Source organism: Devosia sp. Z6_126, assembly GCF_058133495.1.
The window spans coordinates 900595-953346 of record NZ_JBYUNO010000001.1; the positions used below are offsets into that span (position 1 = coordinate 900595).

Genomic DNA, 52752 nt, shown 5'->3' on the forward strand with positions numbered 1-52752 from the left:
ATGTTGCCCGCAATGTCGCGCAGGGTGGGGAGCGCCGCTTCCATTTCGGCGCATTCGGCGGCCGAGCGCCCGTCATTCCACAAAATGCAGGGGCGCAGAACCACATCGTCTTCCCCCAGCAGCGTGGCGCCATGCATGTGACCGGAGAGGCCAATGCCGCGCACGGCGGCGAGCTCGCTCCCGTGGCTTTGGCTCAGCCCATCAAGGGCGGCCTGGGTTGCTGCCCACCAATCGGCGGGGTTCTGTTCGGACCAGCCAGGATGGGGGCGGGTCGGCTCGGGGGAAGGCGCGGTGGCGTCGCCGATGGGACGGCCTGCCGCATCGATCAGCATCACCTTGACACCGGAGGTGCCGATATCAATGCCAAGGAAGTTGGTCATGAGGAACGTACCTCACAATTTGGCAAGCGTGAAAACACGAAAGTCCCTCCCCTGCCCGTTTGGGCGATGCCGAATTTTGGATCGGCTGCTGTGTTAGCGCAGATTGTCGCGCAGGAATATCCCAATTTCAATGGGGTCAGTGGTGACGGGTGCGGCACTGCCAAGGGCACATTGCTGGGCAGCGCGCAGCGCTTCGCGGATTTCGTGATCGGGATTTTGATCCAGCACCACATCGATCGCCCCCGAATCAAGCCCGGCGCGGGTAGCGGGCGTCAGCTCATGGGCAATGACGCGCACGGCGCGGGCGCGCTCGGAGGCAGCGAGCGCCGCCACGAGCCCGGCATTGCCGGCGCCAAGATTATAGATGCCGGCCAGATCGGGATGCTCGGCCAAAAGCCGGGCGGCAACCGCCTCTGCCTGGGCGGGCTCGTCATGGCTTTCAAGGGGGCCAAGCAGTTGCAAGCCCGGAAACTCGCGGGCGAGGACGGCACCAAAACCATCGAGGCGGTCGCGATGATCGCGCAGCGCGAGCGAGCCGGCAATGACGCCGATGGCTCCCTTCGGGCAGAACCGGCCCATGAGGGAGGCGGCGGTGCGGCCGGCCGCGAGATTGTCGATGCCGATGAAATGGCGGCGGGCGGAATTGGGCAGATCCGACACGAGGGTGACAACGGCGACGCCGCGGCGGCTGGCCCGCTCGACGGCAGCGAGCACTGACGGGGTTTCGCTGCCCACGATCACGGCGCAATCGCAGGTGGCGGGCTCGAGGCCATCGAGGGCACGGGCCAGTCCTTCGGGATCAAGGGGACGCAGGCGCCGCAGTTCGAGCGCCAGCCGCTCGCCCGCGCTGGATTGGGCCCGCCGCTCCACCGCGCCCGCCAGGCTGCCCATGAATTCATTGGAGCCGGCGGGCAGCAGGAAAACGACGCGCAGATCGCGGCCGCGCGCCAGCAGGGAAGCCGAGAGATCGCGCTGAAAACCGATGGCGGCCATGGCCGCTTCCACCTTTTGCGCGGTGATGGGGCGCACGCCGGGGCGATTGTTGAGCACGCGATCAACCGTGGCCAGCGACACGCCCGCGGCGCGCGCCACATCATGAACCGTTGCCCGGCGCCTCGATCCGATCTCGTTCACTGCCCTTGTCTCCAAACCGGGCGAGACACTGCGGAGGGCAGCCGGTTAGGTCAAGTGTTTGGTCAAGTGCGCCGTTGCAGGGGTGAACGCAAACCGGCTAAAGCAGGGCGCAAAGGGAGAGGCGCATGAGCATAGCAGTTAGCGAATTCGGCCAGTTCAACGGCAAGCGCGTGGATCAATATCATCTGCGCAGCGATACGGGGGTCGAGATCGACATTATCGGCTATGGCGCGGCGGTGCGCGACTGGCGGGTGCCGGTGGCGGGGGGCCTGCGCTCGGTGGCGCTGGGGTTCGACAGCTTCGAGCCCTATCCCGAGCATAGTCCGCATTTCGGCGCGATCACGGGGCGGGTGGCCAACCGGATCGTGGGCGCATCCTTTGATCTTGATGGGCAGCATTACCAATTGCCGGTCAATGAGGGCAATATTCACCTGCATGGCGGGCCCGAAGGGCTGGGGCGCCAGGTCTGGGCCGGCGAGGTCGACAGTGCCGGCAACAGCGTGCGGTTCACCCTCCACAGCCCCGACGGGGCGATGGGGTATCCGGGCAATGTGGATTTTGCCGTGACCTATCGGCTGGTGGGCAATCGCCTGCGCACCGAGTTCGAGGCAACCCCGGACCGGCGCACGCCGATCAGCCTCGTGCAGCATCAGTACTGGAATTTGGGCACCGACCCGCTGGTGCTGGACCATTGGGTGCAGATCCCCTCGAGCGCCTATACGCAGCTGGGGCCCGATCTGTGCCCCACCGGCGCCATCCTGCCCTCGCGCGGCACGCAATATGACCTGCGCGCGGGGCGCATCCTGCGCGACGCAGCGGGCGCGCCGATCGACTATGACATCAATCTCGTGCTCGACACCGGCCGCGATCTCGCCGACCCGATCGCGACCGTGCGCGGGCCAGACGGGGCGCTTACACTCCAATTATGGAGCGACCGGCCGGGCCTGCAGTTCTATAACGGGGTGATGACCAATGTGGCGGTGCCCGGGTTGAACGGTCGCCGCTATCCCAAGCATTCCGGGTTTTGCCTCGAGGACCAGATGTTCCCCGATGCCTTGCACAACCCGCATTTCCCCTCGATCATCCATGGGCCCGACAAGCCATACCGGCATTGGTGCGAGATCGAGATCGGCTGACGCACACCACCCGTCCTGACACTGGCTGTCAGGACCAAAGCGCAACATCCCTTCCGCACCAAGCGGGAGGGCCGGGGATGGAGAACACAAGCTGGACAAGACCGAGCGGTTGTTTTCGATCATGGATGCGCTGCGCCGGCACCGCCGGCCGGTTACCGCCGCGGCGCTCGCCGAGGAGCAGGGCGTTTCAGTGCGCACGCTTTATCGCGATGTGCAGACCCTTATCGGGCTGGGCGCGCCGATCGCGGGAGAAGCGGGGATCGGCTATATGCTAAAACCCGGATTTTTCCTGCCCCCGCTGATGTTCACGCCCGAAGAGCTGGAAGCGCTGGTGCTGGGCGCGCGCTGGGTGCAGGCGCAGCCCGATGACGGGCTGGGGCTCGCGGCCAAGAACGCGCTGGCGAAAATCGCGACGGCCTCACCCGAGGATCTGCGCGACCGCATCAATGATACGGGCCTCTGGCCCGTGGCGCTGTGGCGCGAGCGCGAGCCGCTGCCCATTCTTGGGGACGTGCGCATGGCGATGCGCTGCGAAAAGGCGCTGCGGATCAACTATGCCGATGAAGCGGGCCAGCGTACCGAGCGGGTGATCTGGCCGGTGCAGGTGGCGTTTTTCGAGGGCAAGCAGACGGTGGCGGCCTGGTGCTGCCTGCGCGAAGCGTTCCGTAATTTCCGCACCGACCGGATTTTGGCGCTCGAGCTCACCGAGGAGCGCTATGGCCGCCGGCGCGCGGCGCTGGTGCGCGAATGGCAGGCGCTCTGGGAAGAGCATTACCCCGACTGGGAAGCCAAGTGGGAACACTAGGGCAACAGACTCGCCCCTCCACGCGGTGCTACAAGCCCAAGCGCCAAAGCGGCCAGAGCCAGCAGATGCAGCAGGGCAATGCCAGCTGTCGCCAGAACGAAGCTCGGCTTGCGGGTTTTATGGCGGAACCGCTGCTGCGCCACGAGGCCACCGATTATGCCGCCGCACAGATCAATAGCATGGAGGGCGCCTTCGCTGACCCGCCACTCACCGGCTTGAGCGGCCAGCTTGTCCTTGTGGTAGAGGTGAAAAGACAGGGCGCTCGCGGCGAAATAAACCGCCGCTGACCAGACGGGGAGTGCGGCCCGGGCGAGCGCCAAGGCAACCAAGGCGGTCAGCAGGATGGCGGCAACGGTTCTGAGCCCAGGCGCTGGCTTTGGCGGAGGGGCGGGAGGCAGCCGCTTCGATTGACGGCTCGCCGTTTTTGTCTGCGGTTTTCGGGCGGGCGGGCGTTTGATGGGCGACCTTCCCGGTTGATCGCTGGGCATTGAGGCTCCCCTTTGCCCTAGCCATAGCCGCGATGCAGTTAAGCAAATATCAGCGCGACTTACGCTGCGGCCAAGTTGACGCGGTAGCTCAGGGCTTCGGCGATATGAGGGCGGGCGACGCGGTCGACGCCGGCGAGGTCGGCCAGGGTGCGCGCGACCTTGAGCACGCGGTGATAGGCGCGGGCGGAAAGGTTGAAGCGTTCGGCCGCCTGGAACAGGAGCTTGCGGCTGTCGCTATCGGGGTTGACCACGGTTTCGATCAGGGTGGGGCCGGCAGCCGCATTGGTGTAGATGCCAGGCGCGCCGTGTTCGAGGAAGCGCTGGCGTTGCCGCTCGCGGGCGCGCTCGACGCGTTGGGCGACGACGCTGGAGGCTTCGGCGGGTTCGGCGGGGGCAATAAGATCGGCGGCGCTGACGGCGGGCACGTCGATGCGGATATCGATGCGGTCGAGAAAGGGCCCGGACACGCGAGCCTGGTAATCATTGGCGCAGGCGGCGCCGCGCTTGCAGGTGTGGCCGGGCGTACCGGCGAGACCGCATTTGCAGGGGTTCATCGCCGCAATCAGCTGGACGCGCGAGGGATAGGACACGCGGGCATTGGCGCGGGCGATGACGGTTTCGCCCGCTTCAAGCGGCTGCCGCAGGGAATCGAGGACCTGGGGCGCGAATTCGGCGAGTTCGTCGAGAAACAGCACGCCATTATGAGCAAGGCTGACTTCACCCGGGCGGACGCGCAGGCCACCGCCGACCAGCGCCGCCATGGACGCAGAATGGTGCGGGGCACGGAAGGGACGACGATCGGAAATGGCACCCCCGGCCAGTTCGCCCGCGATGGACTGGATCATCGAGATATCGAGCAGTTCGCGCGGATTGAGCGGGGGCAGGATGGAGGGCAGACGGGCCGCCAGCATCGATTTGCCGGCGCCGGGCGGGCCGATCATCAGGAGGTTGTGCCCGCCGGCAGCGGCGACTTCGAGGGCGCGGCGGGCGACGAGTTGCCCGCGCACTTCGCTCAAATCTGGCAGGCCGCCATTGGTGAGGTGCTTGCGCGGCAGTGGCCGCGGGGCGCGCTGATGGCCGGTCAGGTGATTGACCAAGGCCAAGAGGCTTTCTGCCGCGACGATGTCGATGTCTTCCCCGGCCCAAGCGGCTTCGGGGCCGCAGGCTTCGGGGCAGATGATGCCAAGGTCGCGGGCACCGGCGGCAATAGCAGCAGGGAGGATGCCATTTACGGGAGCGAGGCGGCCATCGAGCCCCAGTTCGCCCAGGGCAAGGAAACCTTCCAGCGCATCCTGCGGAATGGCGCCGATCGCGGCCATCAGCCCCAGGGCGATAGGCAAATCATAATGGCTGCCTTCCTTGGGCAGGTCGGCGGGAGCGAGATTAACGGTGATGCGCTTGGGCGGCAGGCTGAGGCCCGAGGCGAGCAGCGCGGCATAAACGCGTTCGCTCGACTCCTTGACCGCCTTGTCGGGCAAACCGACCATGAGAAACTTGGGCAGGCCTGGCGCAATCTGCACCTGGACATCGACCGGCACCGCCTCGATGCCCTGAAAAGCCACGGTCGCAACCCGGGTTACCATGTACGCCATTCCCCCAGAACAGGAGGAGGCTAGCAGAGCACTGCCGCTCCAACAAGAACGTTCAGCGAACATTAAATAGGGGTTAACCACGAGGCGCCGGATTGGAGTTAACGCAAGCTTCCCTTAACCGCGCCATGTTGAATGAAAGGCTCGCCTGGTCGTACACGAGTATATTCATGCCCCCAGTCTGCGCGCGCCGTTTTTCTTCCATGCTCAAGGGCGCCGCAATGGCGGCAATGGTGGTGCTGCTTGCCGCGTGCGCGAGCGGCGGTGGACTTTATGGCCCGATCGACGGGGACAACCGGCCTCATGCCGGAGTGGACCGGGCGCGCAAAATGCCGATCCAGGGGATCGATGTGGCGCGTTACCAATCCCATATCGACTTTTCGACGGCGCTGCGCTCGGGCATCGCCTTTGTGTTCATGAAGGCTACGGAAGGAAAGGATTACATCGATCCGAACTTCCGCCGGAACTGGGCGGCCGCACGCGATGCGGGCATGCCGCGCGGCGCCTACCACTTCATGACCTGGTGCTCGCTTGCCTCCGAGCAGGCGCAGTGGTTCATCGCCAATGTGCCCAATGATCCCGATGCGCTGCCGCCCGTTCTGGATCTGGAGTGGAACAATCATTCCTCGTGCAAGGTGAAGCCATCGCGGGCCGATGCGCTGGAAAAGATCCGGGTGATGCTGGCGGCAATGGAAGCCCATACCGGCAAGCTGCCCATCATCTATACCGACATGAACTTCCACCGCGACGTGCTGGATGGGGAGTACTTCCCCAACGCGTTCTGGTTGCGCTCCACGGCTGCCGAGCCGCATGAGCGCTATCGTAATCGCGGCTGGACGTTCTGGCAGTGGACGCAGACTGGCGTCGTGCCCGGCATCCGAGGTGAAGTGGACCGCAACGCCTTTTACGGTGATCGGAATGACTGGATCAATTTCCTGATGACGGGCTGCGATCCACGCTCATTTGCCGCCCTCGCCCCGACTGGCCGGTGCCGCGTCTACAAATAGGGCGCCGTCACTTGTCAGCCGCGGTGGCGAGGACTAGATTCCAGCCCGTCTTCCGGGCTCAGCCCGGCGCAGAGGAGAACAGCCATGGCTAAAGGTCAGATGCGCAGCAACAAGGAAGCCAAGAAGCCCAAAAAGGACAAGCTGGAAACAGCAAAGCCGATCACGGGCCTTGGTAGCGGCAGCACCGGCAATACCGGCAAGAAGTAAGCATGCCGAGCAAATGCGAATGAGCGACTGGCACAAGGCCGGTCGCTTTTTTGTTGTTGGGGGCTGCAACGGGGGCCAGCAGCGCGAGCGCCTGAATCGGCGCCACGGGCGCGAGCGCCGGGAATGGGCGCCGCGGGCGCGAGCGCCCAAAGAAGGGGCGCCGCGGGATTAGCTGGCCAAGGGGCGGAAGATGCCGCTCGAGGCAATGCCATCAAAGATGAACTGCACCGCCAGGGCCGACAGCAGCACGCCGACCACGCGTGACACCACATGGGCGCCGGTGACACCCAGCAAGCGCTGGATGGGGATGGCGAGACGCAGCATCACATAGGTCAGCAGCAAGATGGTGAGCAGGCCCGCGATCACCGCGGCGTCCTTGACGTAATCGCCTTCCGAACCAGCGATGAGCAGGATCACGGCGCTGATGGCGCCGGGCCCGGCGATCAATGGGGTGGCGAGAGGAAAGACGGAAATGTCGGCGCGGTCGCGCGCTTCGATATCTTCCTCGGTGGTGGTGGAGGTGCCGCCAGATGAGCGAGCGAACACCATGTCGATGGCGATGAGGAGCAGCAGCACGCCGCCGGCCGTGCGCAGTGCCGGCAAGGTAATGCCGAAGAGCGCAAGGAGCGGTTCGCCGAAGAGCGCGAAAAAGAGCAGGATCAATCCGCCGATCAGCACCCCGCGAAGCGCCAGGCGGCGCCGCTCGGGCGAGGAGGTGTCGCGCGTGAGCGCCAGGAACACCACGGCCAGATCGGCTGGACCGATGGTGGCGAAAAACGTAGTCACCGCCAGCAGATAGGTATCGACCGGCATCAGCACACCGCCCTCAAGTTAAGTCGCACGATCAGCGGCGGCGCCGTTCGATGGCATCGAGGATCATCACCGCAATATCGGGACCGCCAAAGCGCTTGATCTCGCGAATGCCGGTGGGCGAGGTGACGTTGATTTCGGTGAGGTAGTCGCCGATCACGTCGATGCCGACAAAGATCATGTCGCGCTCCTTGAGCGCGGGGCCGATGGCAGCGCAGATCTCGCGCTCGCGGGCGGTGAGTTCGGACAATTCCGGGCGGCCGCCCACATGCATGTTGGAGCGCGATTCCCCTTCGGCGGGAATGCGGTTGAGGCCTGCGACGGGTTCGCCATCGATGAGGATGATGCGCTTGTCGCCCTTGCGGACATCGGGCAGGTATTTCTGCACCATGAAGGGTTCGCGAAAGCTGAGCTCAAACAGCTCGATCAGGGAGGCAAGGTTATGGTCGCCCTCCTGGAGGAAGAAGACACCCGCGCCGCCATTGCCGTAAAGGGGCTTGAGAATGATGTTGCCATGCTCCTGGCGGAAGGCGCGGATCATCTCGCGATCGCGCGTCACGAGGGTAGGTGGCATCAGCTCGGGAAAGTCGGTAACGAGGATCTTTTCGGGCGCATTGCGCACCGCGGCGGGCGGATTGACCACGAAGGTTTCCGGGTGCAGCCGCTCGAGAATATGGGTGATGGTGGTGTAGTTCATGTCGAAGGGCGGATCCTGGCGCATCAGGATCACATCCTGCTCGCCCAGATCGAGGCGCGTGAACTCACCCAGCTTAAAGTGTTCGCCCTTGGGCTTGTCGAAGACCTCGACCGGTGAGGCGAGGGCGGAAACGGTGGTGCCGCGCAGGCCGAGCGTGTCGGGTGTATAATATACCAGCGCATGGCCGCGCGCCTGAGCTTCGAGCATCATGGCAAAGGTGGAGTCGCCGGCGGGATTGATGCTGGCAATGGGGTCCATCTGGACGGCGATCTTGAGTGACATGCAGAGGTCCTAGGAAGCGTCGAAAGCGTTGATGTGATGGCGCGGCCAAGCCCAGGGCGCAAGGAAAATCACGTCAAAGCGCAGATTGGCCTGGGCATAGGCGGGGTGGCGCGAGAGCCAGTAGTGGGCGGCGCGGCTGATGCGGGCCTGGTTGACCTGGGTGAGCGCCTCGCCTTCCTGGCCCCGCGACGCACGCGCCTTGACCTCGACAAAGACCGTGGTGCCCCAACGCTGGGCGATCAAGTCGACTTCGCCGAGCGGGGTTTTGTGGCGGCGGGCAAGAATGCGGTAGAGCTTGAGCTGGAGAAAGAGCGCGGCCAGGGCTTCAGCGCGTTCGCCCCCGCGGTTGGCGCGCTGGCGGGCGCGGCTGGGCTCAGTCGGTGGCTTTAAGGGCGAGGGCGGCATCATAGACCTCCTTGCGCTTGAGCCCAAAGCGGGCGGTGACGGCGTCAACCGCGGCGCGGAGGGGCTGGTCGGCCATTTCGGCAAGGAGCGCGGCCTGCCAATCGGCCGCGTCGGGGGCCGCAGCTTCGGCCGCACCGGCGACAACGATAACGGCTTCGCCCTTGGTATCGCCTTCGGCGAAGCTCGCGGCGAGTTCGGCCAGAGTGCCGCGTTGCACGCGTTCGAAGCGCTTGGTGAGCTCGAGGGCGACGGCGGCCTGCCGATCAGGGCCGAGCGTTTGAGCCATAGCAGCCAAAGTGTCGTCGAGGCGGCGCGGGGATTCGTAGAACACCAGAGTTTCACGTGAAACCGAAAGGGACGCGAGCGCAGTAGCGCGAGCGCCCGCCTTGGCCGGCAAAAAGCCGTGAAAGGCAAAGGCGTCGGTCGGCAGGCCCGCGACGACAAGAGCGGAAAGAAGTGCTGAGGCGCCGGGGACGGCAAAGACCGGCAGGTCGGCGGCGGCCAGGGCGCGGATCAGGGGAAAGCCGGGATCGGAAAGCAAGGGCGTGCCGGCGTCGGAAATCAGCGCCAGGGCTTCGCCGGCGGCGATGCGCGCAACGATGTCGTCCGCCTTGGCGCGTTCATTATGTTCGTGTAGCGCCACGCGGCGGGTCTTGATGCCGTAGTGATCGAGCAGTCGCGCCGACATGCGCGTGTCTTCGCACAGTACCGCGGCTGCGGCGGCGAGGGTTTCAAGGGCGCGGATGGTGATGTCGCGCAGATTGCCGATAGGGGTGGCAACGACGTAAAGGCCGGGCGCCAAGGGTGGGGCCTCGAGCTTGGTGCCGGCGATGAAGAACTCTGAACTCATGGGTGCAAGGCTAGCACGCAGAAGCGCGCCACCCAATCGCTAAGCGGCAAGATCGGCAACGACGGCGTCGAGCACCGGCCAGCCGCGATCGGTGACGCGGATATTGCCGTTGGGCAGGGTTTCCACAAAGCCATAGCCCTTGAGATCCTCGATCTGGCGCTGGCTGATGCGGCGCCCCGACAGCGCGGTGAAGCGCTGGGGCGATATGCCTTCCTTGAGGCGCAGGCCCATGACGAGGAATTCGTCGCCCTGCTCTTCCCAGGTCAACACATCATCGGTGACGAGGCCATGGCCCTGCGCCAGCACCTTTTCCTGCCACTTGAAGGGCAGCTTTTCGGCGGCGGTGGCGTGGCGCTGGTTGTTGATCAAGAGGCGCCCATGCGCGCCGGGGCCGATGCCGGCATATTCGCCATAGCGCCAGTAGAGCATGTTGTGCTGGCTTTCCTGGCCGGGGCGGGCGTGGTTGGAAATCTCGTAGGCGGGCAGGCCGGCCGAAGCCGTCAGTTCCTGGGTCAGCTCATAAAAATCGGCGGAAAGATCCTCATCGGGCATGATGAGCTTGCCGGCGCGATGCAGGTCGAAATAGCGCGTGCCCTGCTCGATGGTGAGCTGATAGAGCGAGATATGGCCACGCGCGAGCCAGAGGCCTTCCTTGAGCTCGTCCTCCCAATCCTCGAGGGTTTGGCCGGGGCGGGCATAGATCAGATCAAAGCTCGAGCGATCAAAGATCGACTGGGCGATGCGCACGGCAGCGATGGCTTCATCGACGGTGTGGCGGCGGCCGAGGTCGGCCAGCGGCTTGTCGCGCAGGGACTGCACGCCGAGCGAGACACGGTTGATGCCGGCGGAACGAAAACCCTTGAAGCGATCGACCTCGACGCTGGTGGGATTGGCTTCGAGCGTGATCTCGGCGCGTGGCTCGACCGTCCAATGGGCGGCGATGGTGTCGAGAATGGTGCCGACGGCCCAGGGGCTCATCAGCGAGGGGGTGCCGCCGCCAAAAAAGATCGACTGCACGACCCGGCCGGGAGTGAGGCTGGCGGTATGGGCAATCTCGCGCTGATAGGCGGCGACAAAGGCCTGCTCATCGAGTGGGCCGCGATGCACATGGGAATTGAAATCACAGTAAGGGCACTTGGCCGCGCAAAAGGGCCAGTGCACATAAACGCCAAAGAGGTCGTTACGGCTCATGCGGCAGCCCCCTCATGTGGGTTGGTGGCGTGGCAGCGATTGGCGGGCACGCGATCAAGCCTGCTCAATTTGGCCCTCGACGAATTTGGCAAAGGCGCGGGCACGGTGGGAGAGACCCTCCTGCCCCGGAGCCCAGCCATGTTTGACGCTCGAGGGCATTTCGCCAAAGGTGGCGTCAAAGCCTTCGGGCATGAAGACGGGATCAAAGCCGAAGCCGACATCGCCGCGTGGCGGCCAGACCAGGGTGCCATCGATGCGGCCCTCGTAGAGGGCGTCGCGGCCATCGGGATGGGCGAGGCAAAGCGTGGCGCGGAAGGAGCCGTGGCGCTGGGCCGGGGTGGTGGCATTGGCAGCCTGAAGGGCATCCTCGACGCGCTTCATGCCGTGATTGAAATCGCGATTAGGGCCAGCCCAATTGGCGGTGTAGACGCCGGGATCGCCGCCCAGCGCATCCACGCACAGGCCCGAATCATCGGACAGGGCCAGCATATTGGCGGCGCTCGCGGCGGCATGGGCCTTGATGCGGGCGTTTTCGGCAAAGGTGGTGCCGGTTTCATCGGGTTCGGGCAGATCAAGCTGCGCGGCCGAGATCAGCTCGAGCCCGAAGGGGGCAAACAATTCCCGGAACTCGGCCAGCTTGCCGGCATTGTGCGACGCCAGCACGAGGCGGTCACCAGCGCGAAGACGGGGAATGGCGCTCATTTGGGGGATCCTTGCCGGGCCTTGGTGCGCCCGGCCGAGGGGCGGGCGGATTGATCAAGGGCGCGCGCCACGTCATGCCAGATCGGGCAATTGGTGCCGGGCGTGCTGCGGCGGCTCGCCTGGGGGGCAGTCGTGGCGGCGCCGCTTTTCTTGCGGAAAAACAGGTTCATGCTTGCAGTGCTGCTGTTTGAAGGCGGGTGAGTTCGGCGATGCCGGTTTCGGCCAGGCCCATGAGCTGGTCGAGCTCGTCGCGGCTGAACGGGGCGCCTTCGGCGGTGCCCTGAATTTCCACGAACTTGCCCGAGCCGGTCATGACGAAATTGGCATCGGTATGGGCTTCGACATCTTCAAGATAATCGAGATCGAGCACCGGGGTGCCGCGATAGATGCCGCAGGACACGGCGGCCACGGAATCGCGCAAGGCCGGACCGCGGGTAAGCTTGCGCTCGTCCATCCAGCGGATGGCATCGGCAAGCGCGACATAGGCGCCGGTGATGGCGGCGGTGCGGGTACCGCCATCGGCTTCGAGTACGTCGCAATCGAGGGTGACCTGGTTTTCGCCCAGCATGGGGAGATCCACCACGGCGCGCAGCGAGCGACCGATCAGGCGCTGGATTTCCTGGGTGCGGCCCGATTGCTTGCCGGCAGTCGCTTCGCGGCGGGTGCGCGAGCCGGTGGCGCGGGGCAGCATGCCGTATTCGGCAGTGACCCAGCCCTGGCCCTTGTTGCGCAGCCAGCCCGGCAGATTGGTTTCCACCGAAGCGGTCACCAGAACCTTGGTGTCGCCGAACGAGACAAGGCAGGATCCCTCGGCTTTCAGCGAAACATTGCGCTCGATGGAAATCGCGCGCATCTGGTTGGGTTCGCGTCCGGAAGGGCGCATAGGCAATCACCTTGGCAGTAAAAAACAGTTAACCGCCTCTTAACCCTCTCTGCAGGTCCTCACAAGCCGGGCTGGCTTGGCGAATGGCCGCAATGCCCCTAAATGAATGGGGAGGGTTAAAGCCGACAATTTGAACGAATATGATGGTCAAGCCACCCGAAGACTTTCTCGCCGTCCTCAATACGCGCAGCCAAGACATCTTCCGGCGCATCGTGGAACGCTATCTCGACACGGGCCAGCCGGTGGGTTCGCGTGATCTCAGCCGCATGCTGCAACTGGGCCTGTCGCCCGCTTCGGTGCGCAATGTGATGGCCGATCTCGAGGATCTCGGGCTGATTGCCGCACCCCATGTTTCGGCGGGGCGCGCGCCCACCCAGGAAGGCCTGCGGTTTTTCGTTGATGCCATGCTCGAAGTGGGCGCGGTCGATGAGCGCGAGCGTAGCCGCATCGCCCAGCACATCGCCGAAACCGCGCAGGGCGGGCAGGTGGAAGACCTCCTCGCCGAGGCCAGCCAGCTGCTGTCGGGGCTAAGCCAGGGCGCGGGCGTGGTGATCGCGACCAAAGCGGATATGGTGCTCAAGCACATCGAATTTGTCCGGCTCGACCAAGCTCGCGCGATGGCGATCCTGGTGGGGGAGGACGGGCAGGTGGAAAACCGCATCCTGCCCCTGCCCCCCGGCCTGACCGCCAGTGCACTGCAACAGGCCAGCAATTACCTTGCCCATCATGTGGTAGGACGCACCATTGCGGAAGCGCGCAAGGCGCTAGGCGAGCAGCGCGCCGAGCAGCGGGCGGAACTGGACGAGCTGACCCAAAAGCTGGTTGATTCCGGGATCGCGACACTGAGCCAGCCATCGCCGGCGGCGCAGCCCACGGTGATCGTGCGGGGTCGGGCCAATCTGTTGAATGACACCATGGCGTCCGAAGACATGGCGCGCATGCGCCAGCTATTCGACGAACTCGAAAGCAAGGACGGGTTGCTGGAACTCTTGGGAGATGCGGAAAACGCCCAGGGCGTGCGCATTTTTATCGGCTCGGAAAACAAGTTGTTTTCCCTTTCGGGATCTTCGGTGATCCTGAGCCCCTACAAGGACGCCAATGACAAGGTGGTGGGCGTGCTTGGGGTTATCGGGCCGACGCGGCTCAATTATGCCCGTATCGTGCCGGTGGTGGACTATACCGCCAATGTCATCACCTCGATGATGGCGCGCAAGGGGCGCGGCTAGGGAGGGTTGAAAAAGCCGGTGCATTGACCGATATCGGGGGCAAATTCATTCCCAATGCGAAAGCTTGCCCTTATGAGCGACGAAAACACCTCGCCCAGCGAAGAATTCGAGATCGAAACGCCCGTACCGGAAAGCGAAGTGGATCCCGTGGAAGCCTTGCGCGCCGAGAATGCCGAGCTCAAGGACCGGGTGCTGCGCACGGCAGCGGAAATGGAAAACCTGCGCAAGCGCATGGAACGCGATATTGCCGATACGCGCTCCTATGCCATTTCGGGGTTTGCCCGCGACATGCTCTCGGCCACCGATGCACTGAGCCGGGCGCTGATGGTGCTGCCGCCCGAAGCGCGCGAATCGGGCGATGCCACGACCAAGTCCCTGATCGAGGGCATCGAGATGACCGAGCGCGAAATGCAGCGCCTGCTGGCCAAGCATGGCGTCAAGCCGATCGAAGCCGAAGGGCAGAAGTTCGATCCGCACAAGCACCAGGCGATGTTTGAAGTGCCCGATCCCAGCCATCCCGAAGGGACGGTGGTGCAGGTAGTGCAGACCGGCTTTGCCATCGGCGATCGCGTGCTGCGCCCGGCGATGGTTGGTGTGGCCAAGGGTGGCCCACGCGCCGCAGAAGGCGCCGAAACGGTTGATAAATCAGCCTGAGTGTTCAGGTACGGTTCTGGAAAATCCCCGCTTTGGCGGGGATTTTTGTTTGTAGGGATGGTGAGGGCCCGTTACCCCAAAATATCCCTGCTCATCAGGCGGCCGATGCCGGCGGCACCCATCTGGGTCCAGGCTTGTTGCAGTGAACCATTGCTGTCGATGGCGCGGCTGGCGTCTTCGATCACGCTGACATCGAGGCCCGCCTCGGCGGCATCGAGCGCGGTCCAGGCGACGCAGAAATCGGTGGCGAGACCCGCAACATAGATCTTGGCGAGACGCCGTTCGGCGAGATAGCCGCCAAGGCCGGTGCGGGTGCGGCGGTCGGCTTCCTGGAAGCCGGAATAGGAATCGACGCCGCGGTTATAGCCTTTGCGGATAGTCAGCTGCGCATGGGGAATATCGAGATCGGCCGAAATCTGCGCCCCATGGGTGTCCCAAACGCAATGGTCGGGCCACAGGACCTGGGTGCCATAGGGCAGCTCGATGGTTTGGAAGGGTTGGGTGCCGGGATGCTGGCTGGCAAAGGAGATGTGATCGGCGGGGTGCCAGTCCTGGGTCAGCACCACATGGGTAAAGCGGCGGGCCAGCTGGTTGATCAGCGGCACGATTTCGTCACCGCCGGGCACGGCAAGGCTGCCGCCGGGCAGGAAATCATTTTGCACATCCACCACGATCAGAACGTCATGCGGGGTGATGTCGAAGGTCATGTCGCATCCTTGCTTGGGCGGTGAATCCAGCTGGCGCGGAGCAAGCCGCGCACGGAATTACCGAGATAAATGGCGTCGGCGCTTGCCAGGTCATCAAGGGTCAGGCGCGCCTCCCTGGCTGCGCCGGTTGCGAGCAGTTCAGCACGCAAGGTGCCGGGCAGCAAGCCGGCCTCGAGCGGCGGGGTGAGGAGCACGCCGCCCTGGCGCAGGAACAGGGAGGTGATGGAGCCTTCGGTCAGCTCGCCGCGCTCGTTGAGAAAGACGACTTCGTCGACGCCAAGCGCGGCCGCGTCGCGCTGGCGCGGCTCGTCGTAAAAAGCGCGGTTGGTGGTTTTATGCGCCAGCCAGAGCGAGCCGGAATAGAGCCGCTCCTCGGCAACTGCGAAGCGAAACAGCGCCGGGTTGGCCGGCAACGGGGTGGCGGACAGGCCGAGCCCCGCCACCTGGTCGAGAGTAAGGCGCACCCGCATGGCCGGCTCGCTCCAGCCGGCAGCGGTTTTGGTAAGGAGGCTTGTGGCGGCGTACCGGTCGAACGGCATGTTGAAATATTGCGCGGAAGCGGCGATGCGATCGAGATGGCGCTCGAGCAGCCAAAAGCTCGTGGTGTTGGTCCAACGCAGGGTTTCGATCAGGCAGATGGGTGGGCTCTTGTCCGCAAGAAAAGCCATTTTCAGCAGTGCTTCCTCATATTCGTCCTCGGCCACCGAGTCGGCAACGATGCCCCCGCCGATGCCGATTTCCCCCTGCCCCTCCCCGTCGATCACAGCGGTGCGGATCGCGACGTTGAGCGTAAGGTCCCCATTGGGGGCGAAATAGCCGATCGAGCCGGTGTAAAGCCCGCGCGGTTCGGCCTCCACCGCGGCGATGATTTCCATGGCCCGCAGTTTTGGCGCCCCGGTGATGGAGCCGCAGGGAAAGAGCTGGGCGAGGAGCTGGGTGGTGGACACATCGGGCAGGCGCTGCGCGGTGATGCCCGAGGTCATGGTGTGGAGGGTGCGCAGGGTTTGCACGGAAAAGAGGTCGGTGACCTCGACCGAGCCCACGGCGCTGATGCGGGACAGATCGTTGCGCAGGAGATCAACGATCATCAGGTTTTCGGCGCGGTTCTTGGGATCGGCGGCGAGGGCCGCGCGACCCGCTTCGTCCTGTGCAATGGTGCCGGCGCGCCGCCGCGTGCCCTTCATCGGACGGGCAGAAAGCGTGCCGCCGGTGCTGGCGACAAAAAGTTCGGGCGAGCGCGACAAGATCCAGTGCTCGCCGGTGTTGATGAGCGCGCCATAGGCAACCTGCTGCTTGCGCGCGAGATCGCGATAAAGCGCGGCCGGGTGGCCTTCGAGGCGGAAGCGCGCTTTGAAGGTAAGATTGACTTGATAGGTGTCGCCGGCGCCGATCCATTGCTGCACTTGCCCGAAGCCGGGGGCGTAATCGGCAAAGGGCCGGCTGGGGACAAGGTCGAGGGCTTCTGCACCCTGCCCGGCTATGGCGCTGTCGAGGCGTTGGTCTACTTCCCCGACGGACAAGCGTTGGGGCGCGCTGTAGAGGCCAAGCCAAAGCAGGGGAAAAGGCGAGCGCTCGGGCAGAAGGGGCTGGAGGCGCTCTTCAAACAAAAATCCGAGCTCATAGCTCAGAAACCCCGCGGCCCAGAAGCCCTGCTGCTTGGCTCGTTCCAGTTCCGCCAGGGCCCTTCGGGCTTCCTCGCTGGTATGGGCCACAAGGATGGCGTGCGGGTCCGTGAACAGCAGATTGGTGCCGTCGGGCGCGAGATTGTCGTGGAGCAGCACTGAGCCGGGAGCGAACATGGCTTTGATTCTATTGTGGATGGGCCGCCGTGCAAAGCCACTTGGCGCGAGCGCGGCCGGGTGGCACAAGCAGCGCCGGGCCGGCACGATGGCGGCCCCGGAGGGCCCCTCGTTCAGGCAAATCGCTTTTGTTCTGCTTGAACGCTTCCAGCCCCCCTCCTATATACCCCTCACGCTCAGCAATGAGCACACCCAATTCAAGGAAACCCGGCTCCGAAGGCCCTGGAAACCCGCTTTCAAGAGGGGTTTCGATCAAGGGTTTTGCTTAAAAAGAGGCACGTTATGGCTAAAGTAATCGGTATCGACCTGGGCACCACCAATAGCTGCGTCGCCGTGATGGACGGCAGCAATCCCAAGGTGATTGAGAACGCCGAAGGGGCGCGTACCACCCCCTCCATGGTGGCATTTTCCAAGGATGGCGAGCGTCTGGTTGGCCAACCGGCCAAACGGCAGGCGGTGACCAATCCTGAAGGCACGCTGTTTGCCGTCAAGCGCCTGATCGGGCGCCGCTTCGATGACGCGGTTGTGGCCAAGGACAAGAACCTGGTGCCCTTCAAGATCGTCAAGGCGGACAATGGCGACGCCTGGGTGGAAGCCTCGGGCGAGAAATATTCGCCCTCGCAGGTCTCGGCCATGATCCTGCAGAAGATGAAGGAAACCGCCGAGTCCTATCTCGGTGAAACCGTCACCCAGGCGGTGATCACGGTTCCCGCTTACTTCAACGATTCGCAGCGCCAAGCGACCAAGGACGCCGGCAAGATTGCCGGCCTTGAAGTGCTGCGCATCATCAACGAGCCCACCGCAGCGGCGCTGGCCTATGGCCTCGACAAGAAGAACAGCGGCACCATCGCCGTGTACGACCTTGGCGGCGGCACCTTCGACGTCTCGATCCTCGAGATCGGCGATGGCGTGTTTGAGGTGAAGTCCACCAATGGCGACACGTTCCTGGGTGGCGAAGACTTCGACAACCGCCTGATGGATTACCTGGCCGACGAGTTCAAGAAAGAGCAGGGCATCGACCTGCGCAATGACAAGCTTGCCCTGCAGCGCCTCAAGGAAGCTGCCGAAAAGGCCAAGATCGAACTTTCGAGCGCAACCCAGACCGAAATCAACCTGCCCTTTATTACGGCAGACGCTTCGGGCCCCAAGCACCTGACGCTCAAGCTGACGCGCTCCAAGCTCGAAACCCTCGTGGAAGACCTGATCCAGCGCACCATCGACCCCTGCAAGCAGGCGATGAAGGATGCCGGGGTTTCGGCAGCCCAGATCGACGAAGTGGTGCTGGTGGGCGGCATGAGCCGCATGCCCAAGGTCCAGGAAGTAGTCAAGCAGCTGTTCGGCAAGGAGCCCCACAAGGGCGTGAACCCGGACGAAGTGGTGGCGCTTGGCGCAGCGATCCAGGCCGGCGTGCTGCAGGGCGACGTCAAGGACGTGCTGCTGCTCGACGTGACCCCGTTGTCGCTGGGCATCGAAACCCTGGGTGGCGTTTTCACCCGCCTGATCGATCGCAACACCACCATCCCGACCAAGAAGAGCCAGGTGTTCTCGACCGCCGAAGACAGCCAAAGCGCCGTGACCATCCGGGTGTTCCAGGGTGAGCGCGAAATGGCGGCCAACAACAAGCTGCTGGGCAATTTCGACCTGACCGGCATTCCCCCTGCACCGCGTGGCGTGCCGCAGATCGAAGTGACGTTCGACATCGACGCCAACGGCATCGTGCAGGTTTCGGCCAAGGACAAGGGCACCGGCAAGGAGCAGCAGATCCGCATCCAGGCTTCGGGTGGTCTCAGCGACGCCGATATCGAAGCCATGGTCAAGGAAGCCGAGCAGAACGCCGAAGCCGACCGGCAGAAGCGCGAAGCGGTGGAAGCCAAGAACCAGGGCGAGAGCCTGATCCACTCGACCGAAAAGTCGCTCAAGGAATATGGCGACAAGGTTTCGGCCGAAGACAAGACGGCGATCGAAACCGCTCTTGCCGATCTGCGCTCGGTGATCGAAGGCGACAATGCCGAAGCGATCAAGGAAAAGACCGCGGCTCTGGCGGAAGCGTCGATGAAGCTGGGCGAGGCCATGTACAAGGCATCGCAGGCGGAAGCCGAGGCCAAGGCCTCCGGCACCGACGATGGCGATGACGACGTGGTCGATGCGGACTTCGAGGAAGTGCGCGACGACGACAACCAGAAGTCGGCGTAAGCCTTCAGAATGGTCTAGAGGGGTCCGGCTTGGCCGGGCCCTTTTTGTTTTTGGGCCTGGGCAACAGGGTTTCACGTGAATCCAAGAGTTGCTGGCGCGCCCTGCCCTTGATAATCACCCTTGCACCGGCGGCGCAGCGTCGCCATCTGTGAGGCAGTTCCAACCAATCCCATCGGTGCCGGGCTGGCGCGCTCCCCGCGCGACGCCCGTACCGCAGCCCGGCGTCTGGAGACAATTTTCTTGGCCAAACGAGATTTCTACGAAGTGCTTGGCGTTGCCAAGGGAGCCGACGATGCGGCACTCAAGAGTGCTTATCGCAAGCTGGCCATGCAGCATCATCCCGACCGCAACCCCGGCAACAGCGAAGCGGAAGCCAAGTTCAAGGAAATCAGCGAGGCCTATGACACGCTCAAGGACGGCCAGAAGCGCGCCGCCTATGACCGGTTCGGCCATGCCGCGTTTGAAAATGGCGGGGGGCGTGGAGGCGCGGGCTTTGGCCCCGAATTCAACTCCTCGATGTCCGATATCTTCGAAGACATCTTTGGCGATTTCATGGGCGGCCGACGCGGCGGTGGCGGGGCCTCGGCCAAGCTGCGCGGCTCGGATTTGCGCTATAATCTCGAAATCTCGCTCGAGGAATCCTATACCGGCCGCACGGTCGAGATCGATGTGCCGACCCTGGTGGGCTGCACCACCTGCGATGGCTCGGGCGCCAAGCCGGGCACCGGCAGCCACACCTGCCGGCAATGCAATGGCCATGGCAAGGTGCGCGCCGCCCAGGGGTTTTTCACCATCGAGCGGACCTGCCCGGTGTGCCAGGGCCGTGGGCAGATGATGGACCAGCCCTGCACCGATTGCGGTGGCCAGGGCCGGCGCGAGGAAAACCGCAAGCTATCGGTGGATATCCCCAAGGGGATCGAGGATGGCACGCGCATTCGGCTGGCCAATGAGGGCGAGGCGGGGCTGCGTGGTGGCCCGCCGGGCGATCTTTACATCTTTATCTCGATCAAGCCGCACGACCTGTTCCAGCGCGACGGCGCTGATCTTTATGCGCGCGTCCCCATCGCGATGACGACGGCGGCGCTGGGGGGCGAGTTCGAGGTGCCAACGCTTGATAATGCGCGAGCCAAGGTCAAGGTGCCAGCCGGGACCCAGCCGGGTCAGCGCGTGCGCCTCAAGGGCAAGGGCATGCCGGTGCTCCGCTCCAAGGATCAGGGCGATCTTTATGTGCAGCTCGATATCGAGACGCCGCAGAACCTCAGCCGCAAGCAGCGCGAGCTGCTGGAAGAATTCCAGCGCCTGACCACGAACGAAACCAGCCCCACTTCGGACGGGTTTTTCGCCAAGCTCAAAAAGATGTTCGACGCCTAAGGGCGCTGCCGCCGGTCAAGAACCGGCGGTTGCCGCTGGCGGCAGGGCGAGCACGGCTTCGTCGAGTTCACGCGACAGGGCTGTGAGCGCCGCCCTGCCCGCATCCTCGGCATCGGCGATGGCGGTGCCGAAGGGCACTTCAAGCCCAAGGCGCTTATTGGAATCATCGGCCCACACGAATGACAGATAGCTCTTGCCGGCCGCCAGGTCGTGCGAGAGATGGGTCACGTTCAACTTCGAAGCCATGAAATTGTCTCCCTCAGTGCGAGTTGAGACGATCCCATCGGCAGCTATGCGTCAACATGGCTTGTGCACATCCCGCAGCTGAGCAACATTGATCCTCCAACGCGGAGGAACACTGCCGGCATGGCCACTGCATTGACGCTTTCAGGCTCGATCCGGCGCGGCTCGCTCAACCGCGTGCTGCAAAACCATGTCGGGCGCAAGCTCACGCAAGCCGGGGTTGCGGTCACCCAGCTTGAACTGGGCGACTTTCCCATGCCCCTGTTCAACGAGGATCTGGAACCGGACCAGGTACCGGAAGCAGCGCCTGTTCTCGCGCAGCTGTTTGCCAGCCACGACATCATCTTCTGGGCCAGTCCGGAATATAATGGCGGGCTGACACCCCTGACGGTCAACACCATTGCCTGGCTCAGCCGGCAAAAGCCCAACCCGTTCCGGCACGCCGTTTTTGGCATTGGCGGGGTGAGCTCGGGCAAATATGGCACGGTGATGGGCCAGTCCCATCTGCGCGATAGCCTGAGCAAACTTGGAGCCCTGGTGGTGCCGACGCTGCTCGGCATTGGCCCGGGCGCCGCCGCCTTTGATGCGGACGGCAATCCCACCGAAAAATCCGTGGTAGGCAAGATCGAGCAGCTGGTGCACGATCTCACCCATTTCAGCAGAGGCTAGCAAGCGATGCGGGCACTTTACCTTTCCCACCCGCAGATCAGCATGGATGCCAATGTGCCGGTGCCGCTGTGGCCGCTATCGGCCGAAGGGCTCGACCGGGCTGAGCGCTTTGCGGCGCGCGGCGTGGTGCCGCCCGGCGCGATGATCTTTTCAAGCCGCGAGCGCAAGGCACTCGATCTCGCCGAAGTTCTCGCGGCGAGCACCGGGACAGTGGTGTTGAGCGATCACCTGATGGGGGAAAATGATCGCAGCAGCACGGGCTTTCTGCCCCCGGCGCTGTTTGAGCTGGCAGCCGACCAGTTCTTTGCCGAACCCCATAGCAGCTACCAGGGATGGGAACGGGCGATCGACGCGCAGGCCCGTATCGTTGAAACGGTGCGCACGGCGCTGGCCAGTGTCCCCCCGGGCACCCCGGCAGTGTTTTGCGGGCATGGCGGGGTGGGCACGCTACTCAAATGCTTTGCCGCAGGAGTGCCGATCGATCGCAAGGAGGACCAGGGACGCCGCGGCGGTCGGGGCGGTGGCAATGGGTTCGTGTTCGATCTTGCCGAGGGACAAGTGCTGCTGGACTGGACCCCGCTCGAGGAATTGCCGGCGGACTGGTTCACCGCGCCGGCGATTGCGGAGGCACGGGTTTTGACCTAAGCCTCCCGGCAGTTTTTACCCCGGGAGAGTACAGCGGTGAGCGGAGAATTGATTGTTGGTCTGGACCTGTCGTCGCGCGCCAAGGCCGAAGACATGGTGGCGCGGCTGGGCGACAGCGTCGAGTTCTACAAGATCGGCTACCAGCTGTTTTATGGCGGGGACGGGTTTGCCCTGGGCAAGGAGTTGATTAGCGCGGGCAAGAAGGTATTCTTCGATCTCAAGCTCCTCGACATCGACAACACGGTTGAAAAAGGGGTCGCTGCTTTCGCGCAGACCGGCGCGACCATGCTGACCGTGCATGCCTATCCCAAGACCATGCGCGCCGCCGCCAAGGCCGCCGCGGGATCGGGGCTGTGCGTATTGGGCGTTACCGTGCTGACCTCGATGGACGATGCCGATCTGCGCGAAGCGGGTTATGAGCGCGATGCGGCGGGCCTCGTCGCGCTGCGGGCCGAACAGGCGCGGGCAGCCGGGATCGGTGGCGTTGTGGCTTCGGCCCATGAAGCGGGGATGGTGCGCAATCTCGTGGGTCCTGACCTCGCGGTAGTGACGCCCGGCATTCGCCCGTCCGGTTCGCCGGCGGGGGACCAGAAGCGGGTCATGGGTCCGCGCGAGGCGCTCGACGCCGGCGCGACCCATCTCGTCGTGGCGCGCCCGATTATCGAAGCGCCCGATCCCGCGGCGGCAGCCCGGGCGATCCTCGCCGAAATGGCCGGCGGCACCCGGCTTGCCTAAACTCTTCCTGCCTACGCTAAATGCCCTCGTGGAGCGCTACCTTGCCGAAGTGGCGGAGCGGGGAGAATACCTCTCCCTGTTACGCTGGCAGATCGCAGAGGGGCATCAGCTCGATGAGCGGAGCACCTTGCCGGGGCATGTCACGACCAGTGCCTTTGTGCTTTCGCCCGATCTCCGGCAGGCCTTGTTGATCGACCATGTCACCATCGGCCGATGGCTGCAGCCGGGCGGGCACTACGAACCGGCACCGCGCTTTGCCCAATCGGCGGCACGGGAAGCCTTCGAGGAAACGGGGGTCGCAGATCTGCGGCTCCATTCCTGGCACGCGGATAGCGATCTGCCCTTCACCATCGACAGCCACGACGTGCCGGACAAACCGGCCCGCAACGAGCCGGCGCATGTGCACCACGATCTGCAATATTTGTACGTGGCCGACCCGGCCTTGCCGCTCACGCCCCAGCTCGAGGAAGTGCATGGCGCGCAATGGCGGCCAGTCGAGGCGCTGGCGGATTTCGCCCCGCGCGCGCTGCGGCGGCTGGAGGCGCTCCGAGCCTAGCCCGCCAGCCCGTGCTCGCGGGTCAGGTCGCCCAGATCGAGCTGCGGGCGCGCGCCGATATGGGAGATCACCTCGGAAGCCGCGAGGCAGCCGGTTTTGAGCGCGGTTTCCAGCGTTTGGCCACGGGCCATAGCGAGCAGGAAACCCGAGGCGAAGAGATCGCCGGCGCCGGTGGCATCGACGACATGGGGCACCGGGAAGGCTGGTACCGAAACCACTTCGCCATTGCAGGTCGCCATGGCGCCATCGGCACCCATGGTAATGGCGGCGAGTTCGGCATCCTTGGCGATCTCGCGCACCGCGACGCCCAGATCATCGGTCTGGTAGAGCGATTTCAGCTCGTTGATATTGGCAAAGACATAGTCGATGGTCTTGGAGCGGATGAGATCGAGGAACTCGGCGCGATACCGATCGACGCAGAACGGGTCCGAAAGGGTGAAGGCGGCGGCGCGCTCGTTCTTGTGGGCGTAGTGGGCGGCCAGCACAAAGGCCTTCTTGGCCTCGACCGGGTCCCACAAAAAGCCTTCCATATAGGTGATGGCAGCGCTGCCGATCTCGTCGGGGCGGATGTCGCGCTCGGTCAGCTCGTGGCAGGCGCCGAGATAGGTGTTCATGGTGCGCTCGCCATCTTCGGACAGGAAGATCATGGAGCGGGCGGTGAGCGCGCCGTTTTCGAGGCGGCTGGTGGCGTAGTAGACGCCCAGCGCATCGAGGTCGGTGGCAAAGACGTCGCCCAGCGGATCGTCGGCGACCTTGCCGATAAAGGCGGCGCGGCCACCAAGGGAGGCGACGCCGGCGGCGGTGTTGGCGGCGCTGCCGCCCGAGATCTGCTGCTTGCCCAGGGGCATCTTGTCGTAAAGATCGGCAGCGCGGTCGGTGTCGATGAGGTGCATGATGCCCTTGCTCATGCCTTCGCGCTCGATGAAGCCCGGCTCGACGGGGGCAATGATATCGACAATGGCATTGCCGATGGTGAGGACGTCAAACCGCGTTTCGGACATGCAGGGGCTCCGGGACCAGACCTTGGCGGTGTAGAGGATCGCGCCGGGCTGTGCAATTGGCCAGCCGAACTAGGCGGGTAGCCAGCTTAGGAGCGGCCGATGATCTGGGCGATCAGGTCTCGGGTGTCTTCGCCCGCTTCAATGGCGATCTGGCCATCGAGCAGCAGCACGGCAAGGCCATGAACGCGCGCCCACGCGGTGAGCGAGGCAATGCGGGCTTCCCGCCCTTCCCCGCCAGCAACGCGGCGCAGGGTGGCAAAGGCGGCATCGGCGGCCATGCGCAGGCCGGGACGATTGGCGCGGCGCAGCTGCGGGGAGAACATCAGGCGAAAGAGATTGCCGTTATCAAGCGCGAACAACACATAGGCGCGGCCCATGGCGGCGAGAGGATCGGGCGGGTTCGTGGCGCCGACCTCGTCCATCATCTGGGTGAAGCGGCGAAAGCCGGTGACCGCCAGCGCTTCCAGGAGGGCAATGCGGCCGTCGAAATGGCGATAAGGCGCGGCTGGTGACACGCCAACGGCACGGGCGAGTTCGCGCAGGCCGAGGCCCGCCTCCCCTTCCCGCTCCAGAATGATGAGAGCGGCGTCGAGCAAGGCGTTGCGCAGATCGCCATGGTGATACGGCGGGTGGTTCGAAGTTGACATTGTTCACATGCCTAAACTAGCATGTGAACAGCGTCAACAATGGAGCGGAAGATGGATGCAGATCTTGCCTTGGCGATTGGTCACCATCTAGCGGTGTTCACCTTGGTTGGCGCGATCGCAGCCGAATTCGTGCTGCTGCGTCCCGGTCTAGACGGCGTACAGCTGCAGCGCTTGGCGCGGCTCGACGCCGTTTATGGCAGCGCCGCAGTGCTGGTCGTTCTAGTGGGAGTGATGCGGCTGTACTGGGGTGCCGCGGGTCCGGACTATTATTTCAGCAATCACGCCTTCTGGGGAAAGATGGCCGCCTTTGTGGCGGTGGGCCTGCTGTCAATTGCGCCCACAATTGCCTTTGGCCGGTGGCGCAAAGCGCTTCGCGCCAATCCCGGCTTTCGCCCAAGCGAAGGTGAAATTCGCCGGCAGCGTCGGTTCCTCCATGCCGAGTTGGGTTTTCTCATCCTCGTGCCAATCTTTGCTGCGATGATGGCGCGGGGTTACGGCAGCTAGCTCGAGAGCGGCTGAGGGCCGCCGCCGGGTGCGGGCGTCTTGGGCTCAAACAGGCACCATTGCCGGATGGGGCAGCGCCAGCATTCGGGTTTGCGCGCCTTGCAGATATAACGGCCGTGCAGGATCAACCAGTGATGGGCATGGAGCGCATACTCAGGTGGAATAACCTGCATGAGCCGGGTTTCCACCGCCAGCACCGTGGCGCCTGGAGCGATGCCGGTGCGGTTGCTGACCCGGAACACATGGGTGTCGACGGCCATAGTGGGCTGGCCAAAAAAGATGTTGAGCACGACATTGGCGGTTTTGCGCCCGACGCCGGGCAGGGATTCCAGCGCCTCGCGATCGGCCGGGACCTCGCCGCCATGCTCGGCCAGGAGCTTTTGGCTGAGGGCATAGACATTCTTGGCCTTGGTGCGGAACAGGCCAATGGTGCGAATCATTTCCTCGATGCGCTCGGGGCCAAGCGCCACCATGGCGGCGGGGGTGGGCGCGAGTTGAAAGAGCGCTCGCGTCGCCTTGTTGACGCCGGCATCGGTCGCCTGGGCCGAAAGCACCACCGCCACCAACAAAGTGAAGGCGTTGACATATTCGAGTTCGCCCTTCGGCTCAGGGTCTATGCTGTGGAAGCGCTCGAAGATCGCCGCGATAGCCGCGGGAGGCAGTGACTTCACTTTTTTTAATGGCGGCATTTTCTCACTCCCCGCTTTGGGGTTATATGGCTTGAGAGCTTTACCATGTCGATGCAAGCTACAACCACAGCGCCGCTCTTTGCAGCTAGGCTGACGCCACACCGCTCCCTGTCGCGACGCGGTGGCTGGTTCGTTGTTGCCCTGGCAGGCGTCCTCGCGCTGATCCCCGGTATCATCTTTTTTGCCATGGGCGCCTGGCCGGTGATCGGGTTCATGGGCCTCGACGTGCTCGCGATTGCCTGGGCCATGCATGCCTCGATCAAGGGCGGCAAGCAGGCCGAGCAGGTGCGGCTGTGGAAGGATCGGCTCGAGCTGACCAGCATCGGGGCCAAGGGCGAAACCAGCACGCAGCTGTTTGACCCGCGCCAAGTGCGGCTGGTGATCGAGCGCGATATCAACGAGCGCACGACGGGGCTGTTGCTGCGCTCGGGCGGGCTCGATACGCCAGTGGGGGCGTTCTTGCATCCCGATGACCTCTCGAGCTTCAGCAAGGCCTTCGGTTCGGCCCTGCGCAAGGCGCGCGCCTAGACGTTGTTTTCGGGTCGCGTGCCGGGGCGCATTGGCCTAGCCTCCACCCCATGAACACGCATGTGACAATTTCCGCAGCCGATGATTACGAGGCAATCCGTGCGGCCATTCGCTATCTCAGCGAAACGGGCCCGGATGAACTCGATCTCGCCCGATTCGCCCGCGCGCTGGGGCAAAGCGAACGATCGCTCAGCGAATTGTTTCGCCGCTGGTGCGGGCTGACGCCCAAATCCTTTGCCCAGGCGGTGGCGCTCGACCATGCCAAATCGCTGCTGGCGAGCCGGCAAAGCGTGCTCGACACCACCTACGAAGTGGGCCTCTCCTCCACCTCACGGCTGCATGATCTGTTCGTGACCTATGAGGCGATGCCGCCGGGCGTGTTCCGGGCAGGGGGCGCGGGTATCGACATGGTCTGGGGCGCGGCCCCCTCGCCGTTCGGCACGGCCGTCGTGACTGCCACCGACTACGGCATTTCGGGGCTGGGCTTTGCCGATGGCGAGACAAGCGTTGAGGGGGCCTTCGAGGATCTGGCGCAGCGCTGGCCCAATGCCCGGTTCATCCGTGACGATGCGCGAATCGCACCAATGGTGGCCCAGGTGTTTTCGCCCGCGCATTGGTCGCCCGAGCAGCCGGTGCGGGTGGTGCTGATTGGCACCGATTTCGAGGTCAAGGTTTGGGAAACGCTGCTTTCGATCCCCTTGGGGCAGGCCAGCACCTATGCCGAAGTGGCGCGTCAGGTCGGACGGCCGGCGGCATCGCGGGCGGTGGGGGCAGCGGTGGGCAAGAACCCGATCAGCTTTGTGGTGCCCTGCCACCGGGTGGTGGGCAGTTCGGGGGCCCTGACGGGCTATCATTGGGGCGTGCCACGCAAGCGCGCGATCCTGGGGTGGGAAGCCGGGGTTATTTCGGCCACCCACCCGGTTTCACGTGAAACCTAGAGCGCGACCTGGCGCAGCAGCGCGCCATCGCTGCCGATCTCGTAAACAGTGGGCTGGCCGGTCGCGATCTCGCGCTTGAGGATCTGCTCGGGCGTCAGCCCCTCAATGGCCATGACCATGGCGCGCAGCGAGTTGCCATGGGCAGCAATGAGGATGGTTTCGCCGGCCTGGAGACGCGGCAGGATCTCGGCTTCGTAGTAAGGCAAGGTGCGGGCCGCGGTGTCCTTGAGCGATTCGCCGCCAGGAGGGGGCACATCATAGGAGCGGCGCCAGATCAGCACCTGCTCCTCGCCCCATTTGGCGCGGGCATCATCCTTGTTGAGACCCGACAGGTCGCCATAGTCGCGTTCATTAAGCGCAGTGTTGCGGATGATGGTGCAATTCAGAACGCCCATTTCCTCGAGCATCAGATCGAGCGTGTGCTGGGCCCGACGCAGAGCCGAGGTGTAATAAAGGTCAGGCACGATGCCAGCGGCCTTCAGCGCCTTGCCGGTGGCGCGGGCCTCTTCCATCCCCTGCTCGGTCAGGTCGGGGTTACGCCAGCCGGTAAAGAGGTTGAGCAGGTTCCATTCGCTTTGCCCGTGACGGACAAGGATCAGGGTGCCGGTCATGATGAGGTCCTTGATGACTGGGTGAGGCCGAGCACATCGGCAATGGTGTAAAGGCCGGGGGCCTGATCGCGGGCCCAGAGCGCCGAGCGCAGGGCGCCATTGGCAAAGATGGAGCGGTCTTCGGCGCGATGACCAAGCTCGAGGCGCTCACCGGGGCCGGCAAAGATAACGCTGTGGTCGCCAACGACCGTGCCGCCGCGCAGGGTGGCAAAGCCGATCGTGCCCGCTTCACGCGGGCCGGTATGGCCATCACGCACGCGCACGGATTTTTCCTCCAGCGAAACGGCGCGACCGCGCGCGGCCGCTTCCCCGAGGATGAGGGCGCTGCCCGAGGGCGCGTCGACCTTGCGGCTATGATGCATTTCGACAATTTCGATGTCGTAGTCGGCCAGAGCCGCAGCGGCCTGTTCCACGAGGTTGGAGAGCACGGCCATCCCGAGGGAGAAATTGCCGGATTTGACGATGCGGGCCCCGGCCCTGGCAGCGGCGGCAATCGCGGCGTCATGCTCGAGGGTGCAGCCGGTTGTGCCGATCACATGGATCAAGCCAGTGTCAGCGGCCCGCTGTGCCAGCGCGACGCTGACCGCCGGGGCGGTGAAATCGATGATGGCGTCGGCGCCGGTCAGCGCGGCATCGAGCGAATCGACCACCGGAACGCCGACGGCCTCGAGTCCGGCTAGCGTGCCGGCATCACGCCCGAGCACGCTTGAGCCGGGCCGATCCAGGGCGGCGTGGAGCACCACGCCGGGATGGTTGACCAGCGCCCGAATATTGGCTGCGCCCATGCGCCCGCCGGCGCCCGCGATGATTACCCTCAGTTCCGCCATCATCTACTCCGATTTTCGGCTTTGCCTATAGCAGCGCCATCGGGCCGCGCCAACTGCGTGCCCCGCGGGGACCGGCGTGCTAGGTTGGGAAACTCTAAGGGCGGGGTAGATCTTGCATGACCATCACCAATGCGCTTGCGGGCATCGCGGTCGACGATTTCGGCGAGTCGCTGCCTTGGTATGAGCTGCTGTTCGGCCGGGAGGCCGATTCGCGCCCGCTGGGCGATGTGGCGGAATGGAAACTGCCAACGGATGGATGGATCCAGCTGATCACCGACGGGGATCGGGCGGGTGCATCGACGCTGACGCTGATCGTCGATGATCTGGCGGGGGAATTGCACCGGCTCAAAAGTGTGGGCATCGAGCCGGTGGCCAAATCGATAGGCGATTTCTTCAAGACCGCCAAGCTGCGCGACCCTGACGGCAACCAGATCGTGTTGAGCGAGCCGCGGCCGGGGACGTATTAAGCGTCAGACGCGACGCAGGCGCACTTCCTCGATCAAATGGCTCTTGCCCTTTTTGAGGATCAAATCGGCGCGGCCACGCGTCGGCAGCACGTTATTGAGCAGATTGGGCAGGTTGATGGTTTCCCAGACCTTGTTCCCAAAGGTCCCCGCCTCTTCCTCAGTCATATCGGCAAAACGGCGGAAGAACGAACTGGGGTCACGGAAGGCGGTTTCGCGCAGGCGGAAGAACCGCTCCATGTACCAGTCGCGCAGATCATCCTCGTCGGCGTCGATATAGATGGAGAAGTCGAGGAAATCCGAGGCAAAGAGGATCGGATCCCCGGTCTTGGGGAGTTCGCCGGTCTGCAGGATGTTGAGCCCCTCGACAATGAGGATGTCGGGGCGATCGATCACCACTTCCTCGCCGGGTACGACGTCGTAAACGAGGTGGGAATAAACCGGGACCGAGATCTTGCCCTTGCCCGATTTCACATCGGCGAGAAAGCCGACGACGCGAGCGCGATCATAGCTTTCGGGAAAGCCCTTGCGCTCCATGAGCCCGCGTTCGGCCAGAACGGCATTGGGGTACAAAAAGCCATCAGTGGTGACGAGATCGACCTTGGGGCTCGCCGGCCAGCGGCGCAGCAGCGCCTGGAGAATGCGGGCGGTGGTGGATTTGCCGACGGCAACCGAGCCCGCAACGCCGATGATGAAGGGCACGCGCTGGTCGGGTGTGCCGAGAAAGCGCGTCGAAACCTGGTGCAGATTCTGCACGGCTTCCACATAGAACGAGAGCAGCCGGGTCAGCGGCAGATAGACTTCCTCGGCTTCCTCGAGCGAGATGGGATCGGAGAGGGTACGCAGGCGCGCAACGTCCTCGCGCGTCAGGGTCATGGGCTCATCGGCGCGCAGCTTGGACCATTGCGCCTTGGTGAGGTGATGGTAGGGCTCGGGGGGCCGACGCTTGAGCTTGGCCATCAGTGCCCTGCCCCGCGCGCAGCTTTTTCTTCGAGCCCGCTTTGGGCGGTGCGGCGGTCAAGCTCGGCCATGACCTCGGCCAGCGGCAGGTCAGCCGCGCGCAGCACGACAAGCAGATGATAAAGCACGTCGGCGGCTTCCTTGGTGAGTTCGGGCTTGTTGCCAGTGACGGCGGCAATCACGGCTTCGGTGGCTTCTTCGCCGAGCTTTTGCGCTGATTTTTCGATGCCCTGGGCGAGGAGCTTGGCGGTGTAGCTCTGGTCGGGCGAGGCGCTGGCGCGCAAAGCGATGCGGGCGTCGAGTTCCTCGAGGGTCATGGGGCAATCCTTTGCTCGGGTTCGACATCGGGCGGGTCCATGCGCACAGCAATGCCGTGGTCGCGCAGATAGTGCTTGGCCTGGGGGATGGTGAAGGTGCCGAAGTGGAAGATGGAGGCGGCGAGCACGGCGCTGGCATGGCCTTCCCTGACACCCTCGACCAGGTGATCGAGCGTGCCGACACCGCCCGAGGCGATCACCGGGACTTCCACGGCATCGGCGATGGTGCGGGTGAGGGGCAGATCAAAGCCGGTCTTGGTCCCGTCGCGGTCCATGGAGGTCACGAGCAATTCGCCGGCGCCACGCTCGACCATGCGGGTGGCAAATTCCACCGCATCAATGCCAGTGGGCTTGCGGCCGCCATGGGTCCAGATTTCCCAACCTGCCCCCTCGGCGCGGGCCTTGGCGTCGACGGAAACGACAATGCATTGATTGCCGAACTTGTCGGCGGCGCGGGCAATGAAATCGGGATCGCTGACGGCGGCAGAGTTGATGGCGACCTTGTCGGCCCCGGCCAGCAGCAGGCGGCGAATGTCTTCGACAGTGCGCACGCCGCCGCCTACGGTTACCGGCATGAAGCAATGCTCGGCGGTGCGGCGGACCACATCGACAATGGTGTCGCGCCCTTCATGGCTGGCGGCAATATCGAGGAAGGTCAGCTCATCGGCGCCGGCGGCATCATAGGCCATGGCGGCCTGGACGGGATCGCCGGCATCCTGAAGGTCAACGAACTGCACGCCCTTGACGACGCGGCCGCCCATCACATCAAGGCAGGGGATCAATCGGGTCTTGAGGCTCATCGGATTATCCTTGCGGCAGGCGATGGTGCCGGCGCCAGGCCAGCCAGTGAATAGTAAGCATGATCAGCCAGACCAGCACGGCTCCGCCACCGAACGGAATGCTGGCCAGCATCAGCCAGCCCATCAGGGCCATAGCGTAAAGCGCTTCCCCCCAATCGGCCCCGGCGATCATGCAGGCATGAACCGAGCCTTCGTCCAGTTGGCAATTGTGCCAATCGGCAAGACTTGTGGCCAGCCATACCGAAATCAGTGGCAGGAGGGCCAGAAAGACGATGACGGCGAGCGCAGAAGGTAGAACCGCCCGGGAAAGCGGTTCGCCATTTCAAGCCGCCTGCCGCAGCAGCGTCAGGGCTTCACGTGAATCAATGCGGCCATCGTAAAGGGCGCGGCCAGTGATGGCGCCTTCGAGCACCTGCGCATCGGGCTGGATCAGGCGCTCGATATCGGTCATGGACGCGAGGCCCCCCGAGGCGATCACCGGAATGGCGGTGGCGCGGGCAAGCTCCAGGGTCGAGTCCCAGTTGATCCCGGCGAGCACGCCGTCGCGATCGATATCGGTATAGATGATGGCGGCAACGCCAGCGCCTTCGAAGCGCCAGGCGAGCTCGATGACGCTGAGCTCGGAGGTCTCGGCCCAGCCTTCCACCGCCACCATGCCAGCGCGGGCGTCGATGCCGACGGCGACCTGGCCGGGCCACTTGCGGGCGGCTTCCTTAACCAAAGCGGGATCGCGCACGGCGACGGTGCCGAGGATGACGCGGGCGAGGCCCTTGTCGAGCCAGGCTTCAATATGGCCGAGATTGCGGATGCCGCCGCCGAGCTGGACGGGAAATCTCACCGTTTTGAGAATGGCTTCCACCGCCGCGCCGTTGACACTTTGCCCGGCAAAGGCACCGTTGAGATCAACGACGTGGAGATACTCAAAACCCTGGTCTTCAAAGCTCTTGGCCTGGGCAGCCGGATCGTCGTTGAAGACGGTGGCCTGGTTCATGTCGCCGAGCTTGAGGCGCACGCATTGGCCATCCTTGAGGTCGATGGCGGGGAAGAGGATCATGGCGTCCACCTCAGGAAGTTTTCGATCAGGCGCAGGCCCAGGGTTTGGGATTTTTCCGGGTGGAATTGCGCGCCAAAGAGATTGTCGCGCCCAACGCAAGCGGTCACCGGGCCACCGTACTCGGTGGTGGCGATAAGGTGCTCGGGATGGGTGGGGCGCAGGTGATAGGAATGAACGAAATAGGCGTGGAGCCCATCGGGTCCGTCGGCGATCCCGGACAACAGGGCATGGGGGCGCTCGAATCGGAGCGTGTTCCACCCCATATGGGGGATCTTGAGACTGGGATCGCTGGGGGTGATGCGTTCGACCGGGCCGGGGATCCAGCCAAGGCCGGGGGTGATTTCTTTTTCGCGGCCTTCGCCGGCCATGAGCTGCATGCCCACGCAGATGCCCAGAAACGGCGTGCCGCCGGCAATGACCTTGCTGTTGAGGGTTTCGACCATGCCGGGCACGGCATCGAGGCCGCGCTTGCAATCGGCAAAGGCGCCGACGCCCGGCAGCATGATGTGGTCAGCGCCGCGCACCACTTCAGGGTCGGCGGTGACGAGGATTTCAGGCGGGTGTTCCAAGCCGGCGGCCACCCGCTCGAAGGCCTTGGCGGCGGAATGCAGATTGCCTGCGCCGTAATCGATAATGGCAACGCGGCTCATTGCAGGGCCTCCAGTTGAGCCTGTTCGGAATAGGGTGCCCAGAGTTCACGGCGATAGGTCCAGCCGGTGCGCGCCAGCTTGGCGCGGCGCAGCGAGGGCGCGGCAAAGCCTATTGAAGCGGCCAGTACGCCGTAAAGGGCTGTGGTGGCGCCCTGCCCCAGCCAGAGCGAGGCAAATCCGAGCGCGAGGACAAGGAGCACGTAGCCGAGCAATTCGAGCCAGAGCCCATGGCGCAGCGCAAAGACGGGGGGCAGCCAGAAGGCGAGCCAGGAGAAGCGATCCCCCACGGCGACGGGCAGATCGGCCTGGCCGGGCTTAGCGTCAAAAATGGCGTAAAAGGTCACCAGTTGGCTCCAGTGCACAAAGAGCGCGGCGGAGGGCAGACCCGGGGCGTGGGCCTGCCGCGCGGGGTGTTCCCGCCCGCTGCTGCTCCATTAGGGCAAAAGGCGCCGCAGCGAAAGCCTAGAGCGTGCCCTTGGTGGAGGGAACGCGGTCGGCCGCCCGCGGATCGATTTCGAGCGCCACGCGCAGTGCACGGGCGACGGCCTTGAACATGGACTCGGCCAGATGGTGGCTGTTGTCGCTGTAGAAGTTCTCGATGTGGAGGGTGATGCCGGCATTGACCGCAAAGGCCTGGAAGAATTCCTGGAACAGCTCAGTGTCGATCTCACCGATCTTGTCGCGGTTCCACTGGGCGCGGAACACGAGGAAGGGGCGGCCCGAAACATCGAGCGCCGCCCGGGTCAGGGTGCCGTCCATGGGCAGATCGCAGCTGGCATAGCGGTTGATGCCGCGCTTGTCGCCGATGGCCTCGCGAATGGCTTGGCCCAAGGCAATGCCGACATCCTCCACGGTGTGGTGGAAGTCGATGTGCAGATCGCCGGTGCAGCTGATCTCCATGTCGATCAGGGAGTGGCGCGCCAGCTGATCGAGCATGTGATCGAAAAAGCCGACACCCGTCGCCATGGCGTGCTTGCCGGTGCCATCGAGATTGATGGACACGCGGATATCGGTTTCGTTGGTCTTGCGGGCGATGGTGGCAGTGCGCATTGGGGCCTCCGGGCGTCGGGCTCCTAGCATGTAGCGCGGCAGCCTTAAAGATTGGATTGAAGCGAGGTGGCGCCTCGGCCGGGCCCACATTGAAATCACCGGGGCTGCGCTTAAGTAAGAACCGACAAGTTCTGGAGTTCTCCCCATGAGTGATGCAGCATTCCCCGGCTGGCACGGGACGACGATCGTTTCCGTGCGCAAGGGCAACAAGGTCGTGGTGGCTGGCGATGGCCAGGTGTCCATGGGCCAGACCGTGATGAAACACGGCGCCAAGAAGGTGCGACGCCTGGCCGGGGGCAAGGTGATCGGCGGCTTTGCCGGCTCTACCGCCGATGCCTTTACCCTCTTTGAGCGCCTCGAAGCCAAGCTCGAGCAATATCCCGACCAGCTGATGCGCGCGGCCGTTGAGCTGGCCAAGGACTGGCGCGGCGACAAATATCTGCGGCGGCTGGAAGCCATGATGATCGTGGCCGACAAGAAGGACACGCTGGTGCTGACCGGCAATGGCGATGTGCTGACCCCCGATCATGGCGTGATCGCCATCGGCTCGGGCGGCAACTACGCCCATTCGGCAGCGCTGGCCCTGCACCAGGCCACCGAACTCGATGCCGAGGATGTGGCGCGCCGGGCGATGAAGATCGCCGAGGAAATCTGTGTCTACACCAATGGCAATGTGACGGTGGAAACCATCGAGCTGGACGCGTGAGTTTTTCGGTCCGGCAATTGACGGCGGCGGATGCCGAAGCGTTCCGGACGATCCGGCTCGAAGCGCTGCTCGATACACCGGAAGCCTTTGGCGGCGATCATGGCGAGGAAAGCCAGCAACCGCTCGAGGCCTTTACCGAGCAACTGACGGGCAGCGCCGTGTTTGGTGGCTTTGTTGCGGAAAGACTCTGCGGCGTGGTCGGCCTGTATTGGAGCCAGAGCGCCAAGCGGCGGCATATCGGCAATCTTTATACCGTCTATGTCCGCCCCGAGGCGCGCGGCCAAGGCATGGCGCTGCCGCTGATCGAGGCGGCCGTGGCCCATGCGAGACAGCTCGGCCACCAGCAGGTGCTGCTGGCCGCTGGCGCAGAAAATGCACCGGCCCTGGCGCTGTACCGGAAGGCCGGGTTTGAAATCTACGGGACCGAACCGCGGTCTCTTTATGTGAACGGTCGTTACATCGACGAACACCTGATGGTGCGCTTGCTCGACGAGGCACCAGGAAAGACAACGAAATGAGTGAAACCAATTTTTCCCCGCGCGAGATCGTCAGCGAGCTCGACCGCAATATCGTGGGTCAGGCGGATGCCAAGCGCGCGGTAGCCGTGGCGCTGCGCAATCGCTGGCGGCGCCAGCAGCTGCCGCCCGAATTGCGGCGCGAGGTGACGCCCAAGAATATTTTGATGATCGGGCCCACCGGCGTCGGCAAGACCGAAATTTCGCGCCGCCTCGCCAGGTTGGCTCAAGCACCATTCATCAAGGTGGAAGCCACCAAGTTCACCGAGGTGGGCTATGTCGGGCGGGATGTGGAGCAGATCATCCGCGACCTCGTGGAAGCGGGCATTGCCGTGCTGCGCGACAAGCGCCGCGCCGATGTGCAGGCCCAGGCGCATCATAATGCCGAAGAGCGGGTGCTCGATGCCTTGGTCGGCACGTCAGCCACGCCTTCAACCCGCGATTCCTTCCGCAAGAAGCTGCGGGCCAACGAGCTCGACGACAAGGAAATCGAGATCGAGCTGACCCCATCGCCCTCGACTGGTGGTTTTGAGATGCCGGGCATGCCCAATGGCGGGATCGGCATGATCAATCTATCGGACATGTTCAAGTCGGCAATGGGCGGGCGCGGGGTTAAGCGCAAGCTCAAGGTCAAGGATGCCTATGAGCCGCTGATCGCCGAGGAAGCCGACAAGCTGCTCGACCAGGAACAGCTCAAGACCGAATCGATCGAGCTGGTGGAAAACCACGGCATCGTCTTCATCGACGAGATCGACAAGGTGGCGGCGCGCGAGGGCGGCGTGCAGGGCGGGCCATCGCGCGAAGGCGTGCAGCGCGACCTGTTGCCGCTGATCGAAGGCACGACCGTCGCGACCAAATATGGGCCGGTCAAAACCGACCATATCCTGTTTATCGCTTCGGGCGCGTTCCATGTGAGCAAGCCCTCGGACCTGCTGCCCGAATTGCAGGGCCGCCTGCCGATCCGGGTCGAACTCAAGGCGCTGACGCGCGAGGATTTCATCGGAATTTTGAGCGACACCGAAGCCAGCCTCATCAAGCAATATGTGGCGCTGATGGGTACGGAAGGGGTGACGCTTGAATTCACCCCGGATGCCATCGAAGCCATTGCCGATGCGGCGGTGCGGGTAAATTCGTCGGTGGAAAATATCGGCGCCCGGCGGCTGCAAACCGTGCTGGAACGGCTGGTGGAAGACATCTCGTTCGAGGCCCCGGACAAGCAGGGCGAGACCATCCGAATCGATGCGGCCTTCGTGGCCGAGAAGGTCGGCGTGCTGGCGGCGGACACGGATCTGAGCAAGTTCGTGCTGTAGTCTTTTGAGTGTGAAGGGGTGGGAGGTGGTTCTCTCACCCCTTTTGATTTTGCCCGCGTGATGGCTTCCAGCCGCGTAAAGGTTAAGTAGCCAACCATCGGGGGTGGGATGGGGCGGTGAGCCGACAGACAGCACCGGCCCTAACAGCTCAAAACTACCGGCGGGTGGAGCGGCGTACCAGTTCGGTGTGGAGGAACCGGAGGTCTTCGGCGGTGAGCTTGCCGATATCGGCAGCGAGGCGGTTGGTGAGTTCAGTGGCTTCGGGGACCATGCCGGCAGTGTCGATGGTTATCTTGGGGTCGCTGATTTCGGCGAGGCGCTGCAGTTCCTCGGCTTCGTCCCAGATGACGTTGAAATAAGCGATGATGCGGTGGAGGAGAAAGCCGGTGGGCTTGCCGCGCCGGCCGTGCTCGAGAGCGGATAGATAGGCGCTCGAAACCTGGAGCGCCGCTGCCATGTCCTTGAGCTGGATGCCGCGTTCTTCGCGCAGCGCGCGCAATTTGGCGCCAAGCGGGGTCATTGGCGGCGCAGGCGCACATACCACGCGCCCTCCCCGCCATGGCCGCGGGCCGCCAGTGTCCAGCCTGATACCAGTGGCGACAGCGCCGGCTCGCTCAGCCAGATCGGCAACATGGTGCGCAAGACGCCGCGCTCGTTCATGGCGGCAATGTAGTCATTGTCGGTACGGGCACCCTTGCCGGTGATGACGAGGAGCGTGCGATCGCCACGGGCCCAGCGCGATTGCACATAGCGATGCAGCGCGCTGCGCGCTTCGTTCTGGGTCATGCCGTGCAGATCGATGGTGCCATCGATATCGATCCGGCCTTTGCGCACCTTTTTATGGATGGCGGGCTCGATGCTGCGCTCGGGAGGTGGTGCGCTGGGGAGCGGCGCCTGGTACGGCGCGAGGAACGGTTTGCGGGGCGGCTTGGGCTTGCCGGGAGCGGGCCGCGCAGGGGGCTCAGCGGGCGTTTCGGCCGGCGGCATGGGCAGCGGCCCAGCCCCCATGCGCATCAGCCCCTTGCGCCGGAGCGGATCTACCGTTGCGGCGACCGTCGTCCACAAGTGGAAGTCATGCGGCAGCCGCTTGGGATCACGCTTGGACATGAATGGGTGCCAGCCCGGGTCAGTCGAGCTGGCTGGTGGTGACGACCTTCCAGTTAGGATCGCGCGACTTGGGGTTGCGCGCAAAGGTCCATTCGTCGGCGACGGTTTGCACCTGATCGGCATTCCCTTCAACCAGATTGCCGTCCTTGTCGCGGGTGGCGGAAACCACTTCGGCATGGAAGCGCACGGTCACGAGTACGGACTTGCCATTGTTCTCGGCTTCCGAGATTTCCACCTTGGGCAGGCCCACAAAGGTGAAGTCGACGGTCTGGCCCGCCGCTTCCCGGTCGGTGATAGCGCGGTTGAAGCCGTCAAACACGTCCTTTTCCAGCAGCGTCTTGAGCAGAGCGCGGTCGCCGGCGGCAAAGCCGGTCACGATCATTTCATAGGCCTGCTTGGCGCCGTCGAGGAAGGATTTGGGCGTAAAGGTGGGGTCGGCCGCCGCGACGTCGCGCATGCCCTGTGCCAAAGGCTGATTGCCGCGCGAATGCTGCTCGATCTCGGCCTCGAGCTTGCGGGCGCGCCGCTCGTCATCAAGTTCAGGTTGGCCGGCGCCACGCGGGCGCAGCGGCACGACGGTATCGTCGGCGGCAGCGGCCTCGGCGGGTTTGCGGCGCTCGACGGGTGGACGCTCGGTTCCCGTCCGCGTTCCCAGCACCGAACGCAGCCGGAATAAAACAATCACGGCTACCACGATCACAATGAGAGTGGGCAGATCGAGAAAATCGTCCATCAATGCACCTTTGCTTGAAGCGCCGCAAAGGACGCTGATGCGCTCGCATGCGCACGAAGTGTTTCTATATATAGGCAAAGCTGACGGCGAAACCAGTTCGCCAGCGGGCAAGTTGCATTGTGTCGCGCCACCCCGCATCTGGCTTAACAAGGAGTGTTCGCGTGATCCGCTATCTGCCGTTTGCCCTGCTGCTGCTGCCTATTGTCGAGATTGCCTTGTTTATCAAGGTGGGACAGACAATCGGCCTGTGGCCAACGCTGGGGCTCGTGATCCTCGCGGCGCTCCTCGGCGCGGTGCTGTTGCGCCAGCAAGGGGTGAGCGTGCTAACGCAAATGCGCCAGCGCATGAACCGGGGCGAGATGCCGGCGCGCGCCATTGCTGATGCGATGATGCTGGGGATCGCCGCGGTGCTCCTGGTGCTGCCGGGCTTTTTCTCCGACATTGTCGCCATTCTCCTGCTGCTGCCGCCGGTGCGCAGTTGGATCTACCGGAGCCTTGCCAAGCGCATGACAGTGGTGAGTACCGCGAGCTATCAAAGCTCGACCGCCTGGAACGAGCGCCGGATCGATCGCCCCGATACAATCGATCTGGATGACGACGAATTCCGGGAGAAATAGGCGCTCCGGGCTTGGCTTGTTCGCTCGAAGCAAAGATGCTAGCCAGCGCGCAAGAAAAAACCGGACAGAGGACCCACGATCATGGCTGACGAGACCCAGGGCAGCGCCGCACCCCAGGCCAGCACCGCCCCCAGCATGAACCTGGTTGGGCAGTATATTCGCGACTTGTCGTTTGAGAATCCGGGCGCACCGGGTTCGATCATGGCAGGCGGCGGCAACCCGGCCTTTAATGTTTCGATCAGCGTCGCCGTCAAAAAGCAGGCTGACGAAGTATTCGCCGTCGAGCTCACGCTCAACGCCAAGGCCAATCGCGAAACCACTCTGCTATTTGCGGTGGAGCTGGTCTATGGCGGCGTGTTCCGGCTGCGCAATGTTCCCGAAGCTCAGCTCAGCCAATTGCTGATGATCGAATGCCCGCGCCTGATCTTCCCGTTTGCCCGCCAGGTGCTCGCCAGCGTGACCCAGCAGGGTGGCTTCCCGCCGCTGATGATGGAGCCGGTGGATTTCGCTTCGATCTATCGCCAGAACCTGCAGGCCCTCGCAGCCAAGCAGAATGCGGGTGGCGCAAATGCTGCCGCTCCAGTGACTGCTGCCGATGCCGAAAGCGACAAGCCGAACTGAGTTCGGCTGGCACAATTTCAATAAACCAAACCCCGGGCTCGCGTCCGGGGTTTTTCGTTGATCAGGCGCTGAGCCGGGTCGGGACTTCGTCGGCGGCGAATTGGGTCCAGAGCGCCTCGGGCCCAAGCGAAGCGATGAAGGCGGCGTGGGCCGCCAGTTCCGCTTGCGTCAGCCGAGGTGGCAGGGGCAAGGGCCGGCGTGGGGCGGCTGCAAAGCTCGCAAGAGCCTCGGCGCCCGAAACGCGGTTTTCCGCCACCAGCGCCAGGCTCACCTGCTTGCCGCCGATCAGCTCGAGATAGACCTCAGCGAGAATCTCGCTGTCGAGCAGCGCGCCGTGGAGAGTCCGGCGCGAATTGTCGATACCGTAATGCTTGCACAAGGCATCAAGGCTCACGCGAGCGCCGGGGTGCCGCTCACGGGCGAGCATCACCGTATCGATCACCGTGTTGCGCAGAGCACCGCGACCAAGCTTGCCTAGTTCCGCGTTCAAAAAACCCATGTCGAATGGGGCGTTGTGAATGATCAGCGTGGCATCGCCGATGAACTGGCAGAAATCCTCGGCTACCTCGGCAAAAAGGGGCTTGTCGGCCAGAAATTCGTCGGACAGCCCGTGCACCCGAAACGCTTCCTCGGGCATGGTGCGCTGGGGATTGATATAGATATGGTAGGTCTTGCCCGAGGGGATATGGTTGATCAGCTCGACACAACCGATTTCCACCAGCCGGTCGCCCGTGGCGGGAGACAAGCCCGTGGTTTCCGTATCAAGGACGATTTCTCGGTTCATGCTTGTTCCTGCTGGCCCCGCAAGGCTTCGACCAGGGCCGCCACCTCAGCCTGCGTGACCGCGAGCGGCTTGCCCGTATCGAAAACGAAATCGGCGCGCTTCTGCTTTTCAGCCTGCGGGAGCTGGCGGGCAAGAATTGTTTGCAGCTTATCCACGGTCATGCCGGCGCGGGCCAGCGCGCGCTCGCGTTGAATGGCGGGGTCAACCAGGGTGACAGCCACGCCATCAAAGCTATAATCATGGCCCGTCTCATAAAGGAGCGGCACTTCAACAACGGCAAGGGTCTCGCCCGCCGCTGCCGCATCGGCGAGGAACTGGGCGATGCGGCTGCGCACCATGGGATGGACCAGGGCTTCGAGCTGGTCAAACTTTCCGGGGTTTTTGGCGAGTTGCAGCGATAGCCGCGTGCGATCAACGGCTCCCTCCACGACAACGCCGGGAAACAGCGCTTCGACGGCCGGAGCGGCAGCGCCGGCGTAAAGCTCGGCCACTGCAGCATCGGCGGAAAACACCGGCACGCCATTGGCCGCAAAGGCCGCGAGGACCGCAGATTTTCCAGTGGCGATGGAGCCCGTGAGGCCAAGGCGATACATGTTCAATGGTCCAGAGTGGCTTCGATCCGGGCGCGCAATTGCGGGGTGACCTCGGGCTGGATGCCGAACCAGGCGGCAAAGCCCGGCACGGCCTGATGGAGCAGCATGCCGAGACCATCAACTATGCGCAAGCCACGGGCGGCCGCATCGGCGAGCAAGGGAGTTTGCAGCGGCACATAAACCAGGTCGGTCACCAACACATCGGGCCGTAACTGGCCGAGGTCAAAATCGGCAAAGCCGGTGCCATGCATGCCAACCGAGCTGGTGTTGACCACGAGACCGGCTGATGGAGCGATGCTGTTGAACTCCTCCAGGTCGGCGACATCGATATCGCCGCCGATGCTCTGCGCCAGCCGGTCGGCCGTTTCGCGCGTGCGATTGAGCAGGATGATCGGGATATTGCGGCTTTGCAGCGCCACAAGGATCGCGCGGGCCGCGCCCCCTGCTCCAAGAACGATGGCTGCATCGAGCCCCTCGGACCAGCCCGGCGCGCCCTGATCGAGATTGCCGAGAAAGCCGAGATAATCAGTGTTGGTGCCGTGCACATGGCCATGCTCGGCCACCAGCGTATTGACCGCACCAATGCTGCGCGCCAGTGGATCCACCGTGTCGCACAGGGCAAACACGGCTTCCTTATGGGGAATGGTGACATTGCCGCCGGCAAATTCCCCACCACGCAGGCGCTCAAAAAAGCCGGGCAGATCGGCAGGCGCCACGTCGATGGCCTCATAGGTACCATCGATCCCGTGTTCGGCCAGCCAGGTGCCATGAATCAGGGGCGAGCGGGAATGGCCGATGGGGTGGCCGATAACGAAGGCTTTGCGGGTCAAGACTGGCTGGCTCCGAGCAACAGGTGTGGGGCAAAGCGCCGAAGCGCCCCGAGGAGGGGCAACAGGGGCAACCCCAAAATGGAGAAATAGTCGCCTTGCACCCGTTCGAACAGCTGAATGGAGGCCCCTTCCAGCCGATAGGAGCCGACAGATGCCAGAACGGCATCGCCTTCCGCATCCAGCACCGCCTTGATCTCGGCATCGCTGATGCCGCGCATGGTCAGCTCAACGGTGTCAACAAAGCTCCACACCACCTCCCCTCCCCGCGCCAGCGCCACGGCGGCATGGAGTTGATGGGTTTGGCCGCTGAGTTGGCGCAACTGTGCGGCCGCCCGCTGGCGATCGGCTGGCTTGTGCAGCAACTGTCCGCCAAAGGTTAAGGTCTGGTCGGCGCCAATCACCAGCGCGCCGGGATGGAGCAAGGAGATGTTAAGGGCTTTGGCGCTAGAGAGGGCCATAGCGACTGCCCTGCCCCCGCCCCCTTCGTTGAGGATCGTGGCTTCGGTCAGGCGCTCGTCGATAGCGGCAGGATGTGCGGCGAAACGCAAACCTGCCTGTATCAGCAAGGCCTTACGGGTTGCGCTTTGGGATGCAAGGATCAGCATGGCGGGATGTTTTCCACACTGCTATCCACAGCTCAAGCAATCTCTGTGTTCTTGACTCATAGATTCCGGCCAGGCGCCGAGTTGTTCGACCAGCTTAGTAAAACGTTAACATCTGGACTCCGGGAGGGGGCCGTTTAGAGTCAGCGGGAACTCTGGGGAAAACTTTTTGCCCTCCAGCCGCCGGCGAGGCAGGTTCACACAGCCTTAACCTTTGGCTTGACTCTGGGAGTCCGCGGGTTAACGCCGCGTTAACCTTTTGCGCATCGGCCCTCAAAGCAACGCCGCTGATTTGGATTCACAGCCTCGCCGCCGCAATCCTGCGTAACTGTGTCGCCACCACAGCGATTGTGGATGCCCGTGAATTAGAGCAAAACACCGCAATGATAATAGAGATACTAAGAACAAGAGTCTTTTCAGGGGTTTGGAAGGGAAAGTCACTGTGAGCCAAGTGGCCCTCAAGCCTCTTCTCGCCACCGTACTCGGTGAGCGACAGGCACGACCCCCGATCTGGATCATGCGCCAGGCTGGACGCTATCTCCCCGAGTATCGGGAAGTGCGCGCCCGCTCCAAAGGTTTCCTTGATCTGTGCTATTCGCCCGATCTGGCTGTGGAAGTGACGCTGCAGCCCCTGCGTCGGTTCCCGCTCGATGCAGCGATTTTGTTTTCGGACATTCTCGTCGTGCCCGATGCGCTGGGACAATCGGTTCGCTTTGAACAAGGCGAAGGCCCCCTGCTCGAGCCCATCACCGCGCAGACCCTGGGTCAGCTTCGTCCGGAACGGGTGCTCGAACACCTGGCGCCGGTGTTTGAAACCTTGCGGCGCCTCAAGCACGAACTGCCCGCCGACAAGACGCTGATCGGCTTTTGCGGTTCGCCCTGGACCGTGGCCACTTATATGATCGGCGGACGCGGTTCGCCCGATCAGGCGGCGGCGCGGTTGTTTGCGCTGCAGGAGCCGGCGGCCTTTGCGGCTTTGATGGACATCCTGGTACAAGCCAGCATCGATTATCTCGTGGCGCAATTTCAAGCGGGCGCCGATGTGGTGCAGCTGTTTGAAAGCTGGGCCGTCAATCTCGACGAAGAAGCGTTCCGCACACAGGTGATTGAACCCAATCGGCGGATCGTCGAAGGCGTACGCCAGCGCGTGCCCAATGCGCCGATCATCGGCTTTCCCCGTGGCGCGGCCGGCAACATCGCCGCCTATGTCGCCGCGACGGGGGTGAATGCCGTGGGTCTGGATTATTCCACTCCGCTCGGCTTTGCCCAGAACGCGGTGCCACCCGGGATGGCGGTCCAAGGCAATCTTGATCCGCTGCGGCTGGTTGCCGGTGGCCCGCAGATGGAAGAGCGGGCGCGCCAGATCATCGCCGCCTTTGCCGATCGTCCGCATATCTTCAATCTGGGGCACGGCATTGTGCCGCAAACGCCAATCGCTCATGTCGAGCGGCTGGTCGAGCTGGTCAAGAACGGGTAGCGGGCATGTATGAATGGGTTAAAGCGGGGCATGTGATTGTCGTGATCGCCTGGATGGCGGGCATGCTCTATCTGCCGCGTTTGTTCGTTTATCACTCCGTCACCACCCCGGGCACGGAGCAATCGGAAACCTTCAAGATCATGGAGCGGCGGCTGCTCAAGGGGATCATCAACCCCGCCATGATCGCCACTTTCGTCTTCGGACTATGGATGATCCATATGGGCGCGGTCGACTGGAGCCAGGGTTGGCCGTGGCTCAAGGCGGCGTTTGTGATCGGGCTGACGGCGTGCCATGGCATTCTCGTTCGCCACACCAAGAACTTTGCCGCGGACGCCAACACCAAGCCGCAGCGCTACTTCCGGATCATCAACGAAGTGCCGACCGTGTTGATGATCGGCATCGTCATCGCTGTTATCGTGCGGCCGTTCTAGCCGTTCAGGCGCGAAAAACGCCATTGCACCGCGCTTGTCGCTTGAAATAAGCGGCAAGCCGGGCTATCTGAAACGAAATGCTTCCGCGCTTTCGCGACCGCCCAGGTTGCTTGCGGGGCCTTACACCCCCCTCCTCTCCGCCTTTTCGATTTCCCGCAGGGTCATCCTCTACATGCAGAATATGAAGCTCAGCGAGCTCAAGGCCAAATCTCCGGCCGAACTTCTTGTGTTCGCAGAAGAACACGAAGTTGAAAATGCATCGACCATGCGCAAGCAGGAGTTGATGTTCGCCATTCTCAAGCAGTTGGCGGAGCGCGAAGTCGACATTACTGGCGAAGGCGTGGTGGAAGTTCTTCCCGATGGCTTCGGTTTCTTGCGGTCGCCCGATGCCAACTACCTGCCGGGTCCGGACGATATCTATATCAGCCCCTCGCAGATCCGCCGCTTCGGCCTGCGCACCGGCGATACGGTGGAGGGCCAGATTCGCTCCCCCAAGGAAGGCGAGCGCTATTTCGCCCTGGTCAAGGTCAACACCATCAATTTCGAAGATCCTGAGGCGGTACGCCACAAGGTCAACTTCGACAATCTCACCCCGCTTTACCCCGAAGAGCGGCTGCGCATGGAATTGCCGGACCCCACGGTTCGCGATCGCTCGGCGCGGGTGCTCGATCTCGTGGCACCGCTGGGCAAAGGGCAGCGCGCTCTGATCGTCGCACCCCCGCGCACCGGCAAGACCGTGCTGCTGCAGAACATCGCGCAGTCGATCGCCACCAACCATCCCGAATGCTATCTAATCGTGCTGCTGATCGACGAACGGCCTGAAGAAGTGACCGACATGCAGCGCTCGGTTCGCGGCGAAGTCATCTCCTCGACCTTTGACGAGCCCGCCAGCCGCCACGTTCAGGTCGCCGAAATGGTGATCGAAAAAGCCAAGCGCCTCGTCGAGCACAAGCGCGACGTGGTGATCCTCCTCGACTCCATCACCCGCCTTGGCCGCGCCTACAACACCGTCGTGCCAAGCTCGGGCAAGGTTCTGACCGGCGGCGTGGATGCCAACGCCCTGCAGCGGCCCAAGCGCTTCTTCGGTGCGGCGCGCAACATCGAGGATGGCGGTTCGCTGACCATCATTTCGACCGCGCTGATCGATACCGGCTCGCGCATGGACGAAGTGATCTTTGAAGAGTTCAAGGGCACGGGTAACTCCGAAATTATTCTTGATCGCAAGGTCGCCGACAAGCGCATCTTCCCCGCGCTCGACATCACCAAGTCGGGCACCCGCAAGGAAGAACTGCTGGTGGAAGCCGACATCCTCAAGAAGATGTATGTGCTGCGCCGGATCCTCACGCCCATGGGCACAATCGATGCCATGGAATTCCTCACCGACAAGATCCGCCAGACCAAGACCAATTCGGATTTCTTTGATTCGATGAATACCTGAGCCGCGGGGCGAGGGTGGATCAATGCGCCTGGGCGATACGATTGTAGCATTGTCGTCCGGCGCGACGCCTTCGGGCGTGGCGGTGATCCGGCTCTCGGGTCCCGCCGTGCAAGAGCTGCTCCTGGCGGTGACAGGCGTCTTGCCCAAGCCGCGGCAGCTTACCTTGCGCAGCATTGGTGCCGGCACGGCACTCGATCGGGGTCTCGTGGCGTTTTTCCCGGGCCCCAGGAGCTTTACCGGCGAAGATTGCGCCGAATTGCAGGTGCATGGATCGCCGGCCGGCGTGCGCGCCATTCTCAAATTACTCGTGGAGCAGGGGGCACGCCTCGCCGAAGCTGGTGAGTTCACCCGGCGCGCCTTCGAGAACGGCAAGCTCGATCTCGTCGAAGTCGAAGGGCTCGGCGACCTACTGGAAGCGGAAACCGAGAACCAGCGTCGCCAAGCGCTGGCGCGGCTTGAAGGCGGGCTTAGCAGCAAGATCGGCGGCTGGCGCGAGCAACTGCTCGATCTGCGGGCCGAGATCGAAGCGCGGCTCGATTTTTCCGACGAGGGCGATGTCGGGGAGGCCCTGCCGGAAGGCTTTGGTCGTAGCATTGCGGCGCTTGATCAAGAAATCGCCCAAGCGCTGAGCAGCGTCGAGCATGGCCGAATCGTGCGCGAGGGTATTCGCGTGGCGCTGGCCGGCCCCCCCAATGTGGGAAAGTCCAGTCTGCTCAATGCCTTGGCGCGTTCGAACATTGCCATTGTCACCGATGAAGCGGGCACGACGCGCGATGTGCGCGAAGTGCCGCTTGATATTGGTGGGCAGCTATTCGTGCTGCTCGATCTCGCGGGGTTGCGTGACACCGACAGCAAGGCCGAAGCAGAAGGCATCCGCCGGGCCCGTCAAGCCATGCAGAGTGCCGACCTCGTGCTCTGGCTTGAGGCGCCGGACATCGAGCCCGTTGAGCCCCCGGCAGATTTGGCGCCATTGCTGCGGGTCAGCACCAAGGCCGACATGGGTCAGGTGAGCCCAGATGCTGATTTGGCAGTGTCGACGCTGGATGGCAGCGGCGTGGAGCAGTTGTTGCAGCGCCTAGCTGATTTAGGGCAAGATTACACCGGCGGCGAGCCGGCGCTGTTGAGCCGCGAGCGCGATCGTGCAGCCTTGGTGGCGGCACGGGAAGCAATGGGTTGGGCCACGCGGCTGCTCGATGAACCCGAGCTTGCGGCTGAGCAGTTGCGGTTGGCCTCGAGTGCCCTGGAGCGGCTGGTGGGCCGGCTCGATCCGGAAATGGTACTGGATCGCCTGTTCACAAGCTTCTGTATCGGCAAGTAAGCCGGGCTGTGCGATGCCGGCAATGATTCACGTGGAACATTGCTTCACGGGTTGTTGGAGTTTGCGGAATGACTGAGTTCGGAGTGATCGTGGTGGGCGGGGGCCATGCCGGCTGTGAGGCCGCGGCCGCCTCAGCCCGCATGGGTGTGCCGACGGCGTTGATCACCCATCGGTTCGCCACCATTGGCGAGATGAGCTGCAATCCGGCCATCGGCGGCTTGGGCAAGGGACACCTGGTGCGCGAGATCGATGCGCTCGACGGCTTGATGGGCCGCGTTGCCGACGCCGCCGGCATCCAGTTCCGGGTGCTTAATCGGCGCAAAGGCCCGGCGGTGCGCGGGCCGCGCGCCCAAGCGGATCGCAAGCTGTATCGCCAGGCTATGCAGGCAGCCATTACTGCGCAGACGAACCTGCAGGTCATCGAGGGCGAAGTCGATGACATCAGCGTTGGCAGTGACGGCAAGGTGTCGGGGGTAGTTCTGCTCGATGGGCGTTGTTTCAGCACCAGAAGCGTGGTGCTGACCACCGGCACGTTTTTGCGGGGCTTGATCCATCGGGGTGAAGAAACCACGCCGGCTGGGCGGTTCGGGGAAGGGCCGGTGCTTGGGCTGTCGGCGCGGCTGGAGCAACTCGGTCTGCAGCTTGGCCGGCTTAAGACCGGCACGCCGGCGCGGCTGGATGGCACCACCATTGATTACGCGCAGCTTGAAGCCCAGCCGGGTGATACGCCGCCTGAGCCCTTTTCCATGCTTACGGCTGCAATCACGACGCCGCAGGTGGAATGCCACATTACCCGGACCACGGCCGATACGCATCGCATCATTGGCGAGAATTTGCATCGCTCGGCGATGTATTCCGGTCGCATCCAGAGCCGTGGGCCACGCTATTGCCCGTCGATAGAGGACAAGATCGTCCGCTTTGCCGATCGCGATAGCCACCAGATCTTTCTGGAACCAGAAGGCTTGGGCGACAGCACGGTTTATCCCAACGGTTTGTCGACCTCGCTACCCGAGGACGTACAGGCGGCCTTCCTGCGCTCCATGCCCGGACTGGAGCAGGTGCGGATTGTTCGCCCAGGCTACGCAATCGAATATGATTATGTTGATCCGCGGGAGCTTCGCGCCACACTGGAACTGAAGCGCCAGCCCGGATTGTACCTGGCGGGGCAGATCAACGGGACAACGGGCTATGAGGAGGCAGGGGCGCAAGGCTTGCTGGCCGGTGCCAATGCTGCGGCGGCGGTGCAGGGACGGGCCCCGCTGGTCCTGTCGCGTACCGAGAGCTATATCGGGGTGATGGTTGATGACCTGGTCACCCGCGGCGTGACTGAGCCCTATCGCATGTTCACATCGCGGGCGGAGTTCCGGCTGCACCTGCGCGCCGACAATGCCGATCAGCGTTTGACCCAGCTGGGGATCGAGTGCGGGCTCGTGGGTCAGCAGCGCTCGCAGATGTTCCAGGCGAAGGCGGCAGCCCTCGATACGGGGCGGTCGTTGCTCCAGACCCTTCGCGTCAGCCCCACAGTGGCACGACGGGCCGGGATTGCTGTGAATGCCGATGGGCAATCGCGCTCCGCCTTTGAGCTGTTGTCCTATCCGGACGTTGCCTTCGATGACGTGCGCAAGCTCTGGCCGGAACTTGACAGCATAGCTGCGCCAACGCTGGAGCAGTTGGTGGTGGATGCGCAATACGCCGTCTACCTCGATCGGCAGCGCAAGGACATTGAGGCGGTGCGGCGGGACGAGCAACGCAGTATTCCCGATGATTTCAATTATCAGACGCTGCCCGGTCTTTCGAGTGAGCTGCGCCAGAAGCTCGCTAAGGCGCGACCCCAGACCATTGCTCAGGCACAGGCAGTGGATGGCGTTACCCCGGCCGCGATCACCCTGGTTCTGGCGGCCATCCGACGTGGAGATGTGAGGCAGCGTGCCAGTGCCTAACAGCAGTATAGAACGCTACGCACAGTATTTTTCTCGTAGTCAGGGCGAAGTAGAGGCCGATCTGCAGGATTATGAGAGTCTGTTGCGGCGCTGGCAGGCGGTGCAGAATCTGGTTTCACGTGAAACACTGGACCAGGTCTGGACGCGCCACTTTGCCGATAGTCTGCAAACTCTGGCTCTTGTTCGGGCAGAAGACCGGAACTTTCTCGATCTCGGCAGCGGGGGCGGGCTGCCAGCTTTGCCAATGGCAATCGCGCTGAAGGACACCCCGGCGCAGTTCACCCTGGTTGAACCCACAGGCCGCAAGGTAAGCTTCCTGCGCACCGTAGCGCGCGAGCTTGGCCTCGCCGTCACCGTGATTCCCAAGCGCAGCAACGAGATTGATTCACGTGAAACAGCGATTCCCGACGTGATCACTTCACGCGCCTTGGCGGCACTACCGCAGCTCTGCGGCATGATGCAGCCGTTCTTCGGCCCGCACGCCCGTGCACTGCTACACAAAGGCCGCGAATATGGTGAAGAGATCAGCGAATCGCGTGCTTTATGGGCATTCGACGTGGTAGTAGCGCAAAGCGACACTGATCCGCATGGCGTGCTGCTTGAACTCACCGGACTGAGATCTCGCTAGCAGCGGTGTACTGGAGGCGAATTTGGCACCCCGTATTCTCACATTGGCGAACCAGAAAGGCGGCGTGGGTAAAACTACAACCGCCATCAACCTGGCCACCGCTCTCGCTGCCATTGGCGAACGCGTGCTGATCGTGGACCTCGATCCACAGGGCAATGCTTCCACCGGTCTTGGTATCGCCCGCAACGAACGCGAGATTTCCGCCTACGACCTGCTGGTGGGCGAAGCGACCGTGGTCGAGTCGGCTGTTTTGACCAGCGTTCCCAATGTGGCGATCGTTCCATCCACCATGGACTTGCTTGGCGTCGAGCTGACCATTGCCGCGCAGGCAGACCGCGCCTTCAAGCTGCGCAACGCGTTCAAAGCTCTGGGTGACCTCAAGATCAATGACCAGGCGATCAGCTATGTGCTGATTGACTGCCCGCCCTCGCTCAACCTCTTGACCATCAATTCGCTGGTCGCCGCCGACGCTGTACTGGTGCCGCTGCAATGCGAGTTCTTTGCGCTTGAGGGTTTGAGCCAGCTGCTGCAGACCATCGAGCAGATCCGCTCGACGCTCAATCCGCGCCTGTCGATCCAAGGCGTGGTGATGACGATGTTCGATCGCCGCAACAATTTGTCCGAGCAGGTGCTGCATGATGTGCGCAGCGAAATGGGCGAATTGGTGTATGACACGGTCATTCCGCGCAACGTGCGCCTGAGTGAAGCACCATCGTATGGTAAACCCGCCTTGCTCTATGATCTGAAATGTGCGGGCAGCCAGGCCTATCTGCGATTGGCCACTGAAGTTATTCGGCGCGAGCGCCAGCTCAACGCGGCTTAGGAGAGCGTTAATGAACGATAAACCAACGCGGCTCGGCCGCGGGCTTGCGGCTTTGATCGGCGATATGGCGACGATGGAAGGCAATCGGGTCACCGACATGCAGGGGACTAAGCGCCTCCCGGTCGAATTCATCATTGCCAACCGGTCCAATCCCCGCCGTACCTTCAATGCCGATCAGCTCGAAGAGTTGACCAATTCCATTCGCGAGAAAGGCATCATGCAGCCGCTGCTGGTGCGCCCGAGCGAAGATCCGCATCTGTTCGAAATCATCGCCGGCGAACGCCGCTGGCGGGCCGCCCAAAAGGCGGGGCTGCATGATGTGCCGGTGATCGTGCGGGAGGTCGGGGACAAGGAAGCCCTCGAGCTCGCCATCATCGAGAACGTGCAGCGGGCCGATCTCAATCCGCTCGAAGAGGCCATGGGCTATGGTCAACTGATGGAGCAGTTCGAATACACCCAGCAGGATCTGGCGCAGGTGATCGGCAAGAGCCGCTCGCATGTCGCCAATACGCTGCGGCTGCTTCGCCTACCCGAAGACGTCAAGGAGATGGTCTCGAGCGGCGATTTGACCGCGGGCCATGCCCGCACTCTGATCACGGCGGAAGATCCGGCCAGACTGGCGCGGCAGATCGTGGATGAAGGCCTTTCCGTGCGTGAGGCCGAGGCGTTGAGCCAACAGCGTGAGTTTGCGCCCAAGAAGCGCAGCACGCCAACCGAGCGCGACAGCGATACGGTGTCGCTGGAGCGACGTTTGTCGGACGCGCTGGGCCTATCGGTGTCGCTCAATCATGGCGACAAGGGCGGCAAGATCGAGATTCGCTACAAGACCATGGAACAACTCGACGGCATTTGCCATCGGCTGACTGGCGCCGGGAACTAGGCTTTAATGGCTTGCGGCCGCCGTGCAGATGCTCAGCAAAGCACGGCGCAGCACCGGTTCGGCCAAGGCCGGACGACGGCGCGACTCCCCGGTGGCGAGCAGGAGCCGCTCCAACGCCGTGCCTAGTGCAGTATCAGACCAAAGCCGCAGCTGCTGCTCCAGGCTCGAGCGGCGCGAGAAATGCGGCTTGGGCTTCAAGCTATCCAGGACATCGCGGGGGCTGCGGCCCTTGTCGACTTCGGTGCGCCAGCGCCGCAGATTGGCGAAGTGAATGGTCGTCGTGGCGAGCAGTCGCTGGGGATCGACGGCGCCGCTCAAAGCTCGATTGAGCATCAGTTCCAAACGCTCGGCATGACCGCCAGCAGTCGCATCGATGATAGCGTCGATTACCAGTGCACCGTTGTCGGCGCACAGGCGCAGCACATCTTCGCGCGTCAGCTGCTTGCTCGCCGCAGCATAAAGGCTGAGCTTGTCGAGCTCGCGCCGGGTGACTTCACGATCATTGCCCAAGATTTCGAGCAGGGTGGAGACCACGTCACCATCCGCCCTAATGCCTTGGGCATTGAAGGTTTCGCGGATGAGGGCGGAAAGGGTCTCGTCCGTATCGGCATAGCAGGGCAGGGCGCGACCGAGCTTGGCTGCTTCCACAAGGGCCCGCAGGGCGTCCCGCGGGGCCAGATTGCCGGCTTCGAGCACGATGGCGGAGCCGCCGGGATCATCGCGTAACTGCGTCAGCGGCATGACAAGGCTTTTGCCGGCGCCCCGAACTCGGATGATGCGCTTGCCGCCAAACAGCGATGTACTGCGCGCTTCGAGCACCAGCAGGGAAGGGTCGGCATCGAGCTGGGCGCTGTCCAGCACGATCAAATCGGCGGCTTCGGGATCATCGCCGCTGAGGCGGCGGATGAGGGTCTGCGCGGTTTCGCGAACGAGCCCGGTGTCGGGCCCGTAGACGAGAAAAATGCCCTCGCGGAGGTCGGGCCGGGCGAGATAGC

At 63.6% G+C, this 52752-nt stretch carries 65 protein-coding genes (2 of these 65 cut by a window edge); 29 read left to right on the plus strand and 36 right to left on the minus strand.

What is annotated here, in order from left to right:
• Together xylB and AC3YOG_RS04370 are read right to left on the minus strand one after the other, a co-directional pair.
• On the minus strand, positions 1-380 hold the start of the coding sequence (xylB, locus tag AC3YOG_RS04365) for a xylulokinase (RefSeq protein ID WP_489934209.1). Its footprint begins 1087 nt before the window's first position; 380 of the gene's 1467 nt are visible here — the first part of the coding sequence; it begins with the start codon at positions 378-380; the stop codon falls past the left edge of the window.
• Positions 381-473: 93 nt separating this feature from the next.
• The gene (locus tag AC3YOG_RS04370; RefSeq protein WP_489934210.1) at positions 474-1514 is read right to left on the minus strand and encodes a LacI family DNA-binding transcriptional regulator; all 1041 of its coding nucleotides are present in this window, start codon (positions 1512-1514) and stop codon (positions 474-476) included.
• Between the two features lie 125 nt (positions 1515-1639).
• Between AC3YOG_RS04370 and AC3YOG_RS04375 the strand changes: the two genes are divergently transcribed.
• The gene (locus AC3YOG_RS04375; protein ID WP_489934211.1) at positions 1640-2650 is read left to right on the plus strand and encodes an aldose epimerase family protein; all 1011 of its coding nucleotides are present in this window, start codon (positions 1640-1642) and stop codon (positions 2648-2650) included.
• Positions 2651-2759: 109 nt separating this feature from the next.
• Entirely contained in the window at positions 2760-3455 is a 696-nt protein-coding gene (locus tag AC3YOG_RS04380) for a helix-turn-helix transcriptional regulator (protein ID WP_349236656.1), read from the plus strand.
• Here AC3YOG_RS04380 and AC3YOG_RS04385 read toward each other — a convergent pair.
• Both AC3YOG_RS04385 and AC3YOG_RS04390 read right to left on the minus strand, forming a co-directional pair.
• Positions 3452-3784 carry a DUF1294 domain-containing protein gene (locus tag AC3YOG_RS04385; protein ID WP_164854929.1) on the minus strand — a complete coding sequence of 111 codons (333 nt, stop codon included), beginning with the start codon at positions 3782-3784 and terminating at the stop codon, positions 3452-3454. The two genes, AC3YOG_RS04380 and AC3YOG_RS04385, sit on opposite strands and share 4 nt — an antisense overlap.
• Before the next feature lie 218 nt (positions 3785-4002).
• Positions 4003-5526 carry a YifB family Mg chelatase-like AAA ATPase gene (locus AC3YOG_RS04390; RefSeq protein ID WP_489934212.1) on the minus strand — a complete coding sequence of 508 codons (1524 nt, stop codon included), beginning with the start codon at positions 5524-5526 and terminating at the stop codon, positions 4003-4005.
• Between the two features lie 176 nt (positions 5527-5702).
• Between AC3YOG_RS04390 and AC3YOG_RS04395 the strand changes: the two genes are divergently transcribed.
• On the plus strand, positions 5703-6539 hold the full coding sequence (locus AC3YOG_RS04395) for a glycoside hydrolase family 25 protein (RefSeq protein WP_127755004.1): 837 nt from the start codon (positions 5703-5705) through the stop codon (positions 6537-6539).
• Between the two features lie 84 nt (positions 6540-6623).
• On the plus strand, positions 6624-6746 hold the full coding sequence (locus tag AC3YOG_RS04400; protein WP_282567566.1) for a hypothetical protein: 123 nt from the start codon (positions 6624-6626) through the stop codon (positions 6744-6746).
• A 168-nt stretch (positions 6747-6914) separates the two neighbouring features.
• On the opposite strand, the gene AC3YOG_RS04405 is transcribed toward AC3YOG_RS04400, so the two are convergent.
• The 8 genes from AC3YOG_RS04405 to rph are packed head-to-tail and all read right to left on the minus strand — an operon-like array spanning position 6915 to position 12566.
• Entirely contained in the window at positions 6915-7559 is a 645-nt protein-coding gene (locus AC3YOG_RS04405) for a MarC family protein (RefSeq protein ID WP_127755003.1), read from the minus strand.
• A gap of 31 nt (positions 7560-7590) precedes the next feature.
• Entirely contained in the window at positions 7591-8535 is a 945-nt protein-coding gene (gshB, locus tag AC3YOG_RS04410; protein WP_489934213.1) for a glutathione synthase, read from the minus strand.
• Positions 8536-8544: 9 nt separating this feature from the next.
• On the minus strand, positions 8545-8940 hold the full coding sequence (locus AC3YOG_RS04415) for a YraN family protein (RefSeq protein ID WP_489934214.1): 396 nt from the start codon (positions 8938-8940) through the stop codon (positions 8545-8547).
• Entirely contained in the window at positions 8909-9790 is an 882-nt protein-coding gene (gene rsmI, locus AC3YOG_RS04420; RefSeq protein ID WP_489934215.1) for a 16S rRNA (cytidine(1402)-2'-O)-methyltransferase, read from the minus strand. The genes AC3YOG_RS04415 and rsmI overlap by 32 nt, the downstream gene beginning before the upstream one ends.
• A 39-nt stretch (positions 9791-9829) precedes the next feature.
• Positions 9830-10981 (minus strand): radical SAM family heme chaperone HemW, encoded by a 1152-nt coding sequence (hemW, locus tag AC3YOG_RS04425; RefSeq protein ID WP_172121724.1) that lies wholly within the window; start codon positions 10979-10981, stop codon positions 9830-9832.
• 54 nt (positions 10982-11035) lie between these two features.
• Complete coding sequence (locus AC3YOG_RS04430) at positions 11036-11683, minus strand: non-canonical purine NTP pyrophosphatase (RefSeq protein WP_489934216.1); 648 nt, start codon at positions 11681-11683, stop codon at positions 11036-11038.
• A complete protein-coding gene (locus AC3YOG_RS04435; RefSeq protein WP_489934217.1) occupies positions 11680-11853 on the minus strand; it encodes a hypothetical protein in 174 nt (57 codons plus the stop codon). Before AC3YOG_RS04435 ends, AC3YOG_RS04430 begins: the two co-directional genes overlap by 4 nt.
• Complete coding sequence (gene rph / locus AC3YOG_RS04440) at positions 11850-12566, minus strand: ribonuclease PH (RefSeq protein WP_489934218.1); 717 nt, start codon at positions 12564-12566, stop codon at positions 11850-11852. The genes AC3YOG_RS04435 and rph overlap by 4 nt, the downstream gene beginning before the upstream one ends.
• A gap of 140 nt (positions 12567-12706) precedes the next feature.
• Here rph and hrcA point away from each other — a divergent pair, with 140 nt between their 5' ends.
• Together hrcA and grpE are read left to right on the plus strand one after the other, a co-directional pair.
• Entirely contained in the window at positions 12707-13792 is a 1086-nt protein-coding gene (hrcA, locus tag AC3YOG_RS04445; RefSeq protein WP_127754997.1) for a heat-inducible transcriptional repressor HrcA, read from the plus strand.
• 72 nt (positions 13793-13864) lie between these two features.
• The gene (gene grpE / locus AC3YOG_RS04450) at positions 13865-14446 is read left to right on the plus strand and encodes a nucleotide exchange factor GrpE (protein WP_127754996.1); all 582 of its coding nucleotides are present in this window, start codon (positions 13865-13867) and stop codon (positions 14444-14446) included.
• Positions 14447-14517: 71 nt separating this feature from the next.
• Here the strand turns inward: grpE and pncA are convergent, their stop codons facing one another.
• The gene (gene pncA / locus AC3YOG_RS04455) at positions 14518-15153 is read right to left on the minus strand and encodes a bifunctional nicotinamidase/pyrazinamidase (RefSeq protein WP_489934219.1); all 636 of its coding nucleotides are present in this window, start codon (positions 15151-15153) and stop codon (positions 14518-14520) included.
• Entirely contained in the window at positions 15150-16952 is a 1803-nt protein-coding gene (pabB, locus tag AC3YOG_RS04460) for an aminodeoxychorismate synthase component I (protein ID WP_489934220.1), read from the minus strand. Before pabB ends, pncA begins: the two co-directional genes overlap by 4 nt.
• Positions 16953-17234: 282 nt before the next feature.
• Between pabB and dnaK the strand changes: the two genes are divergently transcribed.
• Positions 17235-19145, plus strand: a complete 1911-nt coding sequence (gene dnaK / locus AC3YOG_RS04465; protein ID WP_127754993.1) for a molecular chaperone DnaK — start codon at positions 17235-17237, stop codon at positions 19143-19145.
• Between the two features lie 240 nt (positions 19146-19385).
• Positions 19386-20516, plus strand: a complete 1131-nt coding sequence (dnaJ, locus tag AC3YOG_RS04470) for a molecular chaperone DnaJ (protein ID WP_489934221.1) — start codon at positions 19386-19388, stop codon at positions 20514-20516.
• A 15-nt stretch (positions 20517-20531) separates the two neighbouring features.
• On the opposite strand, the gene AC3YOG_RS04475 is transcribed toward dnaJ, so the two are convergent.
• On the minus strand, positions 20532-20762 hold the full coding sequence (locus tag AC3YOG_RS04475; protein ID WP_489934222.1) for a hypothetical protein: 231 nt from the start codon (positions 20760-20762) through the stop codon (positions 20532-20534).
• Positions 20763-20882: 120 nt separating this feature from the next.
• Here AC3YOG_RS04475 and AC3YOG_RS04480 point away from each other — a divergent pair, with 120 nt between their 5' ends.
• Genes AC3YOG_RS04480 through AC3YOG_RS04495 form a run of 4 tightly spaced genes read left to right on the plus strand, consistent with a single transcriptional unit; the run spans position 20883 to position 23364 of the window.
• A complete protein-coding gene (locus tag AC3YOG_RS04480; RefSeq protein WP_489934223.1) occupies positions 20883-21428 on the plus strand; it encodes an NADPH-dependent FMN reductase in 546 nt (181 codons plus the stop codon).
• Positions 21429-21434: 6 nt separating this feature from the next.
• Positions 21435-22073, plus strand: a complete 639-nt coding sequence (locus tag AC3YOG_RS04485) for a histidine phosphatase family protein (protein WP_489934224.1) — start codon at positions 21435-21437, stop codon at positions 22071-22073.
• 36 nt (positions 22074-22109) lie between these two features.
• A complete protein-coding gene (pyrF, locus tag AC3YOG_RS04490; RefSeq protein ID WP_127754988.1) occupies positions 22110-22808 on the plus strand; it encodes an orotidine-5'-phosphate decarboxylase in 699 nt (232 codons plus the stop codon).
• A complete protein-coding gene (locus tag AC3YOG_RS04495) occupies positions 22801-23364 on the plus strand; it encodes an NUDIX hydrolase (RefSeq protein ID WP_489934225.1) in 564 nt (187 codons plus the stop codon). Before pyrF ends, AC3YOG_RS04495 begins: the two co-directional genes overlap by 8 nt.
• On the opposite strand, the gene AC3YOG_RS04500 is transcribed toward AC3YOG_RS04495, so the two are convergent.
• Positions 23361-24365: an adenosine kinase gene (locus tag AC3YOG_RS04500; RefSeq protein ID WP_489934226.1), complete on the minus strand. Its 1005-nt coding sequence runs from the start codon at positions 24363-24365 to the stop codon at positions 23361-23363. The two genes, AC3YOG_RS04495 and AC3YOG_RS04500, sit on opposite strands and share 4 nt — an antisense overlap.
• Before the next feature lie 86 nt (positions 24366-24451).
• Positions 24452-25012 (minus strand): TetR/AcrR family transcriptional regulator, encoded by a 561-nt coding sequence (locus AC3YOG_RS04505; RefSeq protein ID WP_127754985.1) that lies wholly within the window; start codon positions 25010-25012, stop codon positions 24452-24454.
• 51 nt (positions 25013-25063) lie between these two features.
• On the opposite strand from AC3YOG_RS04505, the gene AC3YOG_RS04510 reads away from it, so the two are divergent.
• Positions 25064-25516, plus strand: coding sequence for a DUF2214 family protein (locus tag AC3YOG_RS04510; RefSeq protein WP_489934227.1), 453 nt, complete (start codon positions 25064-25066; stop codon positions 25514-25516).
• Here the strand turns inward: AC3YOG_RS04510 and nth are convergent.
• Entirely contained in the window at positions 25513-26205 is a 693-nt protein-coding gene (gene nth, locus AC3YOG_RS04515; RefSeq protein ID WP_489934228.1) for an endonuclease III, read from the minus strand. The two genes, AC3YOG_RS04510 and nth, sit on opposite strands and share 4 nt — an antisense overlap.
• Positions 26206-26250: 45 nt before the next feature.
• Between nth and AC3YOG_RS04520 the strand changes: the two genes are divergently transcribed.
• Positions 26251-26733, plus strand: coding sequence for a DUF2244 domain-containing protein (locus tag AC3YOG_RS04520; RefSeq protein ID WP_127754982.1), 483 nt, complete (start codon positions 26251-26253; stop codon positions 26731-26733).
• A 62-nt stretch (positions 26734-26795) separates the two neighbouring features.
• Positions 26796-27671: a methylated-DNA--[protein]-cysteine S-methyltransferase gene (locus AC3YOG_RS04525; protein WP_489934229.1), complete on the plus strand. Its 876-nt coding sequence runs from the start codon at positions 26796-26798 to the stop codon at positions 27669-27671.
• Here the strand turns inward: AC3YOG_RS04525 and AC3YOG_RS04530 are convergent.
• Positions 27668-28282, minus strand: coding sequence for a 2,3-bisphosphoglycerate-dependent phosphoglycerate mutase (locus AC3YOG_RS04530; RefSeq protein ID WP_489934230.1), 615 nt, complete (start codon positions 28280-28282; stop codon positions 27668-27670). The genes AC3YOG_RS04525 and AC3YOG_RS04530 overlap by 4 nt on opposite strands.
• Positions 28279-29109, minus strand: coding sequence for a 4-hydroxy-tetrahydrodipicolinate reductase (dapB, locus tag AC3YOG_RS04535; RefSeq protein WP_489934231.1), 831 nt, complete (start codon positions 29107-29109; stop codon positions 28279-28281). Before dapB ends, AC3YOG_RS04530 begins: the two co-directional genes overlap by 4 nt.
• 116 nt (positions 29110-29225) lie before the next feature.
• Here dapB and AC3YOG_RS04540 point away from each other — a divergent pair, with 116 nt between their 5' ends.
• Positions 29226-29576, plus strand: a complete 351-nt coding sequence (locus AC3YOG_RS04540) for a VOC family protein (protein WP_489934232.1) — start codon at positions 29226-29228, stop codon at positions 29574-29576.
• A gap of 3 nt (positions 29577-29579) precedes the next feature.
• Here the strand turns inward: AC3YOG_RS04540 and coaA are convergent, their stop codons facing one another.
• From coaA to hisB, 8 genes are all read right to left on the minus strand, one after another.
• Positions 29580-30533, minus strand: a complete 954-nt coding sequence (coaA, locus tag AC3YOG_RS04545) for a type I pantothenate kinase (RefSeq protein ID WP_489934233.1) — start codon at positions 30531-30533, stop codon at positions 29580-29582.
• Positions 30533-30850, minus strand: coding sequence for a phosphoribosyl-ATP diphosphatase (locus tag AC3YOG_RS04550; protein ID WP_489934234.1), 318 nt, complete (start codon positions 30848-30850; stop codon positions 30533-30535). Before AC3YOG_RS04550 ends, coaA begins: the two co-directional genes overlap by 1 nt.
• Positions 30847-31650, minus strand: a complete 804-nt coding sequence (hisF, locus tag AC3YOG_RS04555) for an imidazole glycerol phosphate synthase subunit HisF (RefSeq protein WP_489934235.1) — start codon at positions 31648-31650, stop codon at positions 30847-30849. Before hisF ends, AC3YOG_RS04550 begins: the two co-directional genes overlap by 4 nt.
• Positions 31651-31654: 4 nt before the next feature.
• Positions 31655-31822, minus strand: coding sequence for a hypothetical protein (locus AC3YOG_RS04560; protein ID WP_489934236.1), 168 nt, complete (start codon positions 31820-31822; stop codon positions 31655-31657).
• Positions 31823-31972: 150 nt separating this feature from the next.
• Positions 31973-32704 carry a 1-(5-phosphoribosyl)-5-[(5-phosphoribosylamino)methylideneamino]imidazole-4-carboxamide isomerase gene (gene hisA, locus AC3YOG_RS04565; protein ID WP_489934237.1) on the minus strand — a complete coding sequence of 244 codons (732 nt, stop codon included), beginning with the start codon at positions 32702-32704 and terminating at the stop codon, positions 31973-31975.
• Positions 32701-33354 (minus strand): imidazole glycerol phosphate synthase subunit HisH, encoded by a 654-nt coding sequence (gene hisH, locus AC3YOG_RS04570; RefSeq protein WP_489934238.1) that lies wholly within the window; start codon positions 33352-33354, stop codon positions 32701-32703. Before hisH ends, hisA begins: the two co-directional genes overlap by 4 nt.
• Positions 33351-33698: a DUF2628 domain-containing protein gene (locus AC3YOG_RS04575; RefSeq protein WP_489934239.1), complete on the minus strand. Its 348-nt coding sequence runs from the start codon at positions 33696-33698 to the stop codon at positions 33351-33353. The genes hisH and AC3YOG_RS04575 overlap by 4 nt, the downstream gene beginning before the upstream one ends.
• Before the next feature lie 118 nt (positions 33699-33816).
• Positions 33817-34434, minus strand: a complete 618-nt coding sequence (gene hisB / locus AC3YOG_RS04580) for an imidazoleglycerol-phosphate dehydratase HisB (RefSeq protein ID WP_489934240.1) — start codon at positions 34432-34434, stop codon at positions 33817-33819.
• A gap of 115 nt (positions 34435-34549) precedes the next feature.
• Between hisB and hslV the strand changes: the two genes are divergently transcribed.
• Genes hslV through hslU form a run of 3 tightly spaced genes read left to right on the plus strand, consistent with a single transcriptional unit; the run spans position 34550 to position 36935 of the window.
• On the plus strand, positions 34550-35110 hold the full coding sequence (hslV, locus tag AC3YOG_RS04585) for an ATP-dependent protease subunit HslV (protein ID WP_127754969.1): 561 nt from the start codon (positions 34550-34552) through the stop codon (positions 35108-35110).
• Entirely contained in the window at positions 35107-35628 is a 522-nt protein-coding gene (locus AC3YOG_RS04590) for a GNAT family N-acetyltransferase (protein ID WP_489934241.1), read from the plus strand. Before hslV ends, AC3YOG_RS04590 begins: the two co-directional genes overlap by 4 nt.
• Positions 35625-36935, plus strand: a complete 1311-nt coding sequence (hslU, locus tag AC3YOG_RS04595) for an ATP-dependent protease ATPase subunit HslU (protein ID WP_489889519.1) — start codon at positions 35625-35627, stop codon at positions 36933-36935. The genes AC3YOG_RS04590 and hslU overlap by 4 nt, the downstream gene beginning before the upstream one ends.
• Before the next feature lie 154 nt (positions 36936-37089).
• Here hslU and AC3YOG_RS04600 read toward each other — a convergent pair whose 3' ends face one another.
• The 3 genes from AC3YOG_RS04600 to AC3YOG_RS04610 are packed head-to-tail and all read right to left on the minus strand — an operon-like array spanning position 37090 to position 38775.
• The gene (locus AC3YOG_RS04600; RefSeq protein ID WP_172121695.1) at positions 37090-37455 is read right to left on the minus strand and encodes a helix-turn-helix domain-containing protein; all 366 of its coding nucleotides are present in this window, start codon (positions 37453-37455) and stop codon (positions 37090-37092) included.
• Positions 37452-38042 carry a Smr/MutS family protein gene (locus AC3YOG_RS04605; protein WP_172121694.1) on the minus strand — a complete coding sequence of 197 codons (591 nt, stop codon included), beginning with the start codon at positions 38040-38042 and terminating at the stop codon, positions 37452-37454. Before AC3YOG_RS04605 ends, AC3YOG_RS04600 begins: the two co-directional genes overlap by 4 nt.
• 19 nt (positions 38043-38061) lie before the next feature.
• Positions 38062-38775, minus strand: coding sequence for a Tim44/TimA family putative adaptor protein (locus AC3YOG_RS04610; protein ID WP_127754964.1), 714 nt, complete (start codon positions 38773-38775; stop codon positions 38062-38064).
• Positions 38776-38936: 161 nt separating this feature from the next.
• On the opposite strand from AC3YOG_RS04610, the gene AC3YOG_RS04615 reads away from it, so the two are divergent.
• Both AC3YOG_RS04615 and secB read left to right on the plus strand, forming a co-directional pair.
• Positions 38937-39392 (plus strand): FxsA family protein, encoded by a 456-nt coding sequence (locus AC3YOG_RS04615; protein WP_489934242.1) that lies wholly within the window; start codon positions 38937-38939, stop codon positions 39390-39392.
• Positions 39393-39473: 81 nt separating this feature from the next.
• On the plus strand, positions 39474-40013 hold the full coding sequence (gene secB / locus AC3YOG_RS04620; protein WP_127754962.1) for a protein-export chaperone SecB: 540 nt from the start codon (positions 39474-39476) through the stop codon (positions 40011-40013).
• Positions 40014-40074: 61 nt separating this feature from the next.
• Here the strand turns inward: secB and dnaQ are convergent, their stop codons facing one another.
• From dnaQ to AC3YOG_RS04640, 4 genes are read right to left on the minus strand one after another with little or no spacing between them, the layout of a single operon-like run.
• On the minus strand, positions 40075-40797 hold the full coding sequence (dnaQ, locus tag AC3YOG_RS04625; RefSeq protein WP_489934243.1) for a DNA polymerase III subunit epsilon: 723 nt from the start codon (positions 40795-40797) through the stop codon (positions 40075-40077).
• Positions 40794-41390 carry a dephospho-CoA kinase gene (coaE, locus tag AC3YOG_RS04630; RefSeq protein WP_489934244.1) on the minus strand — a complete coding sequence of 199 codons (597 nt, stop codon included), beginning with the start codon at positions 41388-41390 and terminating at the stop codon, positions 40794-40796. The genes dnaQ and coaE overlap by 4 nt, the downstream gene beginning before the upstream one ends.
• A gap of 2 nt (positions 41391-41392) precedes the next feature.
• Complete coding sequence (locus tag AC3YOG_RS04635) at positions 41393-42220, minus strand: shikimate dehydrogenase (protein WP_489934245.1); 828 nt, start codon at positions 42218-42220, stop codon at positions 41393-41395.
• Complete coding sequence (locus tag AC3YOG_RS04640; protein ID WP_489934246.1) at positions 42217-42825, minus strand: Maf family protein; 609 nt, start codon at positions 42823-42825, stop codon at positions 42217-42219. Before AC3YOG_RS04640 ends, AC3YOG_RS04635 begins: the two co-directional genes overlap by 4 nt.
• 448 nt (positions 42826-43273) lie before the next feature.
• On the opposite strand from AC3YOG_RS04640, the gene hemE reads away from it, so the two are divergent.
• From hemE to AC3YOG_RS04680, 8 genes are all read left to right on the plus strand, one after another.
• Positions 43274-44299, plus strand: a complete 1026-nt coding sequence (hemE, locus tag AC3YOG_RS04645) for a uroporphyrinogen decarboxylase (RefSeq protein ID WP_489934551.1) — start codon at positions 43274-43276, stop codon at positions 44297-44299.
• 5 nt (positions 44300-44304) lie between these two features.
• Complete coding sequence (gene hemJ, locus AC3YOG_RS04650) at positions 44305-44730, plus strand: protoporphyrinogen oxidase HemJ (protein ID WP_489934247.1); 426 nt, start codon at positions 44305-44307, stop codon at positions 44728-44730.
• A 172-nt stretch (positions 44731-44902) separates the two neighbouring features.
• Complete coding sequence (gene rho / locus AC3YOG_RS04655) at positions 44903-46168, plus strand: transcription termination factor Rho (RefSeq protein WP_127754956.1); 1266 nt, start codon at positions 44903-44905, stop codon at positions 46166-46168.
• Positions 46169-46190: 22 nt separating this feature from the next.
• A complete protein-coding gene (gene mnmE / locus AC3YOG_RS04660) occupies positions 46191-47486 on the plus strand; it encodes a tRNA uridine-5-carboxymethylaminomethyl(34) synthesis GTPase MnmE (RefSeq protein WP_489934248.1) in 1296 nt (431 codons plus the stop codon).
• A 68-nt stretch (positions 47487-47554) separates the two neighbouring features.
• A complete protein-coding gene (gene mnmG / locus AC3YOG_RS04665) occupies positions 47555-49426 on the plus strand; it encodes a tRNA uridine-5-carboxymethylaminomethyl(34) synthesis enzyme MnmG (RefSeq protein WP_489934249.1) in 1872 nt (623 codons plus the stop codon).
• Positions 49419-50054 (plus strand): 16S rRNA (guanine(527)-N(7))-methyltransferase RsmG, encoded by a 636-nt coding sequence (gene rsmG, locus AC3YOG_RS04670; RefSeq protein WP_489934250.1) that lies wholly within the window; start codon positions 49419-49421, stop codon positions 50052-50054. The genes mnmG and rsmG overlap by 8 nt, the downstream gene beginning before the upstream one ends.
• A gap of 22 nt (positions 50055-50076) precedes the next feature.
• Positions 50077-50877, plus strand: coding sequence for a ParA family protein (locus AC3YOG_RS04675; protein WP_127754952.1), 801 nt, complete (start codon positions 50077-50079; stop codon positions 50875-50877).
• Between the two features lie 10 nt (positions 50878-50887).
• The gene (locus AC3YOG_RS04680) at positions 50888-51757 is read left to right on the plus strand and encodes a ParB/RepB/Spo0J family partition protein (RefSeq protein WP_489934251.1); all 870 of its coding nucleotides are present in this window, start codon (positions 50888-50890) and stop codon (positions 51755-51757) included.
• Positions 51758-51760: 3 nt separating this feature from the next.
• Here AC3YOG_RS04680 and holA read toward each other — a convergent pair whose 3' ends face one another.
• Positions 51761-52752, minus strand: the 3' portion of a protein-coding gene (gene holA / locus AC3YOG_RS04685) for a DNA polymerase III subunit delta (RefSeq protein WP_489934252.1). Its footprint extends 31 nt past the window's final position; the window shows 992 of its 1023 coding nt (coding positions 32-1023); the start codon falls outside the window, past its right edge; the stop codon is at positions 51761-51763.

Excerpts from the sequence above, each read along its gene's own strand:
- AC3YOG_RS04680 (WP_489934251.1), top strand. The coding sequence starts at position 50,888 with ATGAACGATAAACCAACGCGGCTCGGCCGCGGGCTTGCGGCTTTGATC.
- AC3YOG_RS04520 (WP_127754982.1), top strand. The coding sequence starts at position 26,251 with ATGTCGATGCAAGCTACAACCACAGCGCCGCTCTTTGCAGCTAGGCTG.
- AC3YOG_RS04540 (WP_489934232.1), top strand. The coding sequence starts at position 29,226 with ATGACCATCACCAATGCGCTTGCGGGCATCGCGGTCGACGATTTCGGC.
- AC3YOG_RS04480 (WP_489934223.1), top strand. The coding sequence starts at position 20,883 with ATGGCCACTGCATTGACGCTTTCAGGCTCGATCCGGCGCGGCTCGCTC.
- coaA (WP_489934233.1), bottom strand. The coding sequence starts at position 30,533 with ATGGCCAAGCTCAAGCGTCGGCCCCCCGAGCCCTACCATCACCTCACC.
- secB (WP_127754962.1), top strand. The coding sequence starts at position 39,474 with ATGGCTGACGAGACCCAGGGCAGCGCCGCACCCCAGGCCAGCACCGCC.
- AC3YOG_RS04390 (WP_489934212.1), bottom strand. The coding sequence starts at position 5,526 with ATGGTAACCCGGGTTGCGACCGTGGCTTTTCAGGGCATCGAGGCGGTG.
- coaE (WP_489934244.1), bottom strand. The coding sequence starts at position 41,390 with ATGTATCGCCTTGGCCTCACGGGCTCCATCGCCACTGGAAAATCTGCG.
- AC3YOG_RS04415 (WP_489934214.1), bottom strand. The coding sequence starts at position 8,940 with ATGCCGCCCTCGCCCTTAAAGCCACCGACTGAGCCCAGCCGCGCCCGC.
- AC3YOG_RS04400 (WP_282567566.1), top strand. The coding sequence starts at position 6,624 with ATGGCTAAAGGTCAGATGCGCAGCAACAAGGAAGCCAAGAAGCCCAAA.
- AC3YOG_RS04530 (WP_489934230.1), bottom strand. The coding sequence starts at position 28,282 with ATGACCGGCACCCTGATCCTTGTCCGTCACGGGCAAAGCGAATGGAAC.
- AC3YOG_RS04375 (WP_489934211.1), top strand. The coding sequence starts at position 1,640 with ATGAGCATAGCAGTTAGCGAATTCGGCCAGTTCAACGGCAAGCGCGTG.
- rho (WP_127754956.1), top strand. The coding sequence starts at position 44,903 with ATGCAGAATATGAAGCTCAGCGAGCTCAAGGCCAAATCTCCGGCCGAA.
- pabB (WP_489934220.1), bottom strand. The coding sequence starts at position 16,952 with ATGTTCGCTCCCGGCTCAGTGCTGCTCCACGACAATCTCGCGCCCGAC.
- AC3YOG_RS04505 (WP_127754985.1), bottom strand. The coding sequence starts at position 25,012 with ATGTCAACTTCGAACCACCCGCCGTATCACCATGGCGATCTGCGCAAC.
- dapB (WP_489934231.1), bottom strand. The coding sequence starts at position 29,109 with ATGGCGGAACTGAGGGTAATCATCGCGGGCGCCGGCGGGCGCATGGGC.
- gshB (WP_489934213.1), bottom strand. The coding sequence starts at position 8,535 with ATGTCACTCAAGATCGCCGTCCAGATGGACCCCATTGCCAGCATCAAT.
- rsmI (WP_489934215.1), bottom strand. The coding sequence starts at position 9,790 with ATGAGTTCAGAGTTCTTCATCGCCGGCACCAAGCTCGAGGCCCCACCC.
- mnmG (WP_489934249.1), top strand. The coding sequence starts at position 47,555 with ATGACTGAGTTCGGAGTGATCGTGGTGGGCGGGGGCCATGCCGGCTGT.
- pncA (WP_489934219.1), bottom strand. The coding sequence starts at position 15,153 with ATGACCTTCGACATCACCCCGCATGACGTTCTGATCGTGGTGGATGTG.
- AC3YOG_RS04430 (WP_489934216.1), bottom strand. The coding sequence starts at position 11,683 with ATGAGCGCCATTCCCCGTCTTCGCGCTGGTGACCGCCTCGTGCTGGCG.
- grpE (WP_127754996.1), top strand. The coding sequence starts at position 13,865 with ATGAGCGACGAAAACACCTCGCCCAGCGAAGAATTCGAGATCGAAACG.
- hisH (WP_489934238.1), bottom strand. The coding sequence starts at position 33,354 with ATGAGCCGCGTTGCCATTATCGATTACGGCGCAGGCAATCTGCATTCC.
- AC3YOG_RS04475 (WP_489934222.1), bottom strand. The coding sequence starts at position 20,762 with ATGGCTTCGAAGTTGAACGTGACCCATCTCTCGCACGACCTGGCGGCC.
- AC3YOG_RS04500 (WP_489934226.1), bottom strand. The coding sequence starts at position 24,365 with ATGTCCGAAACGCGGTTTGACGTCCTCACCATCGGCAATGCCATTGTC.
- hemJ (WP_489934247.1), top strand. The coding sequence starts at position 44,305 with ATGTATGAATGGGTTAAAGCGGGGCATGTGATTGTCGTGATCGCCTGG.
- AC3YOG_RS04610 (WP_127754964.1), bottom strand. The coding sequence starts at position 38,775 with ATGGACGATTTTCTCGATCTGCCCACTCTCATTGTGATCGTGGTAGCC.
- dnaK (WP_127754993.1), top strand. The coding sequence starts at position 17,235 with ATGGCTAAAGTAATCGGTATCGACCTGGGCACCACCAATAGCTGCGTC.
- hrcA (WP_127754997.1), top strand. The coding sequence starts at position 12,707 with ATGATGGTCAAGCCACCCGAAGACTTTCTCGCCGTCCTCAATACGCGC.
- rph (WP_489934218.1), bottom strand. The coding sequence starts at position 12,566 with ATGCGCCCTTCCGGACGCGAACCCAACCAGATGCGCGCGATTTCCATC.
- hslV (WP_127754969.1), top strand. The coding sequence starts at position 34,550 with ATGAGTGATGCAGCATTCCCCGGCTGGCACGGGACGACGATCGTTTCC.
- hisA (WP_489934237.1), bottom strand. The coding sequence starts at position 32,704 with ATGATCCTCTTCCCCGCCATCGACCTCAAGGATGGCCAATGCGTGCGC.
- AC3YOG_RS04435 (WP_489934217.1), bottom strand. The coding sequence starts at position 11,853 with ATGAACCTGTTTTTCCGCAAGAAAAGCGGCGCCGCCACGACTGCCCCC.
- hisB (WP_489934240.1), bottom strand. The coding sequence starts at position 34,434 with ATGCTAGGAGCCCGACGCCCGGAGGCCCCAATGCGCACTGCCACCATC.
- AC3YOG_RS04485 (WP_489934224.1), top strand. The coding sequence starts at position 21,435 with ATGCGGGCACTTTACCTTTCCCACCCGCAGATCAGCATGGATGCCAAT.
- hemW (WP_172121724.1), bottom strand. The coding sequence starts at position 10,981 with ATGAGCCGTAACGACCTCTTTGGCGTTTATGTGCACTGGCCCTTTTGC.
- AC3YOG_RS04605 (WP_172121694.1), bottom strand. The coding sequence starts at position 38,042 with ATGTCCAAGCGTGATCCCAAGCGGCTGCCGCATGACTTCCACTTGTGG.
- AC3YOG_RS04640 (WP_489934246.1), bottom strand. The coding sequence starts at position 42,825 with ATGCTGATCCTTGCATCCCAAAGCGCAACCCGTAAGGCCTTGCTGATA.
- nth (WP_489934228.1), bottom strand. The coding sequence starts at position 26,205 with ATGCCGCCATTAAAAAAAGTGAAGTCACTGCCTCCCGCGGCTATCGCG.
- AC3YOG_RS04600 (WP_172121695.1), bottom strand. The coding sequence starts at position 37,455 with ATGACCCCGCTTGGCGCCAAATTGCGCGCGCTGCGCGAAGAACGCGGC.
- AC3YOG_RS04510 (WP_489934227.1), top strand. The coding sequence starts at position 25,064 with ATGGATGCAGATCTTGCCTTGGCGATTGGTCACCATCTAGCGGTGTTC.
- dnaQ (WP_489934243.1), bottom strand. The coding sequence starts at position 40,797 with ATGAACCGAGAAATCGTCCTTGATACGGAAACCACGGGCTTGTCTCCC.
- hisF (WP_489934235.1), bottom strand. The coding sequence starts at position 31,650 with ATGAGCCTCAAGACCCGATTGATCCCCTGCCTTGATGTGATGGGCGGC.
- AC3YOG_RS04395 (WP_127755004.1), top strand. The coding sequence starts at position 5,703 with ATGCCCCCAGTCTGCGCGCGCCGTTTTTCTTCCATGCTCAAGGGCGCC.
- AC3YOG_RS04550 (WP_489934234.1), bottom strand. The coding sequence starts at position 30,850 with ATGACCCTCGAGGAACTCGACGCCCGCATCGCTTTGCGCGCCAGCGCC.
- AC3YOG_RS04560 (WP_489934236.1), bottom strand. The coding sequence starts at position 31,822 with ATGATCGCCGGGGCCGATTGGGGGGAAGCGCTTTACGCTATGGCCCTG.
- hslU (WP_489889519.1), top strand. The coding sequence starts at position 35,625 with ATGAGTGAAACCAATTTTTCCCCGCGCGAGATCGTCAGCGAGCTCGAC.
- AC3YOG_RS04405 (WP_127755003.1), bottom strand. The coding sequence starts at position 7,559 with ATGCCGGTCGATACCTATCTGCTGGCGGTGACTACGTTTTTCGCCACC.
- mnmE (WP_489934248.1), top strand. The coding sequence starts at position 46,191 with ATGCGCCTGGGCGATACGATTGTAGCATTGTCGTCCGGCGCGACGCCT.